Annotated in this window: 56 protein-coding genes, 1 tRNA gene and 2 pseudogenes (2 of these 59 cut by a window edge); 42 read left to right on the top strand and 17 right to left on the bottom strand. The window is 45.8% G+C overall.

Translation table 11 applies throughout. The features are described 5' to 3' along the window. Positions 1-174 carry the 5' portion of a ParA family protein gene (locus DWY57_RS09675; RefSeq protein WP_005644302.1) on the bottom strand. It extends 579 nt beyond the left edge of the window, so only the first 174 of its 753 coding nucleotides appear in the window; it begins with the start codon at positions 172-174; its stop codon lies off the left edge, out of view. A gap of 609 nt (positions 175-783) precedes the next feature. On the opposite strand from DWY57_RS09675, the gene mobA reads away from it, so the two are divergent. The 10 genes and pseudogenes from mobA to DWY57_RS09730 all read left to right on the top strand — a co-directional run bounded on the left by mobA (position 784) and on the right by DWY57_RS09730 (position 9,106). Then, positions 784-1,251, top strand: a complete 468-nt coding sequence (gene mobA / locus DWY57_RS09680) for a conjugal transfer protein MobA (RefSeq protein ID WP_032560424.1) — start codon at positions 784-786, stop codon at positions 1,249-1,251. Next, entirely contained in the window at positions 1,241-2,494 is a 1,254-nt protein-coding gene (gene mobB, locus DWY57_RS09685) for a conjugal transfer protein MobB (RefSeq protein WP_032560423.1), read from the top strand. Before mobA ends, mobB begins: the two co-directional genes overlap by 11 nt. A gap of 36 nt (positions 2,495-2,530) precedes the next feature. Next, positions 2,531-3,451, top strand: a pseudogene (locus DWY57_RS09690) (YWFCY domain-containing protein); the annotation flags it as partial. Positions 3,452-4,091: 640 nt separating this feature from the next. Continuing rightward, positions 4,092-5,744 carry a group II intron reverse transcriptase/maturase gene (gene ltrA, locus DWY57_RS09700; protein ID WP_005647985.1) on the top strand — a complete coding sequence of 551 codons (1,653 nt, stop codon included), beginning with the start codon at positions 4,092-4,094 and terminating at the stop codon, positions 5,742-5,744. 4 nt (positions 5,745-5,748) lie between these two features. After that, entirely contained in the window at positions 5,749-6,975 is a 1,227-nt protein-coding gene (locus DWY57_RS09705) for a TraM recognition domain-containing protein (protein WP_080652104.1), read from the top strand. Positions 6,976-7,192: 217 nt separating this feature from the next. Beyond that, positions 7,193-7,726: a DUF4326 domain-containing protein gene (locus tag DWY57_RS09710; RefSeq protein ID WP_008766673.1), complete on the top strand. Its 534-nt coding sequence runs from the start codon at positions 7,193-7,195 to the stop codon at positions 7,724-7,726. 33 nt (positions 7,727-7,759) lie between these two features. Beyond that, positions 7,760-8,026, top strand: a complete 267-nt coding sequence (locus DWY57_RS09715) for a hypothetical protein (protein ID WP_008766674.1) — start codon at positions 7,760-7,762, stop codon at positions 8,024-8,026. Positions 8,027-8,037: 11 nt separating this feature from the next. Continuing rightward, complete coding sequence (locus DWY57_RS09720; protein ID WP_008766675.1) at positions 8,038-8,292, top strand: hypothetical protein; 255 nt, start codon at positions 8,038-8,040, stop codon at positions 8,290-8,292. An 11-nt stretch (positions 8,293-8,303) separates the two neighbouring features. Next, the gene (locus tag DWY57_RS09725; RefSeq protein ID WP_008766676.1) at positions 8,304-8,801 is read left to right on the top strand and encodes a hypothetical protein; all 498 of its coding nucleotides are present in this window, start codon (positions 8,304-8,306) and stop codon (positions 8,799-8,801) included. Positions 8,802-8,812: 11 nt separating this feature from the next. Beyond that, the gene (locus DWY57_RS09730) at positions 8,813-9,106 is read left to right on the top strand and encodes a DUF4120 family protein (protein ID WP_008766677.1); all 294 of its coding nucleotides are present in this window, start codon (positions 8,813-8,815) and stop codon (positions 9,104-9,106) included. 259 nt (positions 9,107-9,365) lie between these two features. Here DWY57_RS09730 and DWY57_RS09735 read toward each other — a convergent pair whose 3' ends face one another. Together DWY57_RS09735 and DWY57_RS09740 are read right to left on the bottom strand one after the other, a co-directional pair. Next, positions 9,366-10,160 carry a nucleotidyl transferase AbiEii/AbiGii toxin family protein gene (locus DWY57_RS09735; protein ID WP_008766678.1) on the bottom strand — a complete coding sequence of 265 codons (795 nt, stop codon included), beginning with the start codon at positions 10,158-10,160 and terminating at the stop codon, positions 9,366-9,368. Continuing rightward, complete coding sequence (locus DWY57_RS09740; RefSeq protein ID WP_008766679.1) at positions 10,157-10,960, bottom strand: type IV toxin-antitoxin system AbiEi family antitoxin; 804 nt, start codon at positions 10,958-10,960, stop codon at positions 10,157-10,159. The genes DWY57_RS09735 and DWY57_RS09740 overlap by 4 nt, the downstream gene beginning before the upstream one ends. A 713-nt stretch (positions 10,961-11,673) precedes the next feature. Between DWY57_RS09740 and DWY57_RS09745 the strand changes: the two genes are divergently transcribed. The 10 genes from DWY57_RS09745 to DWY57_RS09795 all read left to right on the top strand — a co-directional run bounded on the left by DWY57_RS09745 (position 11,674) and on the right by DWY57_RS09795 (position 20,843). After that, positions 11,674-13,443, top strand: a complete 1,770-nt coding sequence (locus tag DWY57_RS09745; RefSeq protein ID WP_008766680.1) for a DUF3945 domain-containing protein — start codon at positions 11,674-11,676, stop codon at positions 13,441-13,443. 40 nt (positions 13,444-13,483) lie between these two features. Continuing rightward, complete coding sequence (locus DWY57_RS09750; protein WP_008766681.1) at positions 13,484-13,744, top strand: DUF4099 domain-containing protein; 261 nt, start codon at positions 13,484-13,486, stop codon at positions 13,742-13,744. Between the two features lie 96 nt (positions 13,745-13,840). After that, complete coding sequence (locus DWY57_RS09755; RefSeq protein ID WP_032585083.1) at positions 13,841-15,937, top strand: type IA DNA topoisomerase; 2,097 nt, start codon at positions 13,841-13,843, stop codon at positions 15,935-15,937. Positions 15,938-16,133: 196 nt separating this feature from the next. Further along, positions 16,134-16,370: a hypothetical protein gene (locus DWY57_RS09760; RefSeq protein ID WP_008766683.1), complete on the top strand. Its 237-nt coding sequence runs from the start codon at positions 16,134-16,136 to the stop codon at positions 16,368-16,370. A gap of 367 nt (positions 16,371-16,737) precedes the next feature. Next, positions 16,738-16,959, top strand: coding sequence for a hypothetical protein (locus DWY57_RS09770; protein ID WP_025076690.1), 222 nt, complete (start codon positions 16,738-16,740; stop codon positions 16,957-16,959). A 31-nt stretch (positions 16,960-16,990) separates the two neighbouring features. Next, positions 16,991-17,971 carry a PRTRC system protein E gene (locus DWY57_RS09775; protein ID WP_008766685.1) on the top strand — a complete coding sequence of 327 codons (981 nt, stop codon included), beginning with the start codon at positions 16,991-16,993 and terminating at the stop codon, positions 17,969-17,971. Positions 17,972-17,975: 4 nt separating this feature from the next. Further along, positions 17,976-18,197: a PRTRC system protein C gene (locus tag DWY57_RS09780; RefSeq protein WP_008766686.1), complete on the top strand. Its 222-nt coding sequence runs from the start codon at positions 17,976-17,978 to the stop codon at positions 18,195-18,197. A 49-nt stretch (positions 18,198-18,246) separates the two neighbouring features. Beyond that, positions 18,247-19,335 carry a hypothetical protein gene (locus DWY57_RS09785; protein WP_008766687.1) on the top strand — a complete coding sequence of 363 codons (1,089 nt, stop codon included), beginning with the start codon at positions 18,247-18,249 and terminating at the stop codon, positions 19,333-19,335. A 3-nt stretch (positions 19,336-19,338) separates the two neighbouring features. Continuing rightward, positions 19,339-20,058: a prokaryotic E2 ligase family D protein gene (locus DWY57_RS09790; RefSeq protein WP_008766688.1), complete on the top strand. Its 720-nt coding sequence runs from the start codon at positions 19,339-19,341 to the stop codon at positions 20,056-20,058. Next, entirely contained in the window at positions 20,055-20,843 is a 789-nt protein-coding gene (locus DWY57_RS09795) for a PRTRC system ThiF family protein (protein ID WP_008766689.1), read from the top strand. The genes DWY57_RS09790 and DWY57_RS09795 overlap by 4 nt, the downstream gene beginning before the upstream one ends. 87 nt (positions 20,844-20,930) lie before the next feature. On the opposite strand, the gene DWY57_RS09800 is transcribed toward DWY57_RS09795, so the two are convergent. The 4 genes from DWY57_RS09800 to DWY57_RS09810 all read right to left on the bottom strand — a co-directional run bounded on the left by DWY57_RS09800 (position 20,931) and on the right by DWY57_RS09810 (position 24,629). Then, complete coding sequence (locus tag DWY57_RS09800; RefSeq protein WP_119961671.1) at positions 20,931-21,686, bottom strand: LytTR family DNA-binding domain-containing protein; 756 nt, start codon at positions 21,684-21,686, stop codon at positions 20,931-20,933. Further along, complete coding sequence (locus tag DWY57_RS09805) at positions 21,667-22,758, bottom strand: sensor histidine kinase (RefSeq protein WP_054350165.1); 1,092 nt, start codon at positions 22,756-22,758, stop codon at positions 21,667-21,669. The genes DWY57_RS09800 and DWY57_RS09805 overlap by 20 nt, the downstream gene beginning before the upstream one ends. A gap of 395 nt (positions 22,759-23,153) precedes the next feature. Next, positions 23,154-23,330: a PqqD family protein gene (locus tag DWY57_RS21285; RefSeq protein WP_243634669.1), complete on the bottom strand. Its 177-nt coding sequence runs from the start codon at positions 23,328-23,330 to the stop codon at positions 23,154-23,156. A 12-nt stretch (positions 23,331-23,342) separates the two neighbouring features. After that, positions 23,343-24,629 (bottom strand): IS1380-like element IS613 family transposase, encoded by a 1,287-nt coding sequence (locus DWY57_RS09810; protein WP_005805709.1) that lies wholly within the window; start codon positions 24,627-24,629, stop codon positions 23,343-23,345. A 137-nt stretch (positions 24,630-24,766) separates the two neighbouring features. Here DWY57_RS09810 and DWY57_RS09815 point away from each other — a divergent pair. From DWY57_RS09815 to rplT, 8 genes and pseudogenes are all read left to right on the top strand, one after another. Further along, positions 24,767-25,054 (top strand): annotated as a pseudogene (locus tag DWY57_RS09815) (hypothetical protein); the annotation flags it as partial. 116 nt (positions 25,055-25,170) lie between these two features. Further along, complete coding sequence (gene ruvX, locus DWY57_RS09820; protein WP_005827870.1) at positions 25,171-25,596, top strand: Holliday junction resolvase RuvX; 426 nt, start codon at positions 25,171-25,173, stop codon at positions 25,594-25,596. Between the two features lie 43 nt (positions 25,597-25,639). Beyond that, positions 25,640-26,197: a peptide deformylase gene (def, locus tag DWY57_RS09825; RefSeq protein WP_022402114.1), complete on the top strand. Its 558-nt coding sequence runs from the start codon at positions 25,640-25,642 to the stop codon at positions 26,195-26,197. 116 nt (positions 26,198-26,313) lie between these two features. Continuing rightward, positions 26,314-28,374: a tetratricopeptide repeat protein gene (locus tag DWY57_RS09830; RefSeq protein WP_117601460.1), complete on the top strand. Its 2,061-nt coding sequence runs from the start codon at positions 26,314-26,316 to the stop codon at positions 28,372-28,374. 79 nt (positions 28,375-28,453) lie between these two features. Beyond that, entirely contained in the window at positions 28,454-30,394 is a 1,941-nt protein-coding gene (thrS, locus tag DWY57_RS09835) for a threonine--tRNA ligase (protein ID WP_005836068.1), read from the top strand. Between the two features lie 120 nt (positions 30,395-30,514). Next, the gene (gene infC / locus DWY57_RS09840; RefSeq protein WP_119961672.1) at positions 30,515-31,117 is read left to right on the top strand and encodes a translation initiation factor IF-3; all 603 of its coding nucleotides are present in this window, start codon (positions 30,515-30,517) and stop codon (positions 31,115-31,117) included. A 65-nt stretch (positions 31,118-31,182) separates the two neighbouring features. Then, entirely contained in the window at positions 31,183-31,380 is a 198-nt protein-coding gene (rpmI, locus tag DWY57_RS09845) for a 50S ribosomal protein L35 (RefSeq protein WP_005827880.1), read from the top strand. 100 nt (positions 31,381-31,480) lie between these two features. Continuing rightward, the gene (rplT, locus tag DWY57_RS09850) at positions 31,481-31,831 is read left to right on the top strand and encodes a 50S ribosomal protein L20 (RefSeq protein WP_004289896.1); all 351 of its coding nucleotides are present in this window, start codon (positions 31,481-31,483) and stop codon (positions 31,829-31,831) included. 540 nt (positions 31,832-32,371) lie between these two features. Here the strand turns inward: rplT and DWY57_RS09855 are convergent. The 7 genes from DWY57_RS09855 to DWY57_RS09885 all read right to left on the bottom strand — a co-directional run bounded on the left by DWY57_RS09855 (position 32,372) and on the right by DWY57_RS09885 (position 40,106). Further along, entirely contained in the window at positions 32,372-33,679 is a 1,308-nt protein-coding gene (locus DWY57_RS09855; RefSeq protein ID WP_119961673.1) for a phenylacetate--CoA ligase, read from the bottom strand. Positions 33,680-33,709: 30 nt separating this feature from the next. Next, positions 33,710-34,291 carry an indolepyruvate oxidoreductase subunit beta gene (locus DWY57_RS09860; protein ID WP_117601463.1) on the bottom strand — a complete coding sequence of 194 codons (582 nt, stop codon included), beginning with the start codon at positions 34,289-34,291 and terminating at the stop codon, positions 33,710-33,712. A 4-nt stretch (positions 34,292-34,295) separates the two neighbouring features. After that, a complete protein-coding gene (locus DWY57_RS09865) occupies positions 34,296-35,888 on the bottom strand; it encodes a thiamine pyrophosphate-dependent enzyme (RefSeq protein ID WP_117966620.1) in 1,593 nt (530 codons plus the stop codon). A gap of 76 nt (positions 35,889-35,964) precedes the next feature. Next, the gene (gene mltG / locus DWY57_RS09870) at positions 35,965-37,002 is read right to left on the bottom strand and encodes an endolytic transglycosylase MltG (protein WP_117601465.1); all 1,038 of its coding nucleotides are present in this window, start codon (positions 37,000-37,002) and stop codon (positions 35,965-35,967) included. A 66-nt stretch (positions 37,003-37,068) separates the two neighbouring features. Next, complete coding sequence (locus DWY57_RS09875) at positions 37,069-37,980, bottom strand: TolB family protein (RefSeq protein ID WP_119961674.1); 912 nt, start codon at positions 37,978-37,980, stop codon at positions 37,069-37,071. 168 nt (positions 37,981-38,148) lie between these two features. Continuing rightward, positions 38,149-39,660, bottom strand: coding sequence for a glycoside hydrolase family 43 protein (locus DWY57_RS09880; RefSeq protein ID WP_119961675.1), 1,512 nt, complete (start codon positions 39,658-39,660; stop codon positions 38,149-38,151). A 373-nt stretch (positions 39,661-40,033) separates the two neighbouring features. After that, positions 40,034-40,106: transfer RNA gene (locus DWY57_RS09885), tRNA-Thr, on the bottom strand. Positions 40,107-40,304: 198 nt separating this feature from the next. On the opposite strand from DWY57_RS09885, the gene DWY57_RS09890 reads away from it, so the two are divergent. The 13 genes from DWY57_RS09890 (at position 40,305) to DWY57_RS09955 (ending at position 53,095) form a co-directional block, all read left to right on the top strand. Beyond that, the gene (locus tag DWY57_RS09890) at positions 40,305-42,005 is read left to right on the top strand and encodes an SDR family NAD(P)-dependent oxidoreductase (RefSeq protein WP_119961676.1); all 1,701 of its coding nucleotides are present in this window, start codon (positions 40,305-40,307) and stop codon (positions 42,003-42,005) included. A 310-nt stretch (positions 42,006-42,315) separates the two neighbouring features. Continuing rightward, a complete protein-coding gene (locus DWY57_RS09895) occupies positions 42,316-43,548 on the top strand; it encodes a site-specific integrase (protein WP_049702876.1) in 1,233 nt (410 codons plus the stop codon). 17 nt (positions 43,549-43,565) lie between these two features. Continuing rightward, on the top strand, positions 43,566-43,958 hold the full coding sequence (locus DWY57_RS09900) for a hypothetical protein (protein ID WP_049702877.1): 393 nt from the start codon (positions 43,566-43,568) through the stop codon (positions 43,956-43,958). 276 nt (positions 43,959-44,234) lie between these two features. Next, complete coding sequence (locus DWY57_RS20880; protein WP_165853596.1) at positions 44,235-44,396, top strand: hypothetical protein; 162 nt, start codon at positions 44,235-44,237, stop codon at positions 44,394-44,396. Positions 44,397-44,549: 153 nt separating this feature from the next. After that, on the top strand, positions 44,550-45,917 hold the full coding sequence (gene mobV, locus DWY57_RS09910) for a MobV family relaxase (RefSeq protein ID WP_049702879.1): 1,368 nt from the start codon (positions 44,550-44,552) through the stop codon (positions 45,915-45,917). A 338-nt stretch (positions 45,918-46,255) separates the two neighbouring features. Beyond that, positions 46,256-46,711 (top strand): hypothetical protein, encoded by a 456-nt coding sequence (locus DWY57_RS09915; protein ID WP_049702880.1) that lies wholly within the window; start codon positions 46,256-46,258, stop codon positions 46,709-46,711. 25 nt (positions 46,712-46,736) lie between these two features. Continuing rightward, positions 46,737-47,390: a hypothetical protein gene (locus DWY57_RS09920; protein WP_049702881.1), complete on the top strand. Its 654-nt coding sequence runs from the start codon at positions 46,737-46,739 to the stop codon at positions 47,388-47,390. 19 nt (positions 47,391-47,409) lie between these two features. Beyond that, positions 47,410-47,979 (top strand): hypothetical protein, encoded by a 570-nt coding sequence (locus DWY57_RS09925; RefSeq protein ID WP_049703371.1) that lies wholly within the window; start codon positions 47,410-47,412, stop codon positions 47,977-47,979. Positions 47,980-47,991: 12 nt separating this feature from the next. Continuing rightward, positions 47,992-48,378 carry a hypothetical protein gene (locus DWY57_RS09930; protein WP_049702882.1) on the top strand — a complete coding sequence of 129 codons (387 nt, stop codon included), beginning with the start codon at positions 47,992-47,994 and terminating at the stop codon, positions 48,376-48,378. A gap of 349 nt (positions 48,379-48,727) precedes the next feature. Next, the gene (locus DWY57_RS09940; RefSeq protein ID WP_117601469.1) at positions 48,728-51,196 is read left to right on the top strand and encodes an SLBB domain-containing protein; all 2,469 of its coding nucleotides are present in this window, start codon (positions 48,728-48,730) and stop codon (positions 51,194-51,196) included. A gap of 8 nt (positions 51,197-51,204) precedes the next feature. Further along, positions 51,205-52,311 (top strand): Wzz/FepE/Etk N-terminal domain-containing protein, encoded by a 1,107-nt coding sequence (locus tag DWY57_RS09945; RefSeq protein ID WP_005836078.1) that lies wholly within the window; start codon positions 51,205-51,207, stop codon positions 52,309-52,311. Then, positions 52,290-52,637 carry a UpxY family transcription antiterminator gene (locus tag DWY57_RS09950; protein WP_005836079.1) on the top strand — a complete coding sequence of 116 codons (348 nt, stop codon included), beginning with the start codon at positions 52,290-52,292 and terminating at the stop codon, positions 52,635-52,637. The genes DWY57_RS09945 and DWY57_RS09950 overlap by 22 nt, the downstream gene beginning before the upstream one ends. Further along, a complete protein-coding gene (locus DWY57_RS09955) occupies positions 52,634-53,095 on the top strand; it encodes a WbuC family cupin fold metalloprotein (RefSeq protein WP_119961677.1) in 462 nt (153 codons plus the stop codon). Before DWY57_RS09950 ends, DWY57_RS09955 begins: the two co-directional genes overlap by 4 nt. Positions 53,096-53,169: 74 nt before the next feature. On the opposite strand, the gene dnaJ is transcribed toward DWY57_RS09955, so the two are convergent. After that, a complete protein-coding gene (dnaJ, locus tag DWY57_RS09960; protein ID WP_119961678.1) occupies positions 53,170-54,342 on the bottom strand; it encodes a molecular chaperone DnaJ in 1,173 nt (390 codons plus the stop codon). Positions 54,343-54,353: 11 nt separating this feature from the next. Further along, entirely contained in the window at positions 54,354-54,986 is a 633-nt protein-coding gene (locus DWY57_RS09965) for a nucleotide exchange factor GrpE (protein WP_119961679.1), read from the bottom strand. 221 nt (positions 54,987-55,207) lie between these two features. Between DWY57_RS09965 and DWY57_RS09970 the strand changes: the two genes are divergently transcribed. After that, positions 55,208-56,827 (top strand): ATP-binding cassette domain-containing protein, encoded by a 1,620-nt coding sequence (locus tag DWY57_RS09970; RefSeq protein ID WP_005827934.1) that lies wholly within the window; start codon positions 55,208-55,210, stop codon positions 56,825-56,827. Positions 56,828-57,107: 280 nt separating this feature from the next. On the opposite strand, the gene DWY57_RS09975 is transcribed toward DWY57_RS09970, so the two are convergent. Continuing rightward, positions 57,108-57,671: the 3' portion of a leucine-rich repeat domain-containing protein gene (locus DWY57_RS09975; RefSeq protein ID WP_117601473.1), read on the bottom strand. The gene runs 489 nt beyond the window's last position; the window shows 564 of its 1,053 coding nt (coding positions 490-1,053); its start codon lies off the right edge, out of view — the gene reads right to left on this strand; it ends in the stop codon at positions 57,108-57,110.

Below are 57,671 nucleotides of genomic sequence, written 5' to 3' on the forward strand. Positions count from 1 at the left end.
CATGTCCCGTTCCCTCAGATTGAACAGGCTGCGCTGGGTGGCGTCACAATCAACGATAGCCACATTCTTGCCCATCGAATAATTCAGGAGACTGGCAAGTGTTACCAACATTGTACTTTTGCCGACCCCACCTTTCTGGTTGCTGACCGCAACGAATAACGGATTCTTCTTCATAACTGAACTTTTTTAATGGTTTATTACACTATTGTTTTACTTGTCTGTTGTTTGCTTTGTGACAAGGTTTGTTAGTGATATGGTTACTTTGTGCTCACCAACCGGCAAACCGACCAACCGATAGTTATCTGCCCCAACAAAGCAAGTAAACAATCACTGCCCACCTGTTGCAACAAGTGTTTTCGCTAACCGACAATACAACGGACAGCCACTTGATTATTGGTTTGTTTTACCGTTCACGCTGCAAATAAAAGGGTATTTTTTCATACCTGCACTATGTTTTAAGGGAGGTGACGACCTGTGTCATCATTTGTCATCACGTTACATATAACCCGCTATTTTACAATAGGATAAACCGCCATAACTTTGCACCGGCAACGGAACGGATACCGCTGCGGAGGTTTCCCGAAGCCGAAGAATGAGGCTGAAGGTCAAAACTTAATTTGACGAAGGAAAATTCATGTTCAAGCGAACATAGCAAGTTGTGTTTTGAGGCACCCGAAATAAATTCGGGCACTCAAAACAACTTGCCACTCGCCTGACGGCTCGGGGAGGATTCACTCCAAAGTCGTGAATCCGGGGCCGGAAGATTAGAAACTGAAAATATCAATGCGTATGGAAGAAAACAAGAAGAAAAACTCAAGAAAAAGCGCAGGCAGGAAACCAAAATCCGACCCTGCCGTGCATCGTTATGTGGTACGGTTGAACTCGGAAGAGAACGGACGTTTTGATATTCAATTCCAAAAATCAGGATTGAAAGAACGCTCCAAGTTTATCAAGACAATGATTTTCGGCAAGGAAATCAAGGTGGTGAGAATAGACAAGGCGACGATGGATTATTATATCCGCCTGACCAATTTCTACCACCAATTCCAGAGTATCGGCAACAACTACAACCAGACGGTGAAAGCCGTAAAGACAAATTTCGGGGAGAAACGGGCTTTCGTCCTGCTCCGTAATCTGGAAAAAGCAACAATAGACTTAGTGTTGCTGAGCAAGCGGATTATCATGCTGACCCGTGAGTTTGAAGAAAACTATCTGATAAAACAACGGAAGGAGGAGGAAAATGGTGGCTAAAATCAACAGAGGTGCTTCGCTCTACGGTGCAATCATCTACAACCTGCAGAAAGTGAACGACAATACAGCCCGCATCATTTACGGGAACCGCATGATTGCCAATGTGTCGGGGAACACGGAGCGTGTCATGCAACAGACCCTGTGGGCGTTTGACAACTACCTGCTTGCCAACAAGAATACAGAAAAGCCAGTCCTGCATATATCGTTGAACCCTTCTTTGGACGACCGGCTCACGGATTTGCAATTCACGGAACTGGCCAGGGAGTATATGCAGCGAATGGGCTATGGCAACCAGCCTTACATTGTATATATGCACGAGGACATAGACCGGAGGCATATCCATATCGTTTCCACCTGCGTGAACGAAAAAGGTGAAAAGATAGACGACGCCTACGAGTGGAACCGCTCGATGAAAGCCTGCCGGGAACTGGAAAAGAAATTCGGGTTGAAACAGGTGGATGACAAGCGCAAGGAACTATTGGAGCCGTATCTGAAAAAGGCTGACTACCAAAATGGTGATGTGAAGCGGCAGGTTTCCAATATCGTCAAGAGTGTATTCTCCACTTATCGTTTCCAGTCTTTCGGCGAGTACAGCGCCTTGCTCTCCTGTTTCAATATCGAGGCGAAACAAGTAAAAGGCGAATTTGAAGGAACACCCTATAATGGAATTGTCTATACGATGACCGATGATAGTGGCAAGCCGATATGTACGCCCGTCAAATCTTCTCTTATCGAAAAACGCTACGGCTACGAGGGATTGGAAAAGCGTATCGGGTACAACGCCCGTGAATACAAGAACAAGAAATGGCAACCGAAGATACGGAACGAAGTGGCGCTTGCCATGCACGGATGCCGTGGAAACAAGGAGGAGTTCACCCGTTTGCTCGCCGGGAAAGGTATTGATGTGGTATTCCGTGAAAATGATGAAGGACGTATCTATGGCGCAACTTTCATCGACCATAAGAACCGTGAGGTATATAACGGTTCCCGACTTGGAAAAGAGTTTTCGGCAAACGCTTTTGAGCGGCTGTTTAACAGTCCGACCAATATGCCTGACTTGGATATGCCAATGCCTGCTCTTAATCGGCAAGGCGTTTTCTCCTCCGAAATGGAAAGCTCCATCGAACAGGCTTTCGGAATCTTCGGCATTGACGCCAACGGTCCCGACCCGCAGGAAGAGGCGCTTGCCCGCAGGCTGCAACGCAAGAAGAAAAAGAAACGCCGTTCCCGCGGAATATCCTGATTACAGATTTTATAAACCATTAAAACTATATTCATTATGCAACAAGAAGATGATTTGAGGGGACTGGCCAAGGTCATGGAGTTCATGCGTGCCATATCCATCGTGTTTATTGTCATCCACGTCTATTGGTACTGCTACCGTTCATTCGTGGATATGGGTATCAATATCGGGGTAGTCGACAGGATACTCCTGAATTTCCAGAGGACAGCGGGGCTTTTCAGCAACCTGCTCATCACAAAAGTATTTGCCGTCATATTCCTTGCCCTCTCGTGTTTGGGAACAAAAGGCGTAAAGAATCAGAAGATGACATGGCAGAAAATATATGCCTCTTTCCTTGCCGGATTGGTGCTGTTTTTCATGAACTGGTGGATGCTCGACCTGCCGTTCAGTCCGATGGTCAATGCCACCTTGTACACGGCAACACTTACAGCCGGGTATATCCTGTTGTTGATGTCCGGCGTGTGGATAAGCCGGATGCTGAAACACAACCTCATGGAAGATGTATTCAATACCGCCAACGAGAGTTTCATGCAGGAGACACGGCTCATGGAGAACGAGTATTCCGTCAACCTGCCGACAAAGTTCGTCTATCAAGGCAGGGAATGGAACGGATGGATTAATGTTGTAAATGTTTTTCGTGCGTCCATCGTGCTTGGAACTCCCGGCTCGGGTAAGAGCTACGCAGTGGTAAACAACTACATAAAACAGCAGATTGAAAAATCCTTCGCCATGTATATTTACGATTATAAGTTTCCAGATTTGTCCGAAATTGCTTATAACCATCTACTTAAACACACTCAGAATTACAAAGTGAAGCCGGAATTTTATGTCATCAATTTCGATGATCCGCGACGTTCGCACAGGTGCAATCCCATCAACCCGAAATTCATGGCGGACATCTCGGATGCCTACGAATCTGCCTACACGATTATGCTCAATTTGAACAAGACCTGGGTGTGACCTGTAAAGTCGCGTAATTGATTGTTAAACAGTGATATTAGTTGCATGATTTAACCCGCTGTTCCGTCAGCGGTAGCCTACTATAAGGTGCATCTCCAGTGATGGGTTGTGCCAAGCTTATAGGACAAAGTACACTCTCCGAAAGGACAAGACTGAACCGTGAGGGAACGTCAAGGGCGGTTAGTATCATACTGCCGAGTGGCGAGGCTGGATAGCATGGTTAACATAAGTGAACTGTCTTTAGCCATCGTGAGGTTTGAAGGAGCGGAAGATACTTTAGCTCTCACCAAAAGGTAAGCAGTCGGATAACCCCTGCCCATGTTGGGGTTACACGGACATGGCACTGCCGGTGGACTTGACAGAACCTAAACTATCCTTTTGTCAATTACGTGGAACAGGGCAAGCCTGTATCTCTCTCGTAACAACGCGAGTAAGCGAACCGCAAGGCAAGCCGAAAGGGGTGCAGGTATGAGATAACGGAGAAAGCGAACGCCTCCCTGTAATGGGGAGGATACGGATTGAATCGACATCACGGGCTGATTGTGGATAACATCATCCGACACGAAAGTGGGCAGACTTCCGTATATGGTAACTCTTTACAAGATAACTTTTAGAACTTTCAAAAGGAGGAAAGCAAATGAACGAAACTAAGACATCGTGTGCGCCTGCTGACAACAGGAATCTGACTTGGGACGGTATGAACTGGTCCAAGTGCGAAGCCTATGTCCGAAAGCTTCAAGCGCGTATTGTAAAGGCTCAGAAAGAAGGCAGACATAACAAGGTGAAAGCCTTGCAATGGATGCTCACTCACTCTTTTTACGCCAAGGCATTGGCTGTAAAGAGGGTTACTTCCAACAAAGGGAAGAAAACGTCTGGAGTAGATAAACAGCTTTGGGACTCTCCCAAGCGCAAGTACAAAGCAATCAGTGAACTGAAACGCCGTGGCTACAATCCGCAGCCACTCCGTAGGGTTCACATCAAGAAAAAGAACGGTAAACTCCGACCGTTGGGAATACCGACCATGAAAGACAGGGCGATGCAGGCTTTATATCTCATGGCATTGGAACCGATAGCCGAAACGACAGGCGACCGTTTCTCCTACGGCTTCCGAAAGAAGCGCAGGACAATGGACGCAATCCGTCAGATTGATACGGTTTTAAACCGCCAACATTCTCCCGAATGGATTTTGGAGGGAGATATAAAAGGCTGTTTCGACCACATCAGCCACGACTGGCTCATTGAGAATATCCCTATGGATAAGACAATACTCAGAAAATGGTTGAAATGTGGAGCTGTGTTCAACGGAAAACTATTCCCGACAGAAGAGGGTACGCCACAAGGAGGTATCATATCACCGACACTTGCAAACATGGTACTTGACGGGCTTCAGCCGCTCTTGGCTAAAAGATTCAAAAGACTATGGCGTAACAACAAGACATTCCATTACAAGGTAAATCTTATTCGCTATGCTGACGACTTTATAATCACAGGCCGAGATAAGGAACTATTGGAAAACGAAGTCAAACCAATAGTGATAGAATTTCTCAAAGAAAGAGGTCTTACCTTATCCGAAGAGAAAACTACTATTACGAACATATATGACGGATTTGATTTCTTGGGTTTCAATGTAAGGAAGTTCGGCAAAAAGCTATACACATCTCCGTCCAAAGACGCACAGAAACGCTTTAGGGCAAAAATCAGTGACATAGTCAAAGGACATAAGATGTGTAAGCAGGAATCGCTGATACGAATGCTCAATCCTGTAATCACAGGATGGGGTAACTATTACCGATATGGTGCATCGACCGATGCTTTTCATGGTTGCGACTACCACATTTATAATCTCACGAAGAAATGGGCCTTACGTCGTCACCCTAAGAAACGCAAGTCTTGGGTCGCAGACAGGTATTGGCATGAAATTCGGGGACGCAAATGGACGTTTGCGTGGAAATATGAAACGAAAAGTATGAAAGTGAACTACCTGACCCTTAAAAGATTGTCGGATATACATTATACTCCGTACAAGCAAGTCAAGGGAGAGGCAAATCCTTTTGACCCGGAATACGATGATTATTTCTCTCAGCGTAAGGAGCAACAAATGCTGGAATCTCTCAAAGGACGTAAGTCTCTCTTATATTTATGGAACAAGCAGAACCGGATTTGTCCGTTATGTGGCAAGGAAATAGACTGTACAAAAGCATGGAACGTCAACGAAATATCTGTTGGTGGTTCGATTGTACGGCAACTTGTCCACAACAACTGCTACAAGCGAAATAAACGAAAATGTTGAAAGTATGAGCCGATTTCTAACAACAAATAGAAATATTGAGTTGCTTGAGCCGTATGAGGGGAAACTCTCACGTACGGTTCTTAGGGGAGAAGGGGGCAGCAATGCCCTTGACTTACCCGATATACAGAAACAGGGCGATTTCTTCGTGGAATCCCCGATTATTCTTTTGGCGGCTATTATATGGTATTTGCGCATCTACCAGGACGGAAAATACTGCACGTTCCCTCACGCGATAGAATTTCTGAACAAGCCGTATGCCGATATTTTCACAATTCTTACCTCGTATCCGTCTTTGGAAAACTACCTTTCCCCGTTCATGGACGCCTGGCAAGGGGGCGCACAAGACCAGTTGCAAGGCCAGATCGCTTCGGCAAAAATCCCGCTTTCAAGGATGATTTCCCCGCAGCTTTACTGGGTGATGACCGGTGATGATTTCACGCTCGACCTGAACAATCCCGAACACCCTAAAATCCTGTGTGTCGGTAACAATCCCGACAGGCAGAACATCTATTCAGCCGCCCTCGGACTGTACAACAGCCGTATCGTAAAATTGGTGAACAAGAAGGGACAACTGAAGTCTTCCATCATCATAGACGAGCTGCCCACGATTTACTTTCGCGGTATTGACAATCTCATTGCCACCGCACGAAGCAACAAGGTGGCGGTATGTCTCGGCTTCCAGGACTTCTCTCAGCTGACCCGTGACTACGGTGAAAAAGAAGCGAAGGTAATCCAAAATACGGTGGGCAACATCTTCAGCGGTCAGGTCGTGGGAGAAACGGCTAAGAACCTTTCGGAACGCTTCGGTAAGATACTCCAACAGCGGCAGTCCATTTCCATCAACCGGCAGGACACCTCCACCTCCATCAACACGCAGATGGATTCGCTCATTCCGGCATCGAAAATAGCCAACCTCTCACAGGGTACATTCGTGGGCAGCGTAGCGGATAACTTCGGGGAAGAGATTGACCAGAAGATTTTCCATGCCCGCATTATTGTCGATAATGAGAAGGTAGCAGCGGAAACCAAAGCCTACAAGAAAATACCCGTCATCAACGAGTTCAAGGATGCGGACGGCAACGACATCATGCAACAGCAGATAGACCGGAACTATTCCCAGATAAAAGCGGACGTGGTGCGGATAATCGAAGATGAGATGACCCGTATAAAGAACGACCCTGATTTGAAACACCTGATACCACAGGAAGAAAATGACAAGGATAATGAATAGCCATTGAAAGGCCGCTTTTTTATTTTAGCCTGCAAAGGTCGTCCCGTGCCTTTTGGATTGAGCAAGGTCGAGCCCTACGGGTTTTCGGGGAAATCTTCCGCGCTCCGCTTGCGGTATTTTCCCGAAAAGCCTTGCACAATCCGGCACGGAACGGTAAGGCAGGCAAGAAATAAAATACCGGCTCGCCGGTCGGAATTGTTTAACTAAAAAACAAGTTATGAGCAATACAAGAGTGGTCAATATCCGCAAGGAATCCTGTGATGTATATATAGGAAGAGCGGGACAAGGGAAAGACGGTTATTTCGGAAATCCGTTCAGGCTGGAAGCGACAATGACAAGGGGCGGCACGCTGGACCGTTACAGGAAGTATTTCTACTATCGTTTAAGTACGGATGAAAAGTTCCGCAGACGAATCGGAGAATTGCAGGGCAAGACATTGGGGTGTTTCTGCAAGCCGAATCCTTGTCATGGGGACATCATCAAGGAATACTTGGAACGCATGGAGGGATGTACCGATGAAATAGCCATAGAAAAGACCTACTGGAAAGGAGTGGCTTATCCAGTTCGGGAAATCCAAGTCGGTAATGACATTTTCAGGGTGTCAGTAAAAAGCCTGTGCGATGAGCTGGTGAACGATATGCATAACGGCATTTATGAAGCGATGGAAGCGAGCGAGGAGATTGACGGTTACTGCACGGATGAGGAACTATGTACACTGACCGATGATGACCTGTACAGAATGTGCTGCTGAAATAAAATTCAAACAATAAAAAACAGAAATGACATGAAAAAGAGAAGCAACTTTACACCGATGAAAAGATTCCATGAGATTCTTGACAATTATGGTCTGAAACTGATGGAGGTGGGAACCAACCACCTGAGAGTATTTTTTGGCAACCGGAAATTGTTCGACTACTATCCGCTGAGAATGAAACTGTTTGATTACCGGCAGTGGCAGCAACTGACCTATCCGTCGGTCATGGACGGTACGGACAAATGGGAAACGGAACTGGAAGGAATCATCAACAGCCTTATGGTATCACCGCAATAAACATTGACATTATGCACAAGAAAAACAGACAGACGCTCGTTTGGGATAACATTCCTGAATGGGCGATTTTCGCATTGGAGTACGGCATCGAGGAAGAATTGTTCCTGCCGAACGAGGATTTGGAAATGATAAGCCGGTTCATCGGCGAGAATTTCCCGAACGGCTACACGATGAGTGTGGATTGGGAATCATGCACGGAGTTCAACCCACGTCCGGCATTCGGGAAACCGTGCAAGACTCACAAGGTGACTTTTGTAACAAACTAAAACTACCTGCTATGAGAAAGATAACATTAAGCGAATACAATTCCATCCCGAAGGATTACCGAGGGATCTGGACCGTGGAGCGTTGGGACTTGCCGAATTGGGCGGAAATACGCGAAAAACACATGGGAAAGCGCACCATGATGGTATATGACAAGGGAACATGCCTGCTGGTGGAAGGACTCGGATTTGAAATCGTGGATGATAGTATCTGGAAAAAGGCGGATGAAGTCAAGAAGGAAATAGGTAGCCATTTCCTGAAATTCTACTGTGAGCAGGGACGTGAACCTCATTATGCGGACTGCACTATCCGGTGGTGCGACACGCTGGAAACGGAAGAAGTGAGGATTGCGCTGGCGATGGATTCCGACAACGAAAAGGACGATGAGATATTCTTCTACTGCGACAGCTTGGAAAATTTAAAATCACTGGCGGATAAAGGTAAGGAGGATTTCATCATAGCCGGATGCATTGGTTTCGGGATATACGAAGAATTGTTACAAACAACTTAAAAACATCAGACATGAAAATCAAATGTCAGGAACACTACGAGAATACCGTCAAGTATGCGAAAAGCATCGGTGATGAAACGTTGAGCAAATGTATTGAACGGCTCAAGCAATGGGAGGTCAACTCCAATGGCAGGTATGAAATCGAACTGTACACCGATTTCGCACCATATTCATTCGGTTTCGCTGAAGTGGCGAAAGACGGGACAAGGGGCGTTGTCGGAGGGCTTCTCTATCACGGCAAGCCGGATCGGTCATTTGCTGTAATGATTGGTGGACCGTTTCACGGCTGGAGCATACACACTTGAAAAATCGTTTCGCAGTTTGTGTTGAGCGAAAAAAGCGCAGAAGTACTCAAAATCTGATTACCTTTTACACTTTCTTCGCTCATATTTTATTTCCGTCTGCTCATTCTGAAATCTCCAAAATCAGAAAGCTAAAATCTGTATTTGACGGATTAAAAATCAATTCTCGCAGGTTTTCCGCAAAAATCAAAGATTAAATCGTTATATGGCAAATTTAGATACCGGCAATATTTCTTTTTCAGGTGTTACTTTTATTGATATGCTATTTTTGCAATCTGTCTATTAATTGAGAGCGAACAAGGTCGTACCCCAACTGAGGATTGAACTCCCTCTCCGGACGGATAAGATTTTGTGTATCTCCTAAGAACTCAGAGTCAGACATCTTCTCTTCCATATTATTAATGAACTGTTTGTATGTCGGTGGTTGTTGAACAACAAAAGACATATAACGGTGGTAACAACGCATAATTTCTTCGACATCAACTGATGCTTCAGACAAAGCGACATACAAGTCAAAAAGGTCTCGCCCCTTTTTCCTTTGGTACAAGGCTCTCAGTTTTGTTCCCAACAGTTCATTTAAACGATATGTTGTTACTCCGCACTTGCCTGAGAACCAACTATTTTCCATTTCAAATGGTATTTTGACTAATCCAAGTTCATTAAAATGCTCAAAACAGTTTATCTCGATTTTTAAGCGTAGAGGAATTGTGGGAGGTATTTCCGATTCCATACGAAACAACATCGTGTTATTATATCGTTTTTGTTTTGTTACTCTATCCGGCAAAAAATCCAAAACTTCCCCAAGTCTGAACATTATTGGCTTTATCGGTCCGGGAGTAATTTGAACTAAGTCAATATCTTCACTATATCTGGGCTGTGGCGTCAGATATAGTTTATGGAGTGCAGTTCCTCCCCTGAATGCTAATTGTGAAGCAAGAAACTCATCGCTAAAAATAGCGACTAACGCACGTGATATAATGAGGTCTTGCTCTACTTGTGCGTTGTCATTCCATGGAACTATCTTATTCCATTGAGTGATGGCTGTTCTGTTTATCATATTTCGTCAGTTTCTATTATCGTATTTACAAAAATTTTCCAACGGTTATTCCTTTCCGCGCAATCTTTTGGTTTATTTATAGTTAGAGGAATATATTTGAAACGCTTTACATATGAAGTCAATTCCATATATAGCGTATCTGCAATTTCTGCTGCATTTAGAACTTCATCCAGTATATATCCCAGTCGTTGTATAGTTGCGATTGATGTATAACCAAACAACTTATTGGAAGCACCACGAAAATCTAATTTTTCTGTAAGTTCTTCCAATATAGTAGATGCTCTTGAAAGTCCACCTATATATTGCTCATATTGTACAATGTCAAGAGCTGTCAATTCTGCATTCGAATAATATATCACTCCTGTTTCAGAATTTTTTGATAACAAAAAATCTGTTGGAATTTCCTTGCGGTATACCCAAACAAGTGTATTGTTCTTTGATTGCGAAACAGAAGACTTTGGAAATACCGACATTACAGAAAATTTCTGTGGACGTTGATGAGCTGCACCATGAATTTCTGCCGCATTTAAGAGACTAATATAATAAGGCTTGTTTAGATACGACATCAACTGATCTATGTAATATATCGGTGGTACCATTCTTTTGGCAGCATAATGAGGAGGAATAATAACGTAGAAACCTTTATAGACCGGATATATTATACCTTGTGATGATATACGGAACAAATCATTTTTAATGACCTGCTCTGAATAATGTGGCAATGCCAACCTAATTTCTTCAACCGAAAAAGTTGGAAATCCACTTATCTCTCTATCTCTAATCCATTCACGTATTGTCATAATGCGTAATTTTAGTGCAAAGGTACTCAAAAAATGATTACCATTGCACTAAAAAGATGCGCATTTTCGTTCAAAGGGTAATTTTTCCATATTCTTCCATAAACTACCATCCTAAGTCACGCTTCACTCACTAAGTCCCTCTGAGAAGGTAACTCGGAGGACGATACCTTTCACGTTCAGGCCTCCGGTTTTCGTACAAAAAATTCCCTGCGGTAATTTTTCTTCGAAAAAACGTTCCGGTATCGCCGTCCGAGTTGGGTGAAAAGGTCGGGACTTAGCAAGCGAAGCGACCTACGACGCATAGAACAAGGTCAAGACAAAACCTGACGGGAGTACTTTATAAAATTCAGACCGTCCCAATTGGAACATCTATCCTATCATAAATCCTTTTCCTTTCGGTCGCCTGTCTTATGAGAAATACAAGGAAGTAGGGACAAAAGCAGCTCGCTCTCAACTCTGCATAATATAGGTTTTCTTTTTCCCTCTTCGTCCCTTTCCCTGCTTCGGTTTCTCTCTGCCTTCCCGTACCTTGTGGCCCGCCCTTTTCCCTCTGTTTTTTCCCTTTTTCGTTTTCGTGCTGTCACCCTGCGGTGAAACGTGATGACAAATGATGTAATATGTAGTTCAACTAATTAAAAATCAATTATTTATCAAATTTTGCTATATATATTTGCGGTGACAATAGTAGTTATCAACTCTAAAAACTCAAAGTTATGGCAAAGAAAAATGTGAGGGACGAACCCCTGAAGCCGCAAGTGAGCGAGAACGAACAGATGAGTGACATCGTGTTCATACTCGACAAGATGGAACTGATTTTACAGGCGGTGTCAAAAATCGGAAAGGACGGGAAATACAGCACCGTTCCGGCAGACAAGGAACACAGCAACTCCTTCCTGAAAATCGACCGGTACGCCAACATGTTCGAGAATTTCGTGAAAAACTTCTGGAGCCAGCTCAAAGACCCGACCCGTTTCGGCATCCTCTCCGTCAAGGCGGATACGCTGGACAGCCCGGAAGTGAAGCAGGCCATCGAAGACCTCGCCGCCGGAAAGCAGACAAAAGCCGTGGAAGACTTCCTCAAAAAATACGAAATCGTTCCACGCGACAAGGAAAACCAAAGTATCAACAATCAAAATCAAGAAGAAATGGCAAAGAAAAATGAGACACAGCAGCAGGCCACCCAAGGTGACGGCACGCAGCAACCCAAGTACCGCTACAACGAGTCCATGATCAACTGGGAGGAACTGAAGAATTTCGGACTTTCCCGTGAATACCTCATGGAGCGCGGTCTCCTTGACCAGATGCTCAGGGGCTACAAGACCAACCAGGTGGTACCCATCAGCATGAATTTCGGCTCCGCCGTATTACGTACCGATGCACGACTGTCATTCCAGCAGTCCGTGGGAGGCCCTATCGTATTAGGTATCCACGGCATCCGCCAGAAACCCGAACTCGAACGCCCGTACTTCGGTCACATCTTCTCCGAAGAGGACAAGAAGAACCTGTTGGAGACAGGCAACATGGGGCGTGTGGTGGAACTGAAAGGGCGCAACGGCGAATACATCCCTTCTTTCATCAGCATCGACAAGCTCACCAACGAGGTGGTCGCCATGCGCGCGGAAAACGCCTACATCCCGCAAGAAATCAAAGGTGTGAAACTGACCGACCAGGAAATCAACGACCTGCGGGAAGGCAAGAAAGTGTTCATCGAAGGCATGATTTCCAATAACGGCAAGGAGTTCGACGCCCACATCCAGGTCAACGCCGAACGCAGGGGCATCGAATACATCTTCGAGAACGACAAACTCTTCAACCGACAGTCGCTGGGCGGAGTGGAACTTACCAAGCAGCAGATTGAAGACCTCAACGCGGGCAAGGCCATCTTCGTGGAGGGTATGGAGCGCAAGGACGGTGAGTTGTTCTCCTCGTATGTCAAGCTGGACGAGGCCACGGGCAGACCTTCCTACACACGCTACAATCCCGATTCCCCGGAGGGAGCGCGTGAAATTTACATCCCGAATGAAATAGGCGGCGTGAAAATCACCGCCGAGGAACAGCAACAACTGCGCGAGGGCAAAGTCATCTTCCTCAACGACATGGTGAACCGCAAGGGCGAGGAGTTCTCCTCCTTCATCAAGGCGGATTTGGAAACGGGACGCCTGAGCTACTCACGCACGCCGGACGGCTTCGAGCAGCGTGCCGAGTTCAAGATACCGGAAAAGGTATGGGACGTAAAACTGACGAGAAACCAGCGTGCCGACCTCCAGAGCGGCAAGGCGGTACTGGTCGAGGGCATCAAAGGCTACGATGGAAAGACCATCTCGCAGTATGTCAAGGCGAACTTCAACCAGGGCAGGCTGGACTTCTATAACGAGAACCCGGACCGCAAGCGTGACGCATCGCAGCGCAACGTGGTGGCGAACGCCCAGAAGCAGGGACAGGAACAGGCTGGCCGCAAGTCCAAGGGGGCAAGCATTGCCTGAGCGTGAATCAGAATGAATGTCAAATCAAAAAAACAGAAATATGAACGTAAACAATAAAAACAACACGCCATTCAAGGCGGAAGACGTGAACTGGGAAGAACTCGCGGGAATCGGGATCCTGAAGGACGAGCTGGAAATGTCGGGGGAACTTGATACGTTGCTCAAGGGAGAAAAGACAGGAGTGATGTCACTCAGCCTCGTGCTGCTGGGCGTGGACGTGGTGATGGACGCCACCCTGCAACTGGTGCGCAAGGACGACGGGGCACTGATTGAAATCCTCGGTGTCAAGCCGGTGGCCTGACAAACGCTCATCCATTATAACAAGTAAAAAATGTCAAACCGCCGTTTCCCGTTTTCCGGTTCCGGTAGCGGGGAACGGCTTAAATTTTATCCGAACATGAAAGCAATCATTGCAGAAAAACCGAGTGTCGGCATGGATATAGCCCGTGTGGTCGGGGCTACCGACAAGAAAGACGGCTACTGTACAGGTAACGGGTATATGGTCACGTGGGCGTTGGGACACCTGGTGTCGCTCGCCATGCCCGGTGCGTATGGCTACACGAAAACCTCCGCCGAAAACCTCCCGATGCTGCCGGACCCGTTCCGTCTGGTGTCCCGCCAGGTCAGGACGGACAAAGGGATGGTGACGGACATCGCCGCCGCCAAACAACTGAAAATCATCGACAGCGTGTTCGACCGGTGCGACAGCATCATCGTGGCTACCGACTGTGCCCGTGAAGGGGAACTTATCTTCCGCTGGATATATTCCTACTTAGGCTATACCAAACCGTTCAAACGCCTGTGGATCTCCTCTCTCACCGACGAGGCCATCCGCGAGGGTTTGGCGAACCTCCGGGACGGCAGCGACTACGACAGCCTGTATGCCGCCGCCGACTGCCGGGCAAAGGCGGACTGGCTGGTGGGCATGAACGCGAGCCGTGCCCTGGCGGTAGCCTCCGGCTCGGCGAACAACTCCATAGGACGTGTACAGACCCCGACGCTCGCCATGGTCTGTGCCCGCTTCAAGGAGAACCGGAATTTCGTCTCCACCCCTTACTGGCAGCTGCACCTCACGCTGAAACGGCAGGACGCGCACCGCATGTTCATCCACACGGAAGAGTTCAAGGAAAAGGATGCGGCAGAGGCGGCATACCGGAAAATCACTTCCGGTTCTGTGGCGACAGTCACTGGGTCGGAACACAAGAGGACTTTCCAACAGGCCCCGCTTCTGTACGACCTGACCACGCTCCAGAAAGATTGCAACGTCCATTATGACCTGACAGCGGAGAAGACCCTCTCCATCGCCCAATCCTTGTATGAAAAGAAGCTTATTTCTTATCCGAGGACGGGAAGCCGCCATATCCCGGAGGATGTCATGCGGCACATTCCTTCCTTGCTGGGAAAAGTGGTTTCCATGCCGGAATTCAGGGAATACGGACAGTCTTTCGACATGTCCGATCTGAATACCCGCAGCGTGGATGACACGAAAGTGACCGACCACCATGCCCTGATTATCACGGGCATTTCACCCGAAGGGTTGTCCGAGGCGGAATCTACCGTTTACACCCTGATAGCCGGAAGGATGCTGGAAGCATTCTCGCCACCCTGCGAGAAGGAACTTTTGGTCATGGAATGTGCCTGCGAGGGAATGGCGTTCCGTTCCCGCTCTTCCTCCATTGTCAGACCGGGCTGGCGCGGCGTGTTCGCCAGAAAGGAGGACAGGGAGAAGGACGAGCCGGAACGTGACGGGGGGACGGCGGAGTTTGCCGAAGGCGAGACTGTTCCGGTCATGGGACACGGGATGGCGCAGAAGAAGACCCTACCCAAGCCGCTGTACACGGAGGCCACCCTGCTGGCGGCGATGGAGACCTGCGGGAAAAACATCACGGACGAACAGGCAAAGGAGGCTATCAAGGAATTGGGCATAGGCACACCCGCCACCCGTGCCGCCATCATTACCACCCTTATCAAACGTGACTATATCGCCCGCTCCGGCAAAAGCATCATCCCGACCGAAAAAGGGATGTATATCTATGAGGCGGTGAAGGACATGCGTGTGGCGGACGTGGAACTGACGGGAAGCTGGGAGAAGACCCTGGCGCAGGTGGAGAGGCATACCCTCGATACGGAAACCTTCATGCAGTCCATCCTGGATTACACCCGCAGGGCAACCGAAGAGATCCTGCGTCTGGATTTTCCGGCGATGCAGGAAAGGGCATTCACCTGCCCCAAGTGCAAGACGGGAAAAATCATCCTCCGTTCCAAAGTGGCCAGGTGCGACCATGACGGGTGCGGGCTGCTGGTGTTCCGCCGTATTCTGAACAAGGAACTGACCGACACCCACATGGAACAGCTTTTCTCCTCCGGCACCACCAGACTCATCAAGGGGTTCAAGGGAAAGAAAGGTGTACCGTTCGATGCCGCCGTCACCTTCGATGCGGAATACAACACGGTATTCTCGTTCCCGAAAACCGGGAACGGAAAGAAAAAATAACACCGTCATTCCAATTCGCGGGCAAAGGTAGCGCACCGCCTTTTTCCACCGGCAAGGTCAGGCCCTCCGGGTTTCGGGGAAAATCATCCTCGCGCCGCTCCGGTATTTTCCTCCGAAAACCTTGCCTGTGGAGGCGGTACGCATCCCGGCCCTTGAAATTGGAAAAGACTGTTTCACCCGTTAATACCGGAATGTCATGAAAACAAGGGAATATATCGACAAGATTCAAGCGAACAGATGGGTACGGACCATCGCATTGGGCTTTGCAGCCTTCATCGTGTTCAGTTATATGTACACACGGGGCATATCCCCCGTGTGGGCTGCGGTAGCCATCGTGTGTTTTAGGGGATTCTTCAGGTTCCTGTACCGGATAGCTTGCCTTCTGGTGGCTGCGGCCATACTTTTCTGCATACTCAGTTTTCTGGTATCCTGACAATATTTGACCATGAAACATAACTGCCATACAAAATCAAGTGGAACCTTACAGAACAGAGCTGTCTTCCGGGACGGCTCTTTTTGTTTTCCGCCCTCTGTGGAACCGGAAACCATAACGACAGGAATAAAAGGAAAAGGGATGAAAACACAGACTTGGCATACCGGAAACTACCGGGCAAAGTTGGCAAATGCCTTTGTTCGGACGGCAAGGTCAAGCCTTGCGGTTTCGGAAAAAATCATCCTCGCCGGAGGCTTGCGGTATTTTTCCCGAAAACCTTGCCTTACCGAAGGCATCTGCCGTCGGGCCCTTGTAGTTCACGGGCTGCCAAAGCCCGAATATTCACAATTAAAAAAAATAAAGAGACATGAACCAAGCATTTGCAACAAGCGCACCGCCGGCTCCCATGAGGATGCCCATGCCGGTAACGAGAAGAAAAAGGACGGTGGAACCCGAACCTGCCGTCAAGTTCCCGCCACGGGGGACGACAGGGCCGGTACACATCTCCACCCTGTTGAACCCGATTCTGGAAATCAGCCGCCATCCCGACAGGAACAGGCTGCTGGCCAAACTGTTCAGTGAAGAATAAAACCCAGTAATAACTTTTAATACATCAAATTATGTTTTTTACAGCAATCCACCAGATGATGACCGAAGGCGTGGATCTCACGCTTGTCATCCGCAAAGCGAACGGACAACTGACAGTATCCTTACTGCCGAAGTCGAACGGGCTGAAGGACGAAGCCCAGAACCACCTCGTACCACTGACCGTCAGCGGGCATCCGCAGGAACTGGACGCAGGCTTCCTACAAGCCGTAGCACGTCCTATACAGAAGACTACCGGACTGATTTCCAACATGGCGCAGTTCGAGGCGCAGGCTGAGAAGGCAGCGTCCGAGAGCAAGGCGGCAAAGGAGACCAAAGCGAAGGAGACGAAGGAGGAAAAGGAGAAGCGGGAGAAGTACGAGAAACATTTCAAGAAAGCGGAGGAACTGATCGCTGCCAAGAACCACAAGGAGGCGGTTACCGCACTCGGACAGGCACGTCTTTACGCCAAACCGCAGGACCAGAAGAAGATTGACGAGATGGTGGCGGAACAGACAAAGGCGATGAACAAGGGCAGTCTGTTTGAACTGATGGAAGAACCGGCTCCGCAGCCACAACAGCCGCAGGCACAACCGGCAGCCGCACCAGTCCAACAACCGCGGCAGGCTCCACAGTATCCTCAGCAACCGCAGGCACAGAGACCGATGGCGGCTCAGGCTCCTGGCGGACAGCAGAGACCGGCAGCCAATCCTCAGCAACAGCAGACAATGTGGCCACCGCAACAACCGCCGCAGGGACCGGCACAATATTACGCCCAGCCACAACCGCAACCCTATATGGGACAGCAGCCAGTACCGCAACAGGCTCCACAACCCGCACACGGGGGATACCATGGGACACATTGGCAGGAGCCGGTACAGCACCCTGAAGAACTCTCCCCACATTATCACGCCGGAGAGGATGAACCCAATTACCGTCCGGAGGATTACGAGGAATATCCCGATTTTCCGCAGTCCATGTTAGAAAATCATGTCTCACAATATCAAGCAGTATAAGATTATGGCACTCGAAGTAACAGGAATGGCACGCTCATTCACATTCAAGAAAGGCAGCGGAATGGTAACGCTCGATGATCCCAACCCGTCGGACAGCCCCGAAATGGTCATGAGCTATTACTCCAACTTCTACCCGGAGCTGACAACGGCAACGGTACACGGACCGGTCATCAAGGACGACAAAGCCGTGTACGAGTTCAAGACCACCATCGGGACCAAAGGATAGGAAGCATGAAGAAGGAACGAAAGAAAAAGAACAACAAGAAAAGGAAACCATGTGTACCATTGGACGAACAACAGTCAAGGCAGCTGGCGAGGCTCATCATCGGCCAGACGCGGAGGAATGTACGGTACGGCGTGAACAGGGAAGAACGGATTGCGGCTCCAAGCGGGGCCGTAATTCTTTTCTAAGCACAGCCTTCATACCGCTGGCACAGAATAATCTTACCGTGGATTGTTACGACAGCGGCGAATGCAACAGTATAAACGTAATCACGCGGGATAACTACGAATTCCTGCGTGATTCGTATTTCAGGTATTCCCTGCTATTGCAGAAGGAGGGCGTACACATGCCAGGAAACAGTATCGGGGAAGGCATCGCCAATCTGTACGATGAAATGAACACGCTTGTCGGTGACGAACTGCATGTCAACATCGAGCAGGAAGCCGGCAGGCTTTTCTTCCGGCTGTGGAAATACCACAAGTGGGGAAGTTTCACGCTGTACTACTTCCCGGTGAAGTTTCTGGAATCGCTCAATCCCATTTTAAGGAGGATTGCCATTACCTTTATCCATAAACTGATGAAAGCAAACGGCATTGATACATTCGTGGATTACGAAGAATCGGACTTTTTGTTTGAAATGCTTTCGGAGGATGACGGCAGCGACCCGGAGGAGTGGAAAGAACGCATGAAACTGCTGGACTCCTATCAGGAAGGGAAAATCGGCAGGCTGCTCAAACGGGTGGAATCGAAATCCTACTACAAGAACCTGCCGAAAGCACTGGATACATACGAACCCCAAAACGGGTTTGAACAGCCTTTGGTCGATGCGATGAAACGGGGTCTCCCGTTTCTGACGCCTGCACGGGGCATCATGCAATACGCTTATGACGCCTATTACTCGGAGAATCCGGACTTCCACCCGATGTACCTGCAACAGCAGATAAGGGTCGTGTATGACATCAACGACATTGTATCCGACTATCTCGTTGACTATTACAATTCCTGTAGCAGGGAGACCTACGACATCACTCCGGTGACTGCCCTTGACCTGTCGCCCGATACCGAAGAACTGTTCAGCATGGACGATTACCCGGAACGGTTCTTTCGGTGGGCGGACGAATTCATATCTTTAATCAGTTGAATTATGTTGGAAACGAATGAACTTACCCAAAAATTGAGGACGCTGCTCCATCCGAGGGCGGCGTTGATTGCCTATTCAGGCGAGAAAGACAACTCTTATGCCTCTGACAACAACTATTTTGTTGAGATAAGGGATATAGACGATAACGGAATGATGGGAGAAGGCCGGCCCGTCACGGTGGATTTCATGAACGAACTGGTGCGCGGTTATTCCGAAAGCCACAGCACCACGCCATACGGAAGGATTCCGCCCAATATGCTGTGGTGCGACCCGCGCAAGGGCAGTGAGAGGTATATCTGGTACAACTCCCCACAGAAACGGATGATGTTTTTCAAGGAATCCCTTCAAGTAGAGAATGCAAAATACAACCTGCCGGGAGTCATTTACGTGGCAGGTGGCAGTTCGTTGAGTATATATGCTTACAAGGACAAGAAACTGACGGAAAAGACGGAGCTTTATGCCGCACCGTTCTTCAACGTGACAGGGGCAAATGTCTGTCTGGGTTCCGCTAAAATAGACAAGCCGAGAGATTTGACCTACAAAAACCTGTTGGAGTATTGGGAGAAGAAGTTCTGGCTGACGGAGTTTTCACACCTGGGCGGAGGGGGCAACCCGACCAGATCAAACCTGATATTGGTGACAAAGGCCGCAAAGGACAAGCCTTTCAACCTCGACGAACTGAAACCTTTGAATAACTTGAAATTGAAAGATATATTGAAATGAAAAGAGTACACTACATAGATAACTATCTGCTGAACCCGCAGCACCCGGTCACGGTGAACCTGATCGGCGCGGGAGGAACCGGCTCGCAGGTATTGACCTGTCTGGCACGGCTGGACGTGACATTGCGGGCACTCGGACATCCGGGATTGTTCGTAACACTTTATGACCCGGACATAGTGACGGATGCCAACATCGGTCGCCAGCTTTTCGGCTGTTCCGACCTTGGACTGAACAAGGCGCAATGCCTGATTACCCGAGTGAACAATTTCTTCGGCAATGACTGGAAAGCGGTACCGGATATTTTCCCGACCGTGCTGAAAGATGCCAGACGGGATGACATGGCGAATATCACCGTCACCTGTACCGACAACATCAAGTCACGGCTTGACTTATGGAACGTATTGAAAGCCGTGCCCACCTCGAATTACCGTGATTACGAAACACCGCTTTACTGGATGGATTTCGGGAACACACAAAGTACGGGTCAGGTTGTGTTGGGAACCATACCCAAGAAAATAAAACAGCCCGCTTCCGAGTTGTACAAGACTGTCGATTCGTTGAAGGTCATTACCCGGTTCGTGAAATACGCGAGGGTGAAGGAGGCGGATTCAGGACCGAGCTGCTCCTTGGCGGAGGCGTTGGAAAAGCAGGACTTGTTCATCAACTCCACACTGGCACAACTCGGATGCAATATCCTTTGGAAGATGTTCCGTAACGGGATGTTGGAACATCACGGGCTGTTCCTTAATTTAGAAACGATGAAAGTGAATCCGATAATGATATAACTTGTTTAAAAGAGGATGAGCCAAATGCAAATTTTGTAAGAATCAAATCTAAACGAACATAATTTCACTTTACGCACATGTTAATAATTACCTGTCAATCCATTCCTTAAGCCTCTGCGCCTTTTCCTTACTCACTTGTATTTCCGTTTTCGGATAACCTTTCAAACGGACAATCAACTTTCCTCCAAAATAATTACCGAGGAACAAAACGTGCTCTACATTGATAATATATTGGCGGTTTGCCCGGAAGAAATAGTCGGGATTCAGTTGGTGTTCAAGTTCATCCATTGACACATTGACCACTTCGGAAGTGCCGTTGTTAAGACGGAGATATACAATCTTGTTTTCTGTTTCGATGTGGTTGATGTCCGAAACGCGCACGGTCTTATATCCGTCACGGTAAGGAAGCAAGAAACGCTCCCGATAACGGAACTTGTTCTTCTGTAAGGCATCGAAAAGCTGCTGTAGGTTTTCGTCGGTGTAATTCTTACCGGCTTTGGCCGCCTTGTCAATGGCCGCTTCAAGTTCATCCGAATCCAACGGTTTCAGAAGATAGTCGAAACTGTTGAACTTGAATGCTTGTACCGCATATTCGTCGTATGCGGTGGTAAATATGATGGGTATGGTTGCCGGGGCATATTTTAGAGCTTCGAAACTCAAACCGTCAGTCAAACGGATATCCGCCAGAATGAGGTTTGTGGTTTTGCCGGATTGAAAGAATTCGACCGTCTCTTTGATGCTGGCAAGAGGGCCTTCGACAATAAATGTTCTGTCAATGTCGTTCAGCAGCCTTATGAGGCATTTGGCATTGCGTGGCTCGTCTTCAAGAATCAGTATGTTCATAGGGGATGGTGTTTTTTATGATGGGCAGACTTACCGAATAGAAGTTTTCGGCATTCTCTATCTTGACCTTTTTATCACAAAGCAAAGCGTATCGTTCTGTGATATTTTTAAGTCCTAAACCGGTTGATTCGATTGGGGACATCAAAGGTGACTTAAGATTGCTGACTGTTATATAATCATCGGACAGCTTTATGTCGATGACCAGCGGATGTTCAGATGAAAAGCTGTTATGTTTTATTGCGTTTTCCACAAGAAGCTGCAATACAGCCGGTGGAAGAAAACCTTTGCATTGTCTGACGCCCGGACTTACTTTTGCAATGACACCTTCGTCGTGGCGCACTTTCATCAAGTACAAGTATGAATCAAGAAACTTGATTTCGTCCGCGACAGGTATCAGGTTTCGGTCCAAGTTGGTGATGATGTATCGGTATACTTTCGACAGATTGCTCAGGAATTTTCCGGCAAGTCCGCTATCCTCCTCAATCAGCTCCAGCAGATTGTTGAAGTTGTTGAACATGAAATGCGGATTGATTTGCAGTTTCAGGGAATTGAGCTGTGACTGCAAGGCTATCTCCTTTTCTTTCATCAGTGCCATTTCAAGTGCCTGTTTCTCGTTGCGTGCCTTGATGTAAGACTGAAGATAGAACGTGTTGGCATAGACGCTTGACAAGAATGTGGAAATCATGGCAAAAGTATATGCGCCTTTCATGTTGAGGAGCTCGTCAAGAAGCCCGTTGCCGTTTTCACCCCATAAGAAGTTGAACAAAGAAATCATGCCGAATGCGACAACGTTGTTCAGGGTAAAAAGGCAGGAAGCATAGACAATCACCCACACATAAGATGTCCTAAATGGCAATACCCTAAAGACCAAAAAGGAAAATCCTAAAGAGATGTAGGTAAACAGCATACACAACAGATAATCGATGATATAATCGGCTATTGCCATCTCCGGTAATTGGCCGGCGGTTTCATCATCGAGTATAAACCACAGAATGAGGTAGAGCATATAGGAAACGGTTGATAACAACAGACCGTTCTTCCAATTCATTATTTTTATATTCTCGTTGGCCATATCAGATACAAAGTTACTTCATATTCCGCAAAAATAGGGATTTACATCTTTAGTTGATAGGATAAAACCGACTGAAACGGATAAAATCACCATTGAAGTGATGAAAATGAATGTTGAAACGGATGGAGTTGCACTTTATGTTTGCCGAAATACCATTTAGAAAATCTGTTTTTCAAAATAAACCGCCTATTTGGGCGGTTCAGATATAAATTTATCCGTTTCAGCCGAATTTTACTGTTACAGCCAAAGCAACACGGGTAATTTTGCATCCATATAGGGTAAATACCGCATGATAAAGTCTGAATCAACCAAATTTTTAAGTAGCCCTTAATTCCGCAACACTATTATAAAATATTTTTTTTAAGTACCTGAGCAACAAAAAGTTGCTCAGGTACTTAAAAAAAATATTTTATCCTCAAATCCGCAACTAAGCTCTTCAGCGTCCTTCTTGCGTCTAAACGTCCTCTCATCACTGAATTAGCAGATAAATTGAGGCTGAAATACCCACTTCTGCCCACAATATCCCCTTGCCCCACTATGCGACTTGAGGCAATACGCAGTATCATACCCATAAGTTGTAGGCGTTATCCAAAATCAGTCTGAAAAATATCTGCGTAAGCATTATTACAGGTATAGATATTCAGCACATACCGCCTTGATGTTCTGATCCACTTGGCTGGTACAGAGACAAACCTGAAGACAAACGCTTTTATGCGACTTGTTGCATTGAGTCCGAACCTCTTTACGTCAAGTCTGTGGATAATGGCCTTGTAGAAATTACGGATAAGTGCCGTAAGAAGAAGGAACACAGTGTTCTCTGCCATGAAGGATTTGGGCAATCTGTCCCACCCGAAACCATTGTTCATATCATCGAAGATACGTTCCTTTCCTCCACGAAGGTTATAGAACTCGACAATTTCTCTTGTGGAAGATTCATAGTCGTTAGTCAGGATACAACGGTATGTGTATTCTCCTTCCCAAAGATCCAGCACACCGTCCATCCGTTTCTGTCTTTGAATCACAAGTCGGTATGCTTTACCCTTCCACTTCTCAACAAGAATAGAGTTCAATTCGAACTCAATGCCATTGATTTCCTCAGTCTTCCAGCCTCTAAGAGCAAAGATGTCATTGTAGAGCGAACTGCAGCGGTTTGCGCGGATATAGAAGGATTTGCTGTGTTTCTCTATTTCCTCCACGATTTCCTCGGAACATGATCCACAATCAGCTCTGAAACGATTGATTGTAAGTCCGTTCTGCTCAAATCTCTCAAAGAATCTCTTCAGCGTGTCCTTCTGATGAAAACGAACGTTGGTGTTACCATCGCTATTCTCAATGCCAACAATCAAGTCGTCAATAACCGCCACGCCAGGGCGATAACCAAGGAACTTCTTGTATGTAGGCTTTGCATCATACTTCTCAGTCTCTATGAACTGATGGTCGAAATCAACATCATACATCTCGCCCTCTTTCAGTTGGCCGGATGCAAACATACAATTGAGCAGTAAGGTATTGAGTGTGTCAGCCGTGTTGAAATCGTAGTTCTTACCCGTATCTGATGTGTATGAGATGTTTCCTTGCGTCAGTTCCTTTATCGCTCTGAGGATAGTATCAGAACTACAAGTACGAAGTGTCGGATGGAGCGAGAGATGGTTCATCAAATGAGTAGTGACATCCTCAATGCATGAGCCACCACAGAAGTAGATACTCATGAGGGAACGGACGATTTCACTGTACTGATAACCGAACGAGCTACACCTTAGACCGAGTGTCGAGTCGATTACAGATGACAATGTGGAGTCAAATTGCTCCATGATTGAAAATATTCCTCCAAAAGGAGTGAGCTTCTCGGATTTTATTTGTATTTTTGCCATGCCTGATGAGGTTTTGTTTGATTATTTTTTTGCAACACTAAGTTAAGTGAATCCTCTGACATGGCAAAATCCTGAGCAACTTTTTGTTGCTCAGGTACTTAAAAAAAATATTTTATAATAGTGTTGCGGAATTAAGGTATATTGCCGCCTCCAAGCATATACCCGTTGTGGGTAAGGAGGAGATCGGTGTCCATCTTTCCTACCTTTACAACAACCGCAAGGAGTACAAACTGAATGGCTTTGCACTGGGTGTCACCTACAATCCCTCCTTCCATCCGCAGTTGAGGGTGATAGCGGAGTACGACTCCAGGGACTTTGCTTTGGGAGCCACTTATCTGCTGTTCAAGCATCTGCATGTGCAGGTCGAAATGCAGAGGATGAAATATTTTACGGGAGGGCTGACATACAAAATTCATTTGAAATAATTAATGAAAAAATCAGCGGAGGGATGTTTGATACTATCAGACATCCCTTTTTTCTGTATTATATATGTAAGATTAACGGCGGAATTCAAATTTTAATCGTAATTTTGTAGCCCATTATGAGTAGAATAATAGCCATAGACTACGGTCGAAAACGTACGGGAATAGCCGTGAGTGATACATTGCAGATGATTGCGAATGGACTGACAACTGTGCCTACACACCAATTGTTGCAGTTTCTTCTTGATTATGTGGCTAAGGAGCCGGTAGAGCGTATCTTGGTAGGCCTTCCTAAGCAGATGAATAATGAGGCTTCGGAAAACATGAAGAATATCGAACCTTTTGTCCGTTCGCTGAAGAAGAAACTGCCTGACATGCCGGTTGAATATGTAGACGAGCGTTTTACTTCTGTTCTGGCTCATCGGACGATGCTTGAGGCTGGATTGAAAAAGAAAGACCGCCAAAATAAAGCACTGGTGGATGAAATCAGTGCAACTATTATTCTGCAAACTTATTTGGAGAACAAACGTTTCTCCTTTTTATAATGTATAGAAAATAATTTGTAATTAGTAATTTGTAGTAAAGGAAATGATTTTACCCATTTATGTGTACGGTCAGCCCGTATTGAGAAAGGTAGCAGAGGATATTGCCCCGGACTATCCGAATTTGAAAGAGCTTATCGAGAATATGTTTGAAACGATGGACCATGCCGAAGGCGTAGGACTTGCAGCACCGCAGATTGGGCTTCCCATCCGTGTGGTGGTAATCGATTTGGATGTACTTTCCGAAGATATGCCAGAATATAAAGATTTCCGCAAGGCGTATATCAATGCCCATATTTTGGAGGTGTCCGGTGAGGAGGTTTCTATGGACGAGGGGTGCTTGAGCCTTCCCGGTATTCATGAGTCGGTGAAGCGTGGCAACAAAATACGTGTGCAGTACCTGGACGAGAATCTGGAACCGCACGATGAGATTATCGAAGGCTACCTGGCACGCGTGATGCAGCACGAGTTCGACCATCTGGAAGGAAAGATGTTCATCGACCATTTGTCTCCGTTGCGCAAGCAGATGATTAAAGGAAAACTGAATGCCATGTTGAAGGGCAAGGCACACTGCACTTATAAGGTGAAAACCGTAAAGAAATAAGTCAACCATATAATATGGTATAAAAGGCTCAAAAAATATAAAAAGTGTTCCGCTAATCCCGACAAGTAAACGAAAAACGTTACTTTTGTTTCGTTTACAAGCATTTATAAAACAAGATGATAAGAAAAATACTGACAGCTATTTTGCTGTTACCCACATTGTTGTATGCGCAAATCAATACGGAACGGGTGATGACCATTGCTCGGAATGCATTGTATTTTGAGGATTACGTGCTTTCTATCCAATATTTTAATCAGGTAATCAACGCGAAACCTTATTTATATGAGCCTTATTTCTTCCGTGGACTGGCAAAAATCAATTTGGATGACTATCAGGGAGCGGAGAGTGATTGTGATGCTGCGATTCAAAGAAATCCTTTTGTGGTAGGTGCTTACCAGATCAGAGGATTGGCACGTATCCGTCAGAACAAGTTTGACGAGGCGATTGAAGATTATAAAACCGCTATCAAATACGATCCGGAGAATGTGGTGCTTTGGCATAATCTTTCCCTTTGCCATATTCAGAAAGAAGATTATGAGGCGGCTAAGGAAGATTTGGGTACGCTTCTGACAATTGCCCCCAAATATACGCGTGCCTATCTGATGCGCGGGGAAGTCTCCCTGAAACAGAACGATACGATACAAGCTTTGCGTGATTTTGACAAAGCTATTGATATGGACCGTTATGACCCGGACGGATGGGGGGCAAGAGCCATTGTACGTCTCCAGCAGGGAAAGTATAAAGAGGCTGAAGCTGATTTGGACCAGTCTATCCATCTGAGTGCAAAGAATGCCGGTAACTATATCAACCGTGCCTTGGCGCGTTTCCATCAGAATAATTTGAGAGGCGCCATGAGTGACTATGATTTGGCTTTGGATATTGATCCGAATAATTTTCTCGGGCACTACAACCGCGGTCTGCTGCGTGCCCAGGTAGGCGATGACAACCGGGCGATAGAGGATTTTGATTTTGTGTTGAAGATGGAACCGGATAATATGATGGCCACTTTCAATCGTGGTTTGTTACGTGCGCAGACGGGGGATTACCGGGGAGCTATCAGTGACTATTCCAAAGTGATTGCAGAATATCCTAACTTTATGGCCGGCTATTATCAGCGTGCCGAAGCCCGTAAAAAGATTGGCGACCGTAAAGGAGCCGAGCAGGATGAGTTCAAAATCATGAAGATGCAGATAGACAAGCGTAACGGTGTTTCTTCCGGTGACAAAAAGGAAGGTGGCGACAGTAAGGATGTTGCGGATAATTCTTCGGGGAACTCCAATGGAGATGGCGGGAAGACCCGTAAGAAATCCGACAAGAATATGGAAAATTATCGGAAAATTGTAATAGCGGACGATTCGGAAGTTGACCAGCGTTATAAGAGCGATTATCGTGGACGTGTACAAGACCGGAATGTGACCATCAAGCTTGAGCCGATGTATGCTTTGACTTATTATGAGAAACTGAGCGATGTGAAGCGTATCGTACATTATCATAAGTATATTGAGGAACTGAACCATTCGAAACTGTTCCCGAAGCCACTGCGCATCACCAATATGGAAGCTCCGCTGACGGAGGAACAAGTACGCTTCCACTTTGCTTTGATAGACGCTCATACGTCTGATGTGGTGGCTGACGAGAAGAACGCCAAGAAACGTTTCATGAGAGGTCTGGACTTCTATCTGGTTCAGGATTTTGCCAGTTCCATAGATGACTTTACAAAGAGTATCTTGTTGGACGACACTTTCTTTCCGGCATACTTTATGCGTGCTTTGGTGCGTTATAAGCAACTGGAATATAAAAAGGCCGAAGCCACAATGAGTGAAGGCGCCACTTCGGGTACAACGGAAATGAAGAAGCCTGAAGTGACGGCCATCGATTATGAAGTTGTGAAGAATGACCTGGACCACGTTATCCAATTGGCTCCTGATTTTGTTTATGGCTATTATAACCGTGGCAATGTGTCTTCGTTGCTGAAGGATTACCGTGCCGCCTTGGCGGATTATGACAAGGCGATTGAGCTGAGCCCCGATTTTGCTGAAGCATACTTTAACCGTGGGTTGACGCACATCTTCCTGGGGAATAACAAACAAGGTATTGCTGATTTGAGTAAAGCCGGAGAGTTGGGCATTGTGTCGGCCTATAATATCATAAAGAGGTTTACAGATACACGGGAATAACATTTTTTTGCTAAAAAATAGAATATCAAAAAGAATTAGCTATTTTTGCGTTCTGAAAAATGAAATATACATATAAACTATGATAAAGATAACATTTCCAGACGGCTCTGTTCGTGAATATAACGAAGGAGTAACGGGACTGCAGATTGCAGAAAGCATCAGTTCGCGATTGGCACAAGACGTGCTGGCTTGTGGCGTGAACGGAGAAATTTATGATTTGGGGCGTCCTATCATGCAAGACGCTGAAGTGGTTCTTTATAAATGGGAGGATGAGCAGGGTAAGCATGCCTTTTGGCATACCAGTGCCCACCTGCTGGCCGAAGCTTTGCAGGAACTCTATCCGGGCATCCAGTTCGGTATAGGTCCTGCTATCGAAAACGGTTTCTACTATGATGTGGACCCGGGTGAAACGACTATCAAGGAAGCTGACCTGCCGGCCATTGAGAAAAAAATGGCTGAACTGGTGGCTAAGAAAGAAGCGGTTGTCAGACAAGACATTGCCAAGGCAGATGCTTTGAAGATGTTTGGTGACCGTGGAGAAACTTATAAATGCGAGCTGATTTCCGAATTGGAAGACGGTCACATCACAACTTATACGCAGGGTGCATTTACTGATTTGTGCCGTGGCCCTCACTTGATGACCACAGCTCCTATCAAGGCTATTAAGCTGACTTCCGTCGCCGGTGCTTATTGGCGTGGACAAGAAGACCGTAAGATGATGACCCGTATCTATGGTATCACCTTCCCGAAGAAGAAGATGCTGGATGAGTATCTTGTTCTGCTGGAAGAGGCAAAGAAGCGCGATCACCGTAAAATCGGTAAGGAGATGGACTTGTTCATGTTCTCCGACACCGTAGGTAAGGGACTCCCGATGTGGCTGCCCAAAGGTACTGCACTGCGTATCCGCTTGCAGGACTTCTTACGTCGCATCCAGGCCCGTTACGATTATCAGGAAGTAATGTGTCCGCCCATCGGCAACAAATTGCTTTACATCACTTCCGGACACTATGCAAAATATGGTAAGGACTCCTTTCAGCCCATACATACACCGGAAGAAGGGGAAGAGTACTTCTTGAAACCGATGAACTGCCCTCACCACTGTATGATTTACAAGAACTCACCCCGTTCTTACAAAGACCTGCCTTTGCGTTTGGCAGAGTTCGGTACGGTTTGCCGTTACGAGCAGAGTGGTGAGCTGCACGGGCTGACACGTGTACGTAGCTTTACGCAGGATGATGCGCACATCTTCTGTCGTCCGGACCAGGTGAAGGATGAGTTCCTCCGTGTAATGGACATTATCTCCATCGTGTTCGAATCTATGGACTTCGAGAACTTCGAGGCACAGATTTCCTTGCGCGACAAGGTGAACCGCGAAAAATATATCGGTAGTGACGAGAACTGGGAAAAAGCAGAACGTGCCATTATCGAAGCTTGTGAAGAAAAGGGGTTGAAGGCAAAAATAGAATATGGAGAAGCTGCTTTCTATGGTCCTAAACTGGATTTCATGGTGAAGGATGCCATTGGTCGCCGTTGGCAGCTGGGTACCATCCAGGTGGACTACAACCTGCCGGAACGTTTCCAACTGGAATATACCGGTGCCGACAATCAGAAGCACCGTCCCGTAATGGTTCACCGTGCTCCGTTCGGCTCCATGGAACGTTTCGTGGCTGTGCTTATTGAGCATACAGCTGGTAAATTCCCGTTGTGGCTGACTCCTGATCAGGTCGCTATTCTGCCTATCAGCGAGAAGTTCAACGACTATGCGCATGAAGTGAAACAATACTTGAAGCGATATGACATCCGTGCCATTGTGGATGAACGCAATGAAAAGATTGGTCGTAAGATTCGTGACAATGAGATGAAGCGTATTCCGTACATGCTGGTTGTAGGTGAAAAGGAGGCTGAAAACAAGGAAGTTGCTGTCCGCAAGCAGGGAGAAGGTGATAAGGGAACCATGAAATTTGAAGAATTTGCCAAAAAAATGAACGAAGAAGTTCAGAATATGATAAATAAATGGTAACTTTGCGCCCAATTGTAGAAGCATAGCATATATTAGATGTTCTAAAGATCGCTTTTACTTAACTAAAACATTAATTTGGGAATAGTAAATAAGAAACAAACTGGAAGTAAACGTTATTTAATGAAGAATGACAGCTTAAAAGGGCAACATCGGATTAACGAACAAATCCGGGCCAAAGAAGTCCGCATAGTGGGCGATGAAGTAGAACCAAAAGTGTATCCGATAGCGCAGGCTTTAAGACTTGCTGAAGAACATGAAGCGGATCTCGTGGAGATTTCTCCAAATGCACAACCCCCTGTTTGTCGTATTATTGATTATTCTAAATTTCTTTATCAGTTAAAGAAGCGTCAGAAAGAGCAAAAGGCAAAGCAGGTGAAGGTAAACGTGAAGGAAATACGTTTTGGACCTCAGACTGATGACCATGACTATAATTTCAAGTTGAAGCATGCCAAAGGCTTTTTGGAAGATGGCGATAAGGTGAAAGCCTACGTATTCTTTAAAGGTCGTTCTATCTTGTTCAAAGAGCAAGGAGAAGTGCTGCTGCTCCGTTTTGCCAATGACTTGGAAGATTATGCGAAGGTAGACCAGATGCCGGTTCTGGAAGGAAAGAGAATGACAATCCAGCTCTCTCCGAAGAAAGCGGCGGCATCGAAGAAGAACGTGGCTCCCAAGCCTGCAGAAGATGCGCCAAAGGCCGCGTCGGCTGAAACCGAAGGAGAATAAAGAATGAGTAACGCCATAGGTATAGTGCGTTGCCATATAATTTAATAATTAAAAAGTTAAAAAAGATGCCAAAGATGAAGACTAACTCCGGTTCTAAAAAGAGATTTACTCTTACCGGAACAGGTAAAATCAAAAGAAAGCACGCTTTTCATAGTCACATCCTGACTAAGAAAACTAAGAAGCAGAAAAGAAACTTGTGCTACTCTACACTTGTAAGTACAACAGATGTAAGCCAGGTGAAAGAGCTTTTAGCAATGAAGTAATTGAAAAGCGTACAAAAGTATTAAAGTTATTAACCGAATGCATTAGCTTTAAGTCCGCTGCGTGAAGTAACGGCGCTAACATTCAAAAACAAGTAAAACTATGCCAAGATCAGTAAATCATGTTGCTTCTAAAGCAAGAAGAAAGAAAATTTTGAAATTGACCAGAGGTTACTTTGGTGCAAGAAAGAACGTTTGGACCGTTGCCAAGAATACTTGGGAGAAAGGTTTGACTTATGCGTTCCGTGACCGTAAGAACAAGAAGAGAAACTTCCGTGCTTTGTGGATTCAGCGTATCAATGCTGCCGCTCGTCTGGAAGGTATGTCTTACTCTAAGCTGATGGGCGCTTTGCACAAAGCCGGTATCGAAATCAACCGCAAGGTGTTGGCTGATTTAGCGATGAACCATCCGGAAGCTTTCAAGGCTATCGTTGCTAAAGCAAAGGCTGCATAAAAACAGTTAGCAGATAAACTACGAGGTGCTGATTACTCTTTTGGTAGTCAGCACTTTTTGTTTTCTGATAGTCTTGGGAGGGGTTAAAACATTAAAAGGGCTTGAAACAATTTGCTGATTTTACTTGTTTCTTTCATAGAAACTCATTACCTTTGTTATAGAAAAAATAGCCGCATTGATTGGATCGGGAAACTCATCAATTTTTATGAAATACCGAGACAAGCTTCGCTTCTCAATGGCGGGCCACGCCCTTCGGGGTAACTCTTGAGTCGGTGGATTACAAAGAGGAGGAGCACTCAAATCATGTCATACGGAGTTTCATCACATCATCGGTGCGGCTTTCTATAAAAGAGGAACGGTAATCTGTCTGGATAACCCGTTCCTCTTTCTTTTTATGCGGATGTGGGTGATTGTGAAACAAATGATACGTGATGCTGAAACAGATGATGTATCAAGGGAAGATAGATGATACGTTTATACAAAACAGACCATCTGTATCGGGTGAACAGATGGTCTGTTTTGAAAAGAGGTTTTTACGGTTTATTTGTTGTTCCTCAGGTCTTTTACCCTGACGGCTTTTCCTTCGCTCTGCGGTAGGGAGCCTTTCTTCACCAACCGCAATTTCGGGGTTACCAGAATCTCGTCTTTCAACTGACGGGTGATTGCTTTGCGAATCTTCTCCAGCTCGATATAGTTATCGGTAGAGAGGTCGCTGAGTTCAACTTCTACAATCATTTCATCTTGATTATTAACCGTTTCAAGTGTGATGAGGTAATTACTGCCCAATTCGGGGAATTGTACCAGCACCTTTTCCACCTGCATGGGGAAGATGTTGACTCCCTTGATGATGAACATGTCGTCACTACGGCCTTTGATGCGGTCTATACGGATGTGGGTACGTCCGCAAGGGCACTTGCCAGGCAGAATGCGGGTAAGATCGCGCGTGCGATAACGGATAAGCGGCATCATTTCTCTGTCTAAGGTTGTCAGTACCAGTTCGCCGATTTCACCTTCCGGTACGGGTTCGCCGGTTTCTGGATTAATGATTTCGACCAGGTAGCAATCTTCCCAGAAGTGCATGCCGTCTTGTTCGGTACATTCGAAGGCTACGCCGGGACCGTTCATTTCAGTCATACCGAAGCTGTTGTAGGCTTTGACACCAAGCATGCGCTCAATCTTTCTACGTTGCTCGTCTGTGTGGGGTTCGGCACCGATAACAAGCGTTTTCAAGCTTGTACTGGTAGGGTCTATACCTTCTTCCTGGAATACTTCGGCCAGACGGATGGCATAGCTGGGAATGGCATGTAGGGCAGTAGTCTTGAAATCGGTGATGAACTTAATCTGGCGCTTGCTGTTGCCGGCAGCGGCAGGAACAGTCAGTGCACCCAGACGTTCGGCTCCATACTGAAAGCCCAGTCCTCCGGTGAACATACCGTAGCCGGAGCTGTTTTGGAAAACATCCGTCTTACGGATGCCTACCATATAGAGGCAGCGTGCCACTAAGTTTGCCCAAGAGTCCAAATCGTGTTGGGAGTGTACGATGACCGTCGGCGTGCCCGTAGTGCCACTGGAAGAATGGATACGTACTCCGTCCTCACGCATATCGCCTGCTACTAATCCAAAAGGATAATTGGCGCGCATATCAGCCTTGGTGGTAAACGGTATCTTACGTATGTCTTCTATAGACCGGATGCTGCCGGCAGTGATGCCATGCTCTTGGAATACTTTTTTATAGTAGGGAGAGTTGGCGGCAATGCTGACAGTCTTTTTTAACCGTTGCAGTTGTAGTTCGCGCAACTGCTCACGGGGCATCGTTTCAATCTCTTCTTCCCAGTATTTGTTATTCATGGTATGTTGAAATTTAGAGTCAATTATAGTTTACATCAGTTTTTCAGCAATCTCTTTGCCGGCAGCCAACGCTTTGAGGTTCAACTCTACAATGGCGTCTCCCTTGCGTTGGAAGATTTCGCGGATGCTGTCTTGCACCTTTGCATAGTCAATGCCGAGAAAGGGGATGGTGGCGCCCAGCAGTACGATGTTCGCTACGCGGGGAGAGCCGACTTCTTTTGCCACCTCGTTTACGTTCAGCATGATTTTATGCGGCAGCTTGTTGATTTCGGCCTTGATGTCTTCTTCTGCCGGATAGTTGGGAATGTTGATGAAGGGAGCTTCATTGGTCACCAGCCAACCCTCAGGGCTGAGGAAGGGGAGGTAGCGCAACGCCTCCATCGGTTCCAAGGAGATGATGAGGTCGCATTTTCCTGTGGGGATAAGGTCCGAGGCGATGGGTTGGTCGCTGATGCGCAAGTTGGACTGCACGTCACCGCCTCGCTGGCTCATGCCGTGTACTTCTGCCTGCTTCATGTAGAGTCCGCCCTTGAGGGCTGCTTTGCCGATTACGGTGGCGATGGAGAGGATACCTTGTCCTCCTACGCCGGAAAGTATGATGTCTTTTTTCATGGCTTTACTTGTTTCTTTTTTTGCGTGCTAATGTTTGGATACATTCTCTGCGGGGGATGATGACGGATACGCCGTGGTATTCGATTTCTTCCCGGATGATTTGCTTCATCTCTTCGTAGTTCTTCTTCAAAGGAACTACGACGCGGATGTGTTCGGGAGCTACACCGATGCCGGCGCAGATGGCTTCCAAACGTCCGGTGCCGGCAGAGTCTTGTCCTCCGGTCATGGCGGTGGTTTCGTTGTCGGAGATGACGATGGTGACGTCGGCGTTTTCGTTGACGCAATCCAGCAGTCCTGTCATGCCCGAGTGGGTGAAGGTGGAGTCGCCGATAACGGCTACGGCAGGATGCAGACCGGCATCCGAAGCACCCTTCGCCATGGTGATGGAGGCGCCCATATCCACGCAAGAGTTAATGGCGTTGAACGGAGCGTTGGCTCCCAGCGTGTAGCAACCAATGTCGCTGAACACCTTATAAGTGGGATATTCTTCTTTCAATACTTGGGTCAGCACCGTGTACATGTCGCGATGGCCGCAACCCTCGCACAAAGCGGGCGGGCGCATCTCTACCAGAGAAGGAACGCTGAATTCAGCCTTGTTCTCTTTGCCTACGGCATGTGCCACGCTGTCCGGGTTCAGCTCTCCGTCTTGTGAAAGAGTGCCGTCCAAACGGCCTTTTACTTTGATGCCGATGCCCAGATAGCCTTTCAGCTGTTTTTCTACGAACGGTTGTCCGTCTTCCAGTACCAGAATCTCGTCACATGCTTCTACCAGCTGCATCAGCTGTTTCTTGGGCAACGGGTATTGTCCGATTTTCAGTACCGGATATTCGCAGCCTTCGGGATAGTTTTCCATCAGGTAGTTGTAGCCGATGCCGCATGCCACGATACCCAGCTTTTTGTTGGGACCGTCGGTATATTTGTTGTAAGCGGAGTTTTCAGAAGCTTTGATAAATTCGTCCTGGCGTTGCAGCAATGCTTTGTAACGTTTGCGTGCATTACCCGGCAGGAGGATGAACTGACGTGGGTCTTCGCTGAAGGAAATCTCATTCTGCGGTTGTTGCTCCTTGCGCTCTACACCGGAACGGGAGTGTGCCAGGCGCGTAACCATGCGCATCAGGATGGGTTCGCCGGTCTGTTCGGAGAAGCTGAATCCGTTGTATACCATGTCGTATGCTTCCTGCTGGTTGCTTGGTTCGTACATCGGGATGAGGGAGAAGTCGCCATAGAAACGGCTGTCCTGCTCGTTCTGCGAGGAATGCATGCTGGGATCGTCGGCAGCTATGACTATCAGACCACCTTTTACGCCGGTAATGGCAGAGTTGATGAAACAGTCGGCAGCCACGTTCATACCCACGTGCTTCATGCACACTAGTGAACGCTTGCCTGCAAAGGACATGCCCAGGGCAGCCTCCATCGCAGTTTTTTCGTTAGAGCACCAGCGGTTATGAATGTTCTTTTCAGCAGTAACCGGTGCCATCTGAATATATTCGGTGATTTCCGTAGAAGGAGTGCCGGGATAGGCATATACGCCCGAAAGTCCGGCATCTAATGCAGCTTGTGCAATGGCTTCATCGCCAAGTAAGAGTTGCTTGCTCATATCTGAATATTTAAGTGTTAGTCATGGATTAATATTTGACGCAAATATAGGATTTTGCTTTTATTTTATCAGCAGATTACTTGAAAATCTTTCTTTCGTTTAATGCATCCCAATATCTTCTTGCATTTTTCATGTGCTCGGCATAATTGGATGCAAAGTTATGGGTGCCCGAGAAGTCCTCTTTGGCACACATGTAGAGGTAGTTGTGTTTCGTATAATTCAGCACGGCATCCAGCCCGCTGGGTGAGGGGATGCGTATGGGGCCGGGAGGCAATCCGGTATTGAGGTAGGTGTTGTAGGGGGATTCTACCGCCAGATGGCCATTCGTAATTCTCCGCAAGCCGAAGGCCTGCAAGGCAAATTTGATGGTAGGGTCGGCTTGCAGGGGCATGCCGGCGTGCAGGCGGTTGATATATAACCCTGCTACCATCGGTTTTTCAGGATTGTTGTTTGTCTCTTCCTCGACGATGGAGGCAAGGGTGCAGATTTCCGTCGGGGTCATTCCGATGGCGGTGGCTTTGCCTAGGCGTTCCTGGTTCCAGAACCTTTGGTGCTCTTTCTGCATTCTTTCGAAGAACTCTTCCACACTCATGTCCCAATAGACTTGGTAGGTTTCGGGGATGAAGAGGCAGGGCAAGGTCTCTTTGGTGTATCCCAGTTTTTGTTGGAATGCGGAGTCGTTCATCAGTCCGGCTATTTCGGCGGAGTCTATCATGAGCTGTTTGCTTATGCTGCGTGCCAGGCGGTCCAGCGTGCGTACGCTGCCGACGGTGAGGTTCATAGGTTCTTGATATCCGCGGTACAGACGGCTGAATACGTGATATACGTTTTCTCCCGGCCGGATAGCGTAGCGTCCGGTGTGTATGTTTTCGGAATATTTCTTGTATTGGGCCATCCAGCGGAAGCCGGTGAAGCTTCGGGGATGGCCTTGTTGTTTCACCTTATTATATATGGAGTCAGCGGTGTCGTCGCGGTCTATATAGATATAGACTGTCTTTTGCGGATGGAATTGCGGGGCAAACAGATAGTAGTATACTGTTCCTGCACAAGCTGCTCCAATAAGAATTAGTGTAACGAATGTTCCGATAATGATTTTCTTCTTTTTCTTTTCCATTTTGTTTTACTGCATCTTTAGTCGGGCAAAGTTAGTAAAAAATGGAGTGAAAATCATCAAGTCATATCAGTTAATTCGATAGCTGACAAAGGCTATGCGTTTGCTGTCCGGTGCCCATGAGTTGACATTGATGGTGCCTTGTCCGCCGAAAATCTTTAACAAAGTTTTGGGTTCTCCACCGTTTGCGGGCATTAGGCGTAGTTCTACGTTCTTGTTTGCCAGATGCTCTCCCGGTTCCAGGTCACCTTTGTAGTAGGTGATGAATACAACGGATTTTCCGTCAGGAGAGATGTGGGGGAACCAGGAGTTGCGGGTTTCGTCAAAGGTCATCTGGGTCTGTTCGGAGCCGTCTGCCTTCATGCGCCAGACTTGCATGAGTCCGGTGCGTACGGAGTTGAACCAGATGTATTGTCCGCAGGGGGAATATTCCGGTCCGTCATCCAGACCCTCGGCAGTGGTCAGGCGGGTTTCTTCACCTCCTTCCACGGGGATGGTATAAATATCATAGTTGCCGTTTCGTTCGGCGCAATAGGCAAGTTCTTTACCGTCGGGACTCCAACCGTGGAGGTAGCTGGGAGCCATAGGCGTTATTAAACGGGGAGTGCCGCCCGTGATGGGAAGTGTATAAATGCGCGATTTATAGTCCTCTTTCGTCCCGTGGCTGATGGCTATCTGCTGTCCGTCGGCCGAGAGGACGTGGTCGTTGTTGCAGTTTTGGGCAAATCCGGTGTTTATCAGTTCCGGTTCGGCAGACGAGGTGGGGGAAAGGCGGTAAAGCTTTCCTTCGCTGTTGTATAGCAGCCATTGCCCGTCGGGCGTCCAATTGGGGGCTTCAATCCGGTAGGGAAATTCTTTGACGACGGTCCGGTTACCATTGGTTACATCCAGTATTTCGAGGACGCTGGTAATCTCGTTTTTTTGTTGAGCGGTTGCGGTCAGTGCAACAGTTGCAAAGAAGGGGATTAAATAGGGGTTCATGTTTATATCGTATTTAATAAATCTCCGCAAGATACATTTTTTATTGGAAACTACATAGTCGGAGCATTTTTTTTATTAAAATCTGTAGTGCTGACCGAATGCGTAGTGCTTATCATATAAATAATTATTGCAATGAATATTTTTGAGGGCTACGGTAGATTATGCTTTTCAAAATCTCTCAAATATCCATTCATCTACCTTCAGTTCTTTGCCTTTAAATACGAAATAAAGGTTGTGAATACCGTCTTTGTCTGTGTTTATCTTTGTAGAGACAGTCTGTAAAGAGTCTGAATTGAAGGAGGTGGAGGCCAGTACTTCACCATCGGGGCGGTCAAGGTGCACTTCCAGAGTGCCGTGTCCTACTGCTGTGGCACGGAATAGAGAGGGAAAGCCGGAGAAGAATACGCCACGTACGGATATAACTGATTTCTTTTGTTCACTGCCCACTGCAAGCATGTTGCCGGGTGTGGCTGTAGGCTCAAAGTGTATGCCTAGCGTAGCGGCTGTTGTTTCTGCTTGCTGATGAATGAACGGGTTCACTGGCTTTATCTGGTCCACACCCTTCAGTGTGGCTTCTCCCATTTCCAGCTTCACGTTTTTTTCGTCTACCTTCAGCTTGTTGACGCAAAGGCTGCGGAAACCGCCATTGGTGCCTTTGTGTTCTTGCAAGCACATGTTGTGATAAAATAGGTAATAGTCTCCTTTGTATTTTTGCAGATGGGTATGATTGTTGCTGAACCCCATACCATAGTCTCCGGGATTCTTGAAATAATTGTCCACATACTTCCAGCTGTCGGTGTCGAGAGGCGTGTGTGAAGTCATGTACGACATGCAGCAGATGCTGGGTTTGTCCACTCCCTCGTGGGGCCATTCGGTGCGCTTGTTCCAGTCGGTATTGTAGGTATAAATCCATGTGCCGTTCCAGTAGTTCAGCTCATTGGCTTCGAAGTGATAGGGAGCTTTTATCTCTACTATCTCGCTGTCCAGACTAATCAGGTCTTTGCCCAAGCGGACAATGCGGGCATCTCCAGGCATGTAGTCGGTGCCGACTTCCCCCTTTCCGCCTCCACCGAATGATAACCATCCTATACCTTCGTCATCTATCACGGCACCCGGGTCGAAGGGAGCTTTGCAGTGGCCTAATCCTTGGGTGAACTGGCTCACCAGCATACGCCCCAGCGGGTCGGTCCACGGGCCTACGGGAGAGGTGGAGGTTAGTACGCCTACGCCCGCACCGCTGTTGGAGTAGTAGAGGTAGAAGTGGGTTTTACCGTCCGATTCTATCCGCGATACAATGGATGGAGCCCATGAGGCTATACCCCATGGTGAGAGGGCCTTTACGTCAATCAGTCCGTGATAAGTCCAGTTTACCATGTCATCGGTAGACAACATAACCAGCGAATGGATGTATTGGTATGTGTTTTTGCCATCTTTCCCCACACTGTCCAGTTGCTGGGTGTCATTGGTTCCATATACATAGAGCCTTCCGTTGTATTCCATCGATGTCGGGTCGGCCACAAAAATGAAATCCGACAGTGGGTTGGCGTTTCCACTGAAGAATTTGGGTGATTCTACCGGATGCGTGTCTTTCTTTCCTGAAGTGGAAAGCGCCCACATATCGTTTCCTGCGGACATAGCCGCCAGCAGCAAAGCTGCTGTAAATAACTTGATTCTTTTCATTTTCTTATAGTATATTATAGAAATCTATGGTAACCTTTTGATTTTAGCTTGTGTTTTTTCGTCATCTCAATACTTCATTTAAGATTGAAAAATTTGGTTATTGAAAAGTTGCCACAAATATTGGGAATTACTATATATAATATAGGTGTATTATGTTTTTAATAGTGTATCTATATGTTTCAAGTTATCATTTTAGACTGTGGATGTAATCAGATGGTGCTGTTTTAAACCTATTTTGAGATAATCATGCGGCTATAGATTAAACTGTTTGAAAGGGCATTGTGTTTTATGCAAATATACTCGTAGAAGAGCGTTTTTTATTTTAGAAAAGAAAAAGCACTGATTATCTGGAATAATCAGTGCTTTAATATTGAGCCGCTAGCCAGACTTGAACTGGCGACCTACGCGTTACGAATGCGTTGCTCTACCAACTGAGCTATAGCGGCAATAAACTTTTGTTTACGGGGTGCAAAGGTACATCTTTATTTGAAAAGGCAAAAAGAATCCTTGTTTTTTTTAGAAATATTTTAGTAGAATAATTTTCTGTTTGAATGTTCTGAACTTTATTGCCTTAAAAATTGGATAATAAAACGAAAAGAAGCATCTTTGTCGTAGGTCCTATAGCAAAAAGTCTGATACTGATTATGAATTTTAGAACATATTATAAATATCTTTCTTCACGCATAGCGTCCAAATGGGTGGTGTTGTCGGTAGATGTAATTATCGTTGTGATTTCCATACTTTCTGCATGTTTTTTGCAATATAGGCTTTCGTCCGTATCTTATGAAATTTCTTTGTATGTATGGCTGACCATTTGGGCTGTATTGTGTAATGTCTGTTTCTTTCATATTTTCCGTACTTATGTAGGTGTCATCCGTTTTTCTTCTTTTGTAGATATTTATCGTGTGTTTTGGAGCCTTACGATAAGCTATGTTGTACTGTTTTTGGGGAATTTCTGTTGGTCTGTTTTGGGGCTTGAAGAAACTTTGCCGAACAGCATTCTGTTTATGGCATATATGTTTACTTTCTCTCTGATGGTTTGTATGCGCATTGCTGTGAAGATGCTTTATGAAGCTATTGCTTTTGATGCACGTCATTGCGTGAATGTTTTTATTTATGGATTCCATGGGACTGGAGTCGATGTTGCAAAATCCTTGAGAGTTAGTCGTAATAATCATTATCGCCTGCGTGGCTTTATTTCGGACGAACTTGATATGATAGGTAAACATACGATGGGATGCAGGGTATATCCCAATGATGAACAGCTGTTTGATCGTCTAAAGAAAAAGAAAGTGGATACAATCATTATCTCTCCAAGCAAGGTATCGGATTTGGAAAATTCCGGAATGCTGGATAAACTGTTCTCTCATGATATTCATGTAATGACCGTTCCTCCCTTAAGCGATTGTATGGATGATGGACTGATCAAGGACATTCAAATAGAAGATTGGCTTCGTGGAGAACCGGTACAAGTTGACATGCGTAAAATTGCGGCCCATATTGAGGGGCGTAGAGTAATGGTTACGGGAGCAGCGGGAGCTGTAGGAAGGGAAATCGTCCGCCAGTTGGCTACACTGAATCCTTATCAGTTGATTCTGGTAGATCAGGCAGAGTCCCCATTGTATGATGTACAGTTGGAATTGTCTGATCATTGGAAGAATCTGGAGGTCCGCGTATTGGTTGCAGATGTTGCTAACCGTACGCGTATGGAGGCTATATTTGAAGGAACACGTCCTCAACTTGTTTTTCATTCTGCTGCTTATAAACATGTACAACTGATGGATGATTTTGTGTCAGAGGCAATTCAAACGAATATATCGGGAACAGTGAATATTGCGGACCTGGCGGTAAAGTATAGAGTGTCCCGTATGGTTATGATGTCTGTAACTAATGCACGTCATCCGGAGAATGCTATGGAATATAGTAAGCGTGTGGCGGAAATGTATGTGCAGTCATCTTATTGCAGGTTGAAACGCGACAAAGGGGAAACTGATATGTTCATAGTACGTTTGGGTGAGATGTATCCGATGAATGCGCATTGTTTGATGACCTTGTCTGAAGCTTGTATGCTCACCCTGGAAGTGGGAGTCATGGGGGATGGAGGAGAAGTGTACATTGTAGGAGGGCCTGGGGATGGGCTTTTGGATTCTGTAATCAGTGAAAAGATAAAGCGTGAAAAGGCATCTGTTGATGATTATGAACATGTGCGGGAAGAAGTGCTGGCCTTGGTGCAACATAGTTATACCGAAAAAAAGGCTATTTTGATTGGACTAATGAAAAAAATAGTGCCAATTTTCTCACTTTCTTCTACCCAAGGAAAAGACGTGAAAATGACAGCTTTTTAATGCTTTTTCTGAAACTTAGAAGTGGAATAAATGTATATTATAAAATAAACACATAGCGAAAAAGCAAATTTGGGCAAAGCGTAGCGAATTAGCTGATACAGCGTTCGTTACGCTTTGTTTTTCTATGGAGCAGAGCCAACGAAATGCCACCTCGAAGCCAAACGGTGCAGAAGTTCAGTTACCACCTCATTACTCCCGTAACGGGTGCAGATTTCTTGCTAAATACTTCTGTTTCTGCGTTTTGCGTCGATTTGCATAGCTGTCGGTAACTCACTAATAACTAATTTTGTAACCCAAAAAAGGAGTGAGTATGCGAAGTACATTCAAGGTATTATTTTACGTGAAGAAAGGCAGCGAGAAGCCGAACGGCAACCTGCCTCTGATGTGCCGTATCACGGTGGACGGCGAGATTAAACAGTTCAGTTGCAAGATGGACGTTCCCCCACGGTTGTGGGACGTGAAGAACAGCCGTGCTTCGGGCAAGAGCGTCGAAGCGCAGAGAATCAACCTTGCGGTAGATAAAATCCGTGTGGATGTAAACCGCCGTTATCAAGAACTGATGCAGACGGACGGTTATGTTACCGCCGCCAAACTCAAAGACGCCTATCTCGGTATCGGCGTCAAGCAGGAAACCTTGTTGAAGCTGTTCGAGCAGCACAACGCCGAGTTTGAGAAGAAAGTCGGACACAGCAGGGCGCAGGGGACATTTACCCGTTATCGGACGGTCTGCAACCATATTCGGGAGTTCCTGCCCCATGCCTACAAGCGTGAGGACATCCCGTTAAAGGAACTCAACCTCACATTCATCAACGATTTCGAGTATTTTTTGCGCACGGAGAAGAAATGCCGCACCAATACCGTGTGGGGCTACATGATTGTGTTGAAACACATCGTTTCCATTGCGAGGAACGACGGGCGTTTGCCGTTCAACCCCTTTGCGGGATATATCAACTCTCCCGAAAGCGTGGATAGGGGCTACCTCACCCAAACGGAGATACAGACGCTCATGGACGCACCGATGAAGAACGCCACCCATGAACTTGTACGGGACTTGTTCGTCTTTTCTGTTTTTACGGGTTTGGCGTATTCGGACGTGAAGAACCTTACCATTGACCGCCTGCAAACATTCTTCGACGGCAATCTGTGGATAATCACCCGAAGAAAGAAAACCAACACCGAATCGAACATCCGTCTTTTGGACGTTCCCAAGCGTATCATGGAGAAATACAAGGGGCTGGCAAGGGACGGTCATGTTTTCCCCGTTCCGAGCAACGGAAGTTGCAACAAGATACTTAAAGAGATAGGCAGACAATGCGGCTTCAAGGTACGTTTGACCTACCATGTTGCACGCCACACGAACGCTACGACCGTACTTTTATCGCACGGCGTACCCATCGAAACGGTGAGCCGTCTTTTAGGGCATACCAACATAAAGACCACCCAAATTTACGCCAAAATCACCGCCCAGAAGATAAGCCAAGACATGGAAACCTTGTCGCACAAGTTGGAAGATATGGAGAAGAATATCTGCCGAGCCATCTAATTAAAAACAGAATCCCGATGAAAGAAAAAAGGAATATTATCACGATGGACGAGCAGGGCAATATCTTCCTGCCGAACGATATAGGTGCAACCGCCATGACCGAGTGGGAAATCTGCGAACTGTTCGGGGTTATCGTCCCGACGGTTCGGGCAGGGATAAAGGCACTCTGCAAAAGCGGAGTTTTGAGTATATATGACATAAAGCGCATTATCCGCATATCGGACAGATACAGCGCGGAGGTTTACAACCTCGAAACGATAGCCGCCCTCGCTTTCCGTGTCGAATCGTTCGGGGCGGCGAAAGTCCGCAGGGCATTATTGGAAAGGATTATACACGGGCGAAAAGAGAAAACGACGGTATTCGTGTCGGTTGTTTCGGACGGCAAGCCCAACAGCCGTTGGAAAGCGTGATGATATACCAACATATCAACATACCAACATGCAAACATACCAGCATACCAACATGCAAACCTATCACTATGGTGATATATATTGCAGGTTCTATTCCTCTTTTCAGAGGAAAGCGGAGCAATCATTTCCGTTTACAAAGGCAAAGCAAGCACGGGGCTTTATGTCGGCTAAAAGGTCAGGCGGCTGCGCCGTTTCCCGATAAATCTTCCTCTCGCTTCGCTGCGAGCGTATTTATCGGGAAAACCTTGTATCCGACCGCCCCGTGCAAAAGAGCCTTTGAAAACGGAAACGACCGCCCCGCCGCCCACCACCGACCGAAAGGGAAAAATAATAAGGTGGGGTTATACGGGTAAGCAGACGGCAGGGACAGCCACCGCCGAAAGGCAGACGGGCAGCACGCCGCAGGGTATTTACGAAGAAAATACCATAGCTTATTAGGGAATTTTCCGAGCCGCATTGCAAGCAACGCTGAAAATTCCCCAATAAGGCAAGGGGCAAGCCCCTCTGCACACCCCATCGGGGACGGCATTTGCCGCCCCCGAAAATACAAAAAATCATTGTTTCACAAGCCAAAAAAGAAAGGAAGAATATATGGGTTTCGTAGTTTTACACATGGAAAAGGCGCACGGCAGCGACAGCGGAACGACCGCACATATCGAGCGTTTCATCATACCGAAGAACGCCGACCCCACACGCACGTACTTAAACCGCAGGCTCATCGACTACCCCGACGGGGTGAAAGACCGTTCGGCGGCTATACAGCGGAGATTGGAAGAAGCGGGGCTGACACGCAAAATCGGAAGCAACCAAGTACGGGCTATCCGCATCAACGTATCGGGAACGCACGAGGACATGAAGCGGATAAAGGAAGAGGGACGTTTGGACGAGTGGTGCGCCGACAATCTGAAATACTTCGCCGACACGTTCGGAAAGGAGAACATCGTGGCGGCTCACCTGCACAGGGACGAGGAAACGCCGCACATACACGTCACGCTCGTCCCCATCGTCAAAGGAGAGCGAAAGCGCAGGAAAAGGGAGGAACAGACGAAGAAGCGATACCGCAAGAAGCCGACCGACACCGTGAGGCTGTGCGCAGACGATATTATGACACGGCTGAAATTGAAGTCCTACCAAGATACCTATGCCGAAGCGATGGCGAAATACGGGCTGCAAAGAGGCATAGACGGCTCGAAAGCTCGCCACAAGTCCACACAGCAGTATTATCGGGATATACAGAAACTTGCCGACGACCTCAAAGCGGAAGTGGTGGATTTGCAACAGCAGAAAGAAACGGCACGGGAAGAACTAAGACAGGCGAAAAAAGAAATACAGACCGAGAAGCTGAAAGGGGCAGCAACCACCGCAGCCGCTAACATCGCCGAGAGTGTCGGTTCTCTTTTCGGCAGCAACAAGGTCAAGACATTGGAAAGGGAGAACACCGCCCTGCATAGAGAGATAGCCGACCACGAGGAAACCATCGAAGCCCTGCAAGACAGAATACAGAACATGCAGGCAGACCACAGCCGACAGATGGCAGAAGTAGAACGGAAGCACCGCAGGGAGATAGCGGACAAAGAAACGAAGCACAAGGAGGAAATATCTTTCTTGAAAACGGTAATTGCAAGGGCTGCGGCATGGTTTCCCTATTTCCGTGAAATGCTCCGTATCGAAAACCTCTGCCGCCTTATTGGGTTCGATGAAAGACAGACCGCAACGCTCGTCAAGGGAAAGCCGTTGGAGTATGCAGGGGAACTCTACTCGGAAGAACACGGACGGAAATTCACGACCGAAAAGGCTGGGTTTCAAGTAGTGAAAGACCCCACGGACGGGACGAGATTAGTTCTTGCCATCGACCGAAAGCCCATTGCCGAGTGGTTCAAGGAACAGTTCGAGAAGTTAAAGCAGAACATACGCCGACCTATACAACCGCAAAGGAAAAGCAGAGGAATGAAACTGTAGAATTCCGATTTTAAACAGCGAGCAAATAAATCTGTTGCAACATAAGTGATTATCACAACTTTTCATTACTTTTGTGTTTGGATTGGGGAAACTCCGTCCAAGACATATTAGAAAAGAAAGAAGCGTTATGCTTATCTTGTTGTTGAAAACGTAGGAAATTTTCAAAATGAGCAAGGATGGCATAGTGGTTCTCACGCTATAGCGTGGGCTGCTATTACTACATCTGCTCATTAGGGTTTTCCTACGACCTTCAACAAAGACGTGGCATTGCAGTTCCACGCTTCTGTGTAATTAACGGCTTTATTGGAACTTAATGAGCCATAGGAATAAAGAAAAATATGAAATTAATCAAACAAATTATACCTATCGCTATTATTATAACATTAATGACATCTTGTGCATCAAGCAGGATTGTACTATCAAGCAATGCAGATGTAAGCAAGTACAAGTATGTTATTTTTGGTAGTGAATCATCAGGTGATAGAGAATTAGATGATATTATAATGGCAGTTCAAAATCAAATTGCAGAAACAAATCTAAAAGTGTTATCTACCTCTAATATCTCAAAGGTATTGGAGTGTTCTGATAGCATTCTTACGCCTAATATCCATGTTACTTCTGAAAAATGGGATGGAGGACATACATATATTACAGTAACATTTTACGACTACAATAACAATCAACGTATAGCAGTAGTAAAAAGTAGTGGAATAGGAATGACTGTAAGCCATGACCAAAATATAGCGTTAGGCGCAATAAGAAAAGAACTTGACAAATTATTTAAAGATAATTGAGTGTCCACCACAATGAGAATAAGATATGTACCCACACGATAATATTTTTAATATTTATTACAATATAGGTAAGCGAACACCATTTTTAGTTAAACGGTGTGAGTTGGGTTTAGCACGCTCATCAAGTGAAGAGAGGCGTATTGACCCTAATCGAGATAGAACCTTTTTAGTTGAAACAGTAAAGCCACGTGGTAAATATGGAAAAGCTTATGGTAAATGCTTTATGAATGGTAAACCTGATGACACTTATAGGAAAGAGTGTTATCCAAATATCAAAGATGAAGAAATCCCTTGTGCCGGATGTGGAGAGTGGGTTTTAATTGATGTTCCTGGCGTATCTCTTGATGAAATATTTCCTATTCACAAAGCGGATGAGATACTTATGTTTGGGAAATATAAAGGGAAATCTTTGGGGGATATTTATAAAATGGATTATCAATATCTTTATTGGTTAGAAACGACAGATAGGCTTTTCAAAATAGACTTTAAAGAGCTTAAACGATTGTATCCAAATGTCGAAAAAACTTTGGATATATCTATTTCAGAAAGGATTATTGATTTTGGGAAATATAAGGGACAAAAATTTGGCGATATTAAAGATGATATTTCTTATCTTGAATGGCTTGTTTCAATAGGTAAAATATCTATTGAAGACTTTAATTTATTAACTACTATATAACCAATTAAATATGATAAGTATGAAGAAAATTTTAATCACCTTAACAGTACTCTTTGCAGTCATTGACATTATGGCACAAGAGCACCTTTCGTTTAAGGGTATTCCCATTGAGGGAAGTATGACAGAATTTTGTCAAAAGCTCAAATCTAAAGGATTTACTTCAATTGGTCGTGAAAACAATATAACTTTGTTTTCAGGGGACTTTACAGGTCGTCAAGCAACGGTAGGGGTAACTGCTACAGACGATGGAAAAAATGTTTTTGCAGTTGTCGTTTTATTTGACCCAAGTGGGGAGTGGAATACCCTTGTTAATACTTACGACTATTATAAGGATTTATATACTCGTAAATATGGCAAGCCGACAATTTCAAAAGAAAACAACCCTGCCCATTTAGATTCCAATACCGCTTTAATGGCGGAAGTGCATCAGGGAACGGTTGTATATGGTAGTGCATGGGAAGTGACAGGAGGAGATATACAACTTTCAATTGAAAAGTCTTCTGGAGTTTATGAAGGTATGGTAATGATTCGCTATCGTGATTCTCAAAATGTTGAAGCCAAAATCCAAAATGATTTGGATGATATTTAGACAAGGACAGCTATGAAAAAAGTATGTATATTCATTGGTGGTGTTGTCACTGGAGCTATTCTAGTGGTTGTTGTTTCCATGCTTATAGCTGGTGGAAATTCTACTTATAAAGGAATTACATTATTTGAAAAAGAGGGAGAATGTATAAGTGAAAATTCTTTTAAGGTATTTCAAGTTTTGGATTCAGGTGAAGCCTTAGCTAACGAAGTAAAACAAGGATACTTGATACCAACAGGATTAACTGTGTTATTTTTGAATGAGGATGGACTGTCTTACTATGACGACCAAGTTATTAAGATACCTTCAGGTAAATGTGCTAAACAAATAGGGATATTCAAATATTCCGCTAAATCGGGTATGGAAAAGACAGTTCCTATAGTTGGTATACGTAACAAATAGAAAAGGTGGTCATTGACCACCTTTTCTATTTGTTACATAACATAACCTCATGAATGGGATGAATGATTTTCTTTTTTCGCAAGCCGATTTTATAAAATTGCCACCGATAGTTCGTACTTTCGGAAAAAGATATTATATTTGCAAATGAAAGAGTTATTTGACAGTATAGCAACGCAAAACGCTGAATTTCGCACAGTTGCTAAATCGTTACCTCTATTTCTCAAATAATTCGCTAAAAGTTTATTCTTCAATCGGTTAAGTCGAACCGATAAAAATCTAAAATAATATATTACCTTTGTGCCCGATTTATATTTATTACAAGAACTCAAAAGATTAATCAGAATATTTTATGCGTAGATTAATAACACTATTCTTTTTGGTATTTACTTTGTCAGGAGTAGCTTTTGCTCAGCAGATGTCAGATGATCAGGTTGTTCAGTATGTAAAAAGCGCTCAGCAGATGGGTAAAAATCAAAAGCAGATTACTACTGAATTAATGCGGCGGGGAGTGACAAGGGAACAAGTTGAAAGAATTCAGAAAAAGTATGAAAATTCTAAATCTGGAAGTCCGCAGAGCAATACCCAAGATGAGAAACGTTCTCGTCAACGTGGTGAAATGAGTGGCGTAGTCAAAGGGTTGCGTACAACTTCGGAAACGTATTCTGCCAGGCAAACGGATGTTGCAGGGGATTCTTTACAAATGATGGATAATCGTTCCTTGTCTCAAGAGAAAGGGGCGGGGGATCCGACTTCGCAAATTTATGGTCATAATATTTTTACTAACGATAATTTGACTTTCGAACCTAATGTGAATGTTGCTACTCCCGAGAATTATCGTCTGGGACCTGGTGATGAGGTGATTATTGATGTGTGGGGAGCTTCTGAAACAACAATCCGACAAACAATATCTCCGGAAGGAAGTATTCTTGTGAATAATTTAGGACCGGTTTATCTGAGTGGTAAAACAGTAAGTGAAGCCAATAATTATTTGAAACAAGAATTTGCCAGAATATATTCTGGAGTAACTGGAAATGTTCCCTCTACCCAAGTTAAATTGACATTAGGAGAAATACGTTCTATTCAAGTAAACGTTATGGGTGAAGTTATGGTGCCCGGAACTTATACCCTCTCATCATTTGCTTCCGTATTCCATGCTTTATATCGTGCAGGTGGTGTGAATCCGATTGGTAGTTTACGCAGTATTAAAGTGATTCGCAATGGAAATACAATAGCAGATTTGGATGTTTACGATTTACTTATGAAAGGAAAAATGAAGGATGACATCCGTCTGCAGGATGGTGATGTAATTCTTGTGGATCCTTACCAGTCATTGGTACAGATATTGGGTAAGGTAAAACGTCCGATGTTTTATGAAATGAAACCCACTGAAACCGTAGGCACATTATTGAAGTATTCAGGTGGTTTTACGGGTGATGCTTATAAAAAAGCATTACGTATAATCCGTAAAAGTGGACGTGAGCATCAAATTTATAATGTGGATGAGATGGATTATTCTGTATTCCGCGTAGATGACGGTGATAAGATAACGGTTGATTCCGTTTTACAACGTTTTGAGAATCGTGTGGAAGTCCGCGGTGCTGTATATCGTGAAGGCTTGTATCAGTTGGACGGTACGATGAATACAGTGAAACAGCTGATTAAGAAAGCAGAAGGACTTCGCGGAGATGCATTCTTAAACCGTGCTATAATCGATCGTGAGCTTGAAGACTTGTCGCATGAGATTATACAAGTAGATGTGAAAGGTTTGCTGAACGGGACGGCTGCAGATATTCCTTTGCAGAAGAATGATATTTTATATATCCCAAGTATTCATGATTTGAAGGAAGAAGCTACACTTACCATCCATGGTGAAGTTGCCAATCCGGGTACATATCTCTATTCTGATAAAATGACAGTAGAGGATTTGGTGTTGCAGGCTGGTGGCTTGTTGGAGGCAGCGGCTACGACGAAAGTTGAAGTGGCACGGCGTATGAAAGATACGAAGAGTACATCTTTCAGTACTACAGTAGGCCAGAATTTCTCTTTTGATTTGAAAGATGGCTTATTGGTGGGAGAAGGAAGCCAGGATTTCCATCTTGAACCTTTTGATGAAGTTTATATTCGTAAGAGTCCGTCTTATTTTAAACAACAGAATGTTATGGTGGGAGGAGAAGTTCTTTTTAGCGGTAATTATGCACTATCGAAAAAAAATGAACGTTTGAGTGACTTGATAGCTAAGGCTGGTGGAGTGACTCCCGATGCTTATGTAAAAGGAGCGCGTCTTATTCGTAGGATGACCGAAGAAGAATTTCGCCGTAAAGAAGATGCCCTGCGTATGGCGCAAGCGGGAGGTGGAGATTCCATATCTGTAAAAAAATTGGATTTGTCTGATACCTATTCTGTAGGTATAAATCTGGGAGAGGCTTTGAAGAATCCCGGTTCAGATGCTGATATGGTGCTTCGTGAGGGAGATGTGTTATTTGTTCCGGAGTACGTAAGTACAGTGAAAATCAACGGTGCTGTAATGTATCCGAATACAGTTTTATATAAAAAGGGTGAAAGCTTGAAATATTACATCAATCAAGCTGGTGGTTTTGGTAATGATGCCAAGAAACGTAAGGTCTATGTAATATACATGAATGGTACAGTTTCTCGTTTAAAAGCAGGGAACAAGAAAGCCATTGAACCTGGTTGTGAAATAATTGTTCCAAGTAAAGAACAGAAAAAGAAGATGACTACTGCTGAAATTCTGGGAATGGGAAGTACGACAGCTTCTATTGCAGCGATGATTGCGACTATGGTTAATCTCTTTAAGTAATTTGAATTATGAGCGAAGAAAGAATACAAAACATAACCTCTCCACAACCTGAGGAACAAGAAATAGATTTGATAGAACTGGCCCAGAAAGTATGGGCTAGTCGCAAATTGGTTTTTAAGGCGTGTGGTATCGCTGCTCTTGTAGGACTGGTTGTTGCATTTAGTATTCCTAAGGAGTACTCTACAAGTGTGACATTGGCTCCGGAGAGTGGTGGTAAATCTGGTGGTGGAAGTATGGGAGCCCTTGCAGCCATGGCGGGTATCAATTTGGGCACTTCTTCTGGTGAGGATGCTTTGTCACCCGAACTTTATCCTGATATTGTAAGTTCTACTCCTTTTCTGATTGAACTGTTCGATGTTAAAGTCAAGGATCAGAAAGCAAAAGTAGACACGACTTTATATGCTTATTTGAAAGAAGAACAGCGTTCTCCTTGGTGGAGTGCAATTTTCTCCGCTCCTTTTAAGGTGTTAGGATGGACATTGTCTTTGTTTAAGGATGAACCGGAAGAGGGGGACGCAAAGCTGGATCCTTTTCGTCTTACTAGAGATGAGTCTGCCATTGCAGATGCTTTAAGTAAACGTATCTCTGTTTCCGTAGACAAAAAGACAGGTGTGACAACCTTGTCTGTTACTATGCAGGATCCTTTGATATCTGCTTCGCTGACGGATACCGTGATGCATTGCCTGCAGAACTACATCACAGATTATCGGACTAATAAGGCTCGTCATGATTTGGCATTTACCGAAAAACTTTATGGAGAAGCAAAGGCCAGTTATGAGGATGCCCAGAAGAAATACGCAAATTTTGTAGATGCAAACCAGAATATAATATTACTGAGTTATCGCGCAGAGCAAGAGCGTTTACAGAATGAAATGAATTTAGCCTATCAAGTATATACACAAGTGTCTCAACAATTGCAGATGGCAAGAGCTAAGGTGCAGGAGATTACCCCGGTATATACGGTTGTCCAGCCGGCTACGGTACCTTTGAAGCCTGCAAAGCCCAATAAATTGATGATTTTGATCGGCTTCATGTTCTTGGCAGGTGTCGGCAGTGTGGGATGGATATTATTTGTAAAAGATTTATTAAAGGGATGGAAAAAGCAAACAATATGATGACGGATAATGATATGATGTGCTGGCATGCATTGTACACAGCACCCAAGTCTGAACATAAGTTGATGCAGCGTTTGAATGCTGCGGGATATACTACATATTGCCCGATGCAGGCTGTGTTTGTAAAATGGAAAGGGCATACCCGGAAGGTGATTACCCCTCTTTTCTCCGGATGCTTGTTTGTTGCTGGTAATGTGGCGGAAGTTGCCTCATTGGCTTCCTCGCAGAAGGCTGCTATATTACTAGATAAAGAAGGAAAAAGTTTGTCTATTGAAGCGGGTAAAGCAGAACTTCCTGCCAAGTTTGCTCAATTGCTGAGGTTATGATGAAGCTGATAACAGAAGAGCTGCTGGATACCGTTACTTCACAAGCCAAGGAGAATTCCCGTTTACGTATGAATTATAATTTTCATGCGTCTATGGATGCCCCTATTCATCGGTTGCTGAATGCTTTGGAACCAGGAACTTATCTTCCTCCTCACCGTCATACAGATAAGGAAGAAACTTATCTGGTTTTGCGTGGAAGTCTGCTGGTATTTTTTTATGATGATGCCGGTAATGTAACAGATAAGGTATGCCTCAATCCTTCGGAAGGTAAATATGGTCTGGAGATTCCTTCTAATACGTGGCATAGTATTATTGCCTTGGAGTCAGGCACCGTTATTTTTGAAATTAAAAAAGGCTCATATCAGCCTCTACCCTCAGAGGATTTGGCTTCATGGGCTCCTCAGACTTCTGATGTGGAGGGAATAAAGGCTTTTATGAAGCGGATGTTGGAACTTTAATATTTTTTTGATAAAACAAAGAAGCCTCCCGATATTTTATTGTATATCGGGAGGCTTCTTTATGTACCATGTTATTAGTCAAACAGGCTCTTGAACTTCTTGAATATTTTCTCCTTAATCGAAGTGTTTGGCTTGAAGTTATCAGATTCTTCCATTTCCTCCAATGCTTTCTTCTCATCCTTACTCAGCGTTTCGGGTACATATACGCTGACATTTACCAGCAAATCTCCCGTGCCGTATCCATTCACGTTGGGCAAACCTTTGCCGCGCAGGCGGAGTACTTTTCCCGGTTGCGTACCTGAGTCAATTTTTACTTTCACCTTTCCATCAATCGTGGGAATTTCTACCGCACCACCCAAGGCTGCTGTCGGGAAGCTGAGGAGCAGGTTGTAAATCAAGTCATTTTCGTCGCGTATCAGGTTCGGGTCTTGTTCTTCTTCTACAAGAATCAGCAGGTCTCCCGGCATACCGTTGTGCTTGCCTGCATTTCCTTTTCCTCCCATAGAGAGCTGCATACCTTCTGCGACACCTTTCGGGATTTTTACGGTTACTACTTCTTCACCATATACAATACCTTCACCGGCACATTCCTTACACTTGTTTTTGATGATTTTGCCTTCACCGCCACAAGTTGGGCAAGTGGTTCTTGTTTGCATGGTGCCGAGTATGGTTTGCTGGTTACGGATTACCGTGCCGCTACCGTTACAGGTCGGGCAGGTTTCGGCGCCGCCGTCGCCTTCGGCTCCCGTGCCATGACAGTGGGTACAAGGCACGTATTTCTTCAGCTTGAATTTCTTTTCCACACCGGTAGAGATCTCCTTGAGGTTCAGTTTTACCTTGACGCGCAAGTCCGAACCACGGTAACGGCGTTGTTGTGTGCCGCCACTTCCGCCGAAACCTCCAAAACCGCCAAAACCTCCTCCACTGTGTCCACCAAAGATATCACCGAACATGGAGAAGATGTCGTCCATGGACATGCCTCCACTGAAGCCGCCGAACGGACCACCATTACCGGCAGCACCACCCAGTCCGGCATGACCAAACTGATCGTAGCGGGCACGTTTGTCCGGATTGCTTAGTACGTCGTATGCCTCTGCCGCTTCCTTGAATTTCTCTTCGGCTGTTTTGTCGCCCGGATTCTTGTCCGGATGATATTGGATGGCTTTTTTGCGATAGGCTTTCTTTATTTCTTCTACCGTTGCTGTCTTTTCGACTTCCAATACTTCGTAGTAATCTCTTTTTTCCATACAGTTTTATGTTATTCTCCGACTACCACTTTGGCATGACGGATCACTTTGTCGTTTAGGATGTAACCGGTTTGTACGCAGTCCAGAATTTTGCCTTTCAGTGCTTCATTGGGTGCCGGAATCACGGCGATGGCTTCGTGATAGTCTGTGTCGAGCGGTTGTTCCTTTGTCTCTATCACCTTAACGCCGTTTTGTCCCAATACAGACATGAATTTGTTGTAGATAAGTTCAACGCCTTCTTTTACGGCAGCTACATCGGTAGCTGTCTCCATGTTTTTGAGGGCGCGTTCAAAGTCATCCACAATGGGTAGGATACTGCTGATACTCTTTTCACCACCGTTCAGGATGAGTTCTGCCTTCTCCTTCATGGTACGTTTGCGGTAATTGTCAAACTCGGCAGACAAGCGCAGATATTTGTCTTTCTGCTCTTCAATCTGTTCATTGGCCTTTTCCAGTTCCTGGGCGAGCTTTTCTTCTTCTGTCAGGGGAGCTTCGTTTTCTTGTGAAGCTTCTTGTCCTACGGTTTCTTCGTCACATTCGTTAGGAGTAGCTTGAGTTTTCAGCTCCTCTTCCTGGTTGTTTTCTTTTTCTTTCGGATTCATATTGTTATGCTTATTATTCTTGTAAAATGATTTTGCTTTCATTGCTGTTAAGGGTTTAAGTTAATACGATATCAGTGCTCCAGCAAAAACTTTGCCAAAACGGATGTTTTTGCCGAAAACGCTGCAAAGGTAATACTTTTATGTCAGATTGACAGCGCTTCTCTGTGTCTATTCATGGAAAAATAACTATCTTTGCACTCGCAATTCGCAGACTAATAGGTATTAAATAGTAAATTGTAAATAAATAAATCGTAAATATAAAGATGATTACAGTCTCTAATGTCTCAGTACAGTTTGGTAAAAGAGTGTTGTTCAATGACGTAAACCTGAAGTTTACAAGTGGTAACTGTTACGGTATCATCGGTGCCAACGGTGCCGGAAAATCTACTTTCCTGAAAACGATTTCCGGGGAGCTGGACCCTACGACGGGTTCCATCATGCTGGCTCCGGGAGAGCGTCTTTCCGTTTTGAGTCAGGACCACTTTAAGTGGGATGCTTTTACGGTGATGGACACGGTGATGATGGGACACACGGTGTTGTGGGACATCATGAAGCAGCGTGAAGTGCTGTATGCCAAAGAGGATTTCACAGACGAGGATGGACTGAAGGTTTCCGAATTGGAAGAGAAATTTGCCGAGCTGGACGGCTGGAATGCCGAAAGCGATGCTGCCGCCTTGTTGAGTGGTTTGGGTATCAAGGAAGACAAGCATTATCTGTTGATGGGTGAGTTGAACAACAAGGAAAAGGTGCGTGTCATGCTGGCGCAAGCTCTCTATGGAAATCCTGATAACTTGCTGCTGGACGAGCCTACCAATGACTTGGATATGGAGACCGTGACTTGGCTGGAAGAGTACCTCTCCAACTTTGAGCATACGGTGCTGGTGGTAAGCCACGACCGTCACTTCCTCGACTCCGTTTGTACGCATACGGTGGACATCGACTACGGAAAGATTAACCTCTTTGCCGGTAACTATAGCTTCTGGTACGAGTCCAGCCAGCTGGCGCTCCGTCAGCAGCAGAACCAGAAGGCAAAGGCCGAGGAGAAGAAGAAAGAGCTGGAAGAGTTTATCCGCCGATTCAGTGCCAATGTGGCAAAGAGCAAGCAGACTACCAGCCGCAAGAAGATGTTGGAGAAACTGAATGTAGAAGAAATCAAGCCGTCATCACGTAAGTATCCGGGCATTATCTTTACGCCCGAACGCGAACCGGGTAATCAGATTCTGGAAGTTTCCGGTTTGACGAAAACGCTGGAAGATGGTACGGTGCTGTTCCGCGACGTCAACTTCAATGTAGAGAAGGGAGACAAGATTGTATTCCTTTCGCACGACCCGCGTGCCATGACCGCCCTGTTCGAGATTATCAACGAGAATATGAAACCGGATGCGGGTACCTTCAACTGGGGTGTGACTATCACCACCGCTTACCTGCCGCTGGACAATACTGCATTCTTTAATACAGACCTGAATCTGGTGGACTGGTTGAGCCAGTTCGGCGAAGGCAATGAAGTCTACATGAAGAGTTTTCTGGGACGTATGCTGTTCTCCGGTGAGGAGGTGCTGAAGAAAGCAAGCGTATTGTCGGGAGGTGAGAAGATGCGTTGCATGATTGCACGTATGCAGCTGCGCAATGCCAATTGCTTGATTCTGGATACACCTACCAATCACCTCGACTTGGAGTCTATCCAGGCATTCAACAATAATCTAAAGACCTATAAGGGCAATATCCTTTTCTCATCCCACGACCACGAGTTCATTCAGACGGTTGCCAACCGTATTATCGAATTGACTCCGAACGGTATTATCGACAAGATGATGGAGTATGACGAATACATCACTTCAGACCACATCAAGGAGTTGCGTGCACGTATGTACGCAACAAAGTGATAACGGAAGCTAAGGACTAAATAAGCATATTTTAAATCGTTCCATCATGAGGAAAAAATCGTTCCACCATGGTGGAACGATTTTTTCACCACGGTGGAACAATATTTCTGCCATGATGGAACGATTCTTCTTTCATATCTTTTTTGTTTAATAAAGGCTTGTGCGATATTGAAAAAAAGAAGAAGGTGTGTCAGAATGATTTTTAGCTATCATTCTGACACACCTTCTTTTGCTATTAAAAGAGTCTCTTTGTTCTTATTAAGGCGGGGAATAGTCTGGGTTATTGTTTCTCCTTATATATAATTTTGCCTTGGCTTTCGCCGAAAAGGTTGTCGCCCAGCGTGGTAATCTTATTCCCCGTGGCAAGCACATAGCGCAGGTTGTCGCATCCCATAAATGCTCCGTACTCAATGGCGGTTACACTAGCAGGAAGCACCAGCGTGCCGCACAAACGACCGCAGCCACTGAATGCACGCTGTCCGATGCTTCTAAGCTCTTGCGGGAGCCGTACGTTCAGCAGATACTTCTTTTGGGTGAAAGTATAGTCGGGAATTGCAGTGGCATTACTGTTGGTCATGTCGATGGAAACCAGATTGGGCATATAGTCGCGTATCAATGTGAAGTCGGCTTCGTCCATTTTACCTTCAACGGTCAGAAAGTTAACGTCTTTGGGCTGAAATCCGGCTCTTAGCAGTTCGCTGGCAAGGCTGCCCATTTTACCAATCTGCACATTTACTGTCAGTGGTTCTCCTTCAATGAATGCAAAGGTCTCCCATTTCTTTTTGGTACGGTAGGAGTCACTGCATCCCAATGGAACAAATATGGCTGTAACGCTATCAGCCAA

The sequence above is a fragment of the Bacteroides sp. AF25-5LB genome (assembly GCF_003602965.1).
Taxonomy (GTDB): domain Bacteria; phylum Bacteroidota; class Bacteroidia; order Bacteroidales; family Bacteroidaceae; genus Bacteroides; species Bacteroides uniformis.

Bases quoted from the DNA above. Each gene is read 5' to 3' on its own strand.
- DWY57_RS09865 (WP_117966620.1), bottom strand. From the start codon at position 35,888: ATGAGCAAGCAACTCTTACTTGGCGATGAAGCCATTGCACAAGCTGCA.
- rplT (WP_004289896.1), top strand. From the start codon at position 31,481: ATGCCAAGATCAGTAAATCATGTTGCTTCTAAAGCAAGAAGAAAGAAA.
- DWY57_RS09760 (WP_008766683.1), top strand. From the start codon at position 16,134: ATGAAAACAAGGGAATATATCGACAAGATTCAAGCGAACAGATGGGTA.
- DWY57_RS09730 (WP_008766677.1), top strand. From the start codon at position 8,813: ATGAAAATCAAATGTCAGGAACACTACGAGAATACCGTCAAGTATGCG.
- DWY57_RS09790 (WP_008766688.1), top strand. From the start codon at position 19,339: ATGTTGGAAACGAATGAACTTACCCAAAAATTGAGGACGCTGCTCCAT.
- DWY57_RS09890 (WP_119961676.1), top strand. From the start codon at position 40,305: ATGAATTTTAGAACATATTATAAATATCTTTCTTCACGCATAGCGTCC.
- ltrA (WP_005647985.1), top strand. From the start codon at position 4,092: ATGAACGAAACTAAGACATCGTGTGCGCCTGCTGACAACAGGAATCTG.
- mobA (WP_032560424.1), top strand. From the start codon at position 784: ATGCGTATGGAAGAAAACAAGAAGAAAAACTCAAGAAAAAGCGCAGGC.
- DWY57_RS09925 (WP_049703371.1), top strand. From the start codon at position 47,410: ATGAAGAAAATTTTAATCACCTTAACAGTACTCTTTGCAGTCATTGAC.
- DWY57_RS21285 (WP_243634669.1), bottom strand. From the start codon at position 23,330: ATGGGTATGATACTGCGTATTGCCTCAAGTCGCATAGTGGGGCAAGGG.
- DWY57_RS09770 (WP_025076690.1), top strand. From the start codon at position 16,738: ATGAACCAAGCATTTGCAACAAGCGCACCGCCGGCTCCCATGAGGATG.
- DWY57_RS09745 (WP_008766680.1), top strand. From the start codon at position 11,674: ATGGCAAAGAAAAATGTGAGGGACGAACCCCTGAAGCCGCAAGTGAGC.
- DWY57_RS09970 (WP_005827934.1), top strand. From the start codon at position 55,208: ATGATTACAGTCTCTAATGTCTCAGTACAGTTTGGTAAAAGAGTGTTG.
- DWY57_RS09955 (WP_119961677.1), top strand. From the start codon at position 52,634: ATGATGAAGCTGATAACAGAAGAGCTGCTGGATACCGTTACTTCACAA.
- DWY57_RS09965 (WP_119961679.1), bottom strand. From the start codon at position 54,986: ATGAAAGCAAAATCATTTTACAAGAATAATAAGCATAACAATATGAAT.
- ruvX (WP_005827870.1), top strand. From the start codon at position 25,171: ATGAGTAGAATAATAGCCATAGACTACGGTCGAAAACGTACGGGAATA.
- DWY57_RS09900 (WP_049702877.1), top strand. From the start codon at position 43,566: ATGAAAGAAAAAAGGAATATTATCACGATGGACGAGCAGGGCAATATC.
- mobV (WP_049702879.1), top strand. From the start codon at position 44,550: ATGGGTTTCGTAGTTTTACACATGGAAAAGGCGCACGGCAGCGACAGC.
- dnaJ (WP_119961678.1), bottom strand. From the start codon at position 54,342: ATGGAAAAAAGAGATTACTACGAAGTATTGGAAGTCGAAAAGACAGCA.
- DWY57_RS09920 (WP_049702881.1), top strand. From the start codon at position 46,737: ATGTACCCACACGATAATATTTTTAATATTTATTACAATATAGGTAAG.
- def (WP_022402114.1), top strand. From the start codon at position 25,640: ATGATTTTACCCATTTATGTGTACGGTCAGCCCGTATTGAGAAAGGTA.
- DWY57_RS09800 (WP_119961671.1), bottom strand. From the start codon at position 21,686: ATGAACATACTGATTCTTGAAGACGAGCCACGCAATGCCAAATGCCTC.
- DWY57_RS09895 (WP_049702876.1), top strand. From the start codon at position 42,316: ATGCGAAGTACATTCAAGGTATTATTTTACGTGAAGAAAGGCAGCGAG.
- DWY57_RS09795 (WP_008766689.1), top strand. From the start codon at position 20,055: ATGAAAAGAGTACACTACATAGATAACTATCTGCTGAACCCGCAGCAC.
- DWY57_RS09810 (WP_005805709.1), bottom strand. From the start codon at position 24,629: ATGGCAAAAATACAAATAAAATCCGAGAAGCTCACTCCTTTTGGAGGA.
- DWY57_RS09860 (WP_117601463.1), bottom strand. From the start codon at position 34,291: ATGAAAAAAGACATCATACTTTCCGGCGTAGGAGGACAAGGTATCCTC.
- mltG (WP_117601465.1), bottom strand. From the start codon at position 37,002: ATGGAAAAGAAAAAGAAGAAAATCATTATCGGAACATTCGTTACACTA.
- DWY57_RS09750 (WP_008766681.1), top strand. From the start codon at position 13,484: ATGAACGTAAACAATAAAAACAACACGCCATTCAAGGCGGAAGACGTG.
- mobB (WP_032560423.1), top strand. From the start codon at position 1,241: ATGGTGGCTAAAATCAACAGAGGTGCTTCGCTCTACGGTGCAATCATC.
- thrS (WP_005836068.1), top strand. From the start codon at position 28,454: ATGATAAAGATAACATTTCCAGACGGCTCTGTTCGTGAATATAACGAA.
- DWY57_RS09725 (WP_008766676.1), top strand. From the start codon at position 8,304: ATGAGAAAGATAACATTAAGCGAATACAATTCCATCCCGAAGGATTAC.
- DWY57_RS09735 (WP_008766678.1), bottom strand. From the start codon at position 10,160: ATGATAAACAGAACAGCCATCACTCAATGGAATAAGATAGTTCCATGG.
- DWY57_RS09775 (WP_008766685.1), top strand. From the start codon at position 16,991: ATGTTTTTTACAGCAATCCACCAGATGATGACCGAAGGCGTGGATCTC.
- DWY57_RS09710 (WP_008766673.1), top strand. From the start codon at position 7,193: ATGAGCAATACAAGAGTGGTCAATATCCGCAAGGAATCCTGTGATGTA.
- DWY57_RS09830 (WP_117601460.1), top strand. From the start codon at position 26,314: ATGATAAGAAAAATACTGACAGCTATTTTGCTGTTACCCACATTGTTG.
- DWY57_RS09875 (WP_119961674.1), bottom strand. From the start codon at position 37,980: ATGAACCCCTATTTAATCCCCTTCTTTGCAACTGTTGCACTGACCGCA.
- DWY57_RS09930 (WP_049702882.1), top strand. From the start codon at position 47,992: ATGAAAAAAGTATGTATATTCATTGGTGGTGTTGTCACTGGAGCTATT.
- DWY57_RS09715 (WP_008766674.1), top strand. From the start codon at position 7,760: ATGAAAAAGAGAAGCAACTTTACACCGATGAAAAGATTCCATGAGATT.
- DWY57_RS09740 (WP_008766679.1), bottom strand. From the start codon at position 10,960: ATGACAATACGTGAATGGATTAGAGATAGAGAGATAAGTGGATTTCCA.
- DWY57_RS09915 (WP_049702880.1), top strand. From the start codon at position 46,256: ATGAAATTAATCAAACAAATTATACCTATCGCTATTATTATAACATTA.
- DWY57_RS09720 (WP_008766675.1), top strand. From the start codon at position 8,038: ATGCACAAGAAAAACAGACAGACGCTCGTTTGGGATAACATTCCTGAA.
- DWY57_RS09785 (WP_008766687.1), top strand. From the start codon at position 18,247: ATGTGTACCATTGGACGAACAACAGTCAAGGCAGCTGGCGAGGCTCAT.
- DWY57_RS09950 (WP_005836079.1), top strand. From the start codon at position 52,290: ATGGAAAAAGCAAACAATATGATGACGGATAATGATATGATGTGCTGG.
- infC (WP_119961672.1), top strand. From the start codon at position 30,515: ATGAAGAATGACAGCTTAAAAGGGCAACATCGGATTAACGAACAAATC.
- DWY57_RS09705 (WP_080652104.1), top strand. From the start codon at position 5,749: ATGAGCCGATTTCTAACAACAAATAGAAATATTGAGTTGCTTGAGCCG.
- DWY57_RS09805 (WP_054350165.1), bottom strand. From the start codon at position 22,758: ATGGCCAACGAGAATATAAAAATAATGAATTGGAAGAACGGTCTGTTG.
- DWY57_RS09940 (WP_117601469.1), top strand. From the start codon at position 48,728: ATGCGTAGATTAATAACACTATTCTTTTTGGTATTTACTTTGTCAGGA.
- DWY57_RS09945 (WP_005836078.1), top strand. From the start codon at position 51,205: ATGAGCGAAGAAAGAATACAAAACATAACCTCTCCACAACCTGAGGAA.
- rpmI (WP_005827880.1), top strand. From the start codon at position 31,183: ATGCCAAAGATGAAGACTAACTCCGGTTCTAAAAAGAGATTTACTCTT.
- DWY57_RS09780 (WP_008766686.1), top strand. From the start codon at position 17,976: ATGGCACTCGAAGTAACAGGAATGGCACGCTCATTCACATTCAAGAAA.
- DWY57_RS09855 (WP_119961673.1), bottom strand. From the start codon at position 33,679: ATGAATAACAAATACTGGGAAGAAGAGATTGAAACGATGCCCCGTGAG.
- DWY57_RS09755 (WP_032585083.1), top strand. From the start codon at position 13,841: ATGAAAGCAATCATTGCAGAAAAACCGAGTGTCGGCATGGATATAGCC.
- DWY57_RS09880 (WP_119961675.1), bottom strand. From the start codon at position 39,660: ATGAAAAGAATCAAGTTATTTACAGCAGCTTTGCTGCTGGCGGCTATG.